Source organism: Clostridium sp. ATCC 25772, assembly GCF_001573875.1.
Classification (GTDB): Bacteria; Bacillota; Clostridia; order Clostridiales; family Clostridiaceae; genus Clostridium_J; species Clostridium_J senegalense.
Map to the genome: position 1 here is coordinate 1 of NZ_LFRG01000010.1, position 57,671 is coordinate 57,671.

The following is a 57,671-nucleotide window of genomic DNA, read 5'->3' on the forward strand; positions in this document are numbered from 1 at the left end:
AAGTTGACTCTTAAAATTATCTATTCCAAAACTTGGATACCTAAAATAGTGAGACATGCTCCGAATCACTTAGAATTTAACACTACCTTTTGCATAAAAATATTTTAAGATTATTGAATAAATTTAAATTGGAGCTTGTTTCCCTATAGGATATATGAATATATCCTAATTACTACACCTCATCCTTTATAAAATTATATTCTTATCAAACACTTATTATGCCCTTCTGTAAAACAAAAAAACTATTTTTCACAACTTTTATTTTTTAACATATAATACATTATAAGCAATAAATAAACTTATATTTAGTATATTTTTTAAAGAGGAGGAGAATGTATGTCCATTAATTTGAGCAAATTTTCACCACGTCCCGGTCTTGTAAATAAACAAGGTTGTTTACCAGACCCTTCTGAATTAGTCTGCATTGAAGTACCTAAAATTTTTGATCAATGCTTAATAAAAAGATGTCTTGTATATTGTTCAGGTTCTGATACAAATACAACAGATTGTGAATTAAGAAGCAATCCATTAATAAATCCAAAGATATATGTTAATAGTAGAGATTTTAATTTAACATTGCTTTCAGTGGAAAAAATCCCACTTATAGGGAAGCCAGGCTTTAAAAAACTAATTATTTCTTACAGAATTTCTTTCTATTCAGATTATATTGATGCAAATGGTATGAATCAAAGTGAATTGTTTGAAATTAATAGAACAGATGTAATTGGGAAATTTTACTGCCCTGATTCTGTAGCTCAAATTTCTGCTAGCTTTATACCTGTTCACAATGCTGAAGATTTAGATTCTAATATAATAAAACTTGAAATGGTTGCTAATGCTCTAGATGGTAGATTACTAAAAGATGAGAACTGTAATGATGTTTTGGATATTACTTTAGGCTACTACATCGTTGTAAAATGTGAGCTTATTGTACAACTTCTAATTCCTACTTATGGCTACTGTCCAGTTCCAAAAGAACCATGTGAAAAAGAGCCTGAAGAAAATCCATGTGAAAGATTTGAAAAAGCTCCAATTCCTAAGTTCTATCCAGATCAAAATTTAGAGCCTTTATTCCCAGATTGCGATTGCGATGACAATGATTGAAAGTATAATTAGTAAAATGATATCAACAGATTATCATCACCATTTTCCTATAATACTCATATATTATAGGAAAAACATCAAAAAATTACTATGCAATTTAATTTGCCATTTAGTAATTTCTAATTAAATTTATCTAAATTAAAGGAGGGTTCATTTATGAATTCAATGTCAAAAAATTGTTGTAATGATAATCATAAACATTGTAATGATAACCATAATTGTTCTAAGAAAGAAAATAAGCTATGTCCAACTATTATAAAATGTGGAACTCCTAGTGCAACTACAATTCCTGCTGCTACAGTAGCTGGCGCAAATTTTACAGTTAGTTCTATTACTTTAAACAATTCTTGTTTTTGTAAACCTATTACAAAACTAGAATTTGCAAGTAATCTTGTTGCTCCAGTTGCTTTCACAGGAATTATAAACTTCCAAGTATTTAAACTTTGTAAATGTCAATTTGCACCTGTTCCTGTTGGACCTGCATGGACATTTGAGTTAGCAAATATAATTTCATCACAAACATTCTCATTCTTCGTTTGTGACTGCGATTCTTGCTTTGATGATTGCTGTACCTATACTGTAGTTGCAACTGTTACTAGTGCAGTTACTGCTGGTACTCTTAACATCAACAACGCAACTCTTGGCGCAATAACAACATGTAATTCAAGTAACTGTTGCTAATAATCAAGTAAGAAGCTAATTAGTTTTTTATATCTAAAGTGGTGTAACACACAATTAGTGTGACTGGCCTCTTCAGATTCTTATGTATAAATTTAATGCAACTAATTTTTCATAGATTTATATATTTAATAATTTATTTAACTGTTTGGTGACTGTATTAAATTAGAGTTCTTAACTCAATTTGATACAGTCTATTTTGATATTTGGATATTTTATTTATTAAGATAAAATTAGAATCTATTGCAGCTTTAATCTTTCTTACTAAATAATTTCTAGGAATTAATTAAGCCATACTATTAGATTCTATTTGTTATCTATTGTATTTATTTTTTACTGTTATCATAATTTATCACCCAAGTTATAGGGTTCCAAGTTGACTTTTAAAATTATCTATTCCAAAACTTGGATACCCCAAATAGTGAGACATGCTCCGAATCACTTAGAATTCAACACTATATTTTATATGAAAATATTTTAAAGTTATTGAATAAATTTAAATTTGAGCTTGTTTCCCTATATTTTTGCCAAAAACAAAAAGTGTCGACTTTTCGACACTCTGAAATCTCTACAACAAAAATTGTAATGATTAAATTTGCTTTATTTTTACATCATTTTAGATAAAGCTATTAATATTCCTGTTTTAGCATGTTCAAAAGTTAATCCACCTTGTAGATATGCAATATATGGCTCTCTTATTGGTGCATCTGCTGAAAGTTCAATAGAAGATCCTTGTATGAAAGCACCAGCTGCCATAATTACTTGATCAGTATATCCAGGCATATCCCATGGTTCACATTCAACATGAGAATCTACTGGAGAACCTTTTTGAATTCCCTTACAGAATTTTATTAACTTTTCTTTGTCATTAAATTTTATTGCCTGTATTATATCGCTTCTTTCATCATTATATTTAGGCAATACTTCAAAACCTGAAAGTTCCATTATTCTTGCACAAAATATAGCTCCTTTAACTGCTTCTATAGCTATATGCGGCGCTAAAAACAATCCTTGGAATAAGCTTCTCATAACACCAAATGTAGAACCACATTCTCCACCAATTCCTGGTATTGTTAATCTATAAGCTGCTTGATTCACGTAGCTTTCTTTACCAGCTATATATCCTCCAGTAGGTGCAATTCCTCCACCTATATTTTTTATAAGAGATCCAGCTACTAAATCTGCCCCAACATCTGTTGGTTCTATAATTTGAATAAATTCTCCATAACAGTTATCAACAAAGCATATAATTTCTGGATTTATTTCTTTTACAGCTTCAATTATAACTTTTATTTCATTTACTAATAATGAATTTCTCCAACCATAACCTGTGGATCTTTGAATATGTACAAGTTTTATACTACTATCTTTCTTAATTGTAGTTTTCATAAGTTCTATGTCAACTTTATTATTTTTTAATTCTATTTGTTTATACTTAACCCCATATTCTCTAAGTGAACCTATATTTTCTTCACCACTAATTCCTATTATGTTATGTAATGTATCATAAGGTGATCCACAAACACTAAGCATAGTATCATTAGGTCTTAAGTTTCCAAATAATGCTGCTCCTATAGCATGAGTTCCATTAACAAAATGTGGTCTTACAAGTGCTGCTTCTGTATTAAATATTTTTGCATAAACACTATCTAATGCATCTCTTCCTATATCTCCATATCCATATCCTGAAGAATTTGTAAAATGCATCTCACTAATTCTTTCTTCTTGTAGCGCACTTAAAACTTTCATCTGATTATATTCTTTTATTTCATCTAATTTTTTAAATTCATCTTTAACATCTTCTAATGCCTTTTGTGATAATTCAATTATTTCCTGATTTACATTGAAATTTTTAATTAAAAAATCTTTAGTTATGTCTAACATTATGTTCTCTCCTTATTACTTAATTAACATCATAATACTACCATAGTGAAAAATAATAATCAAATCATATAACAAAACAAAGAAAATGAGATGTAGCCATTTAAACTCCACCTCCATACAATATTACTATAAAATTAAACATTTATGATGTAATTTTATTTTTTATTTTGATTTTTCAACTATAAAGTTAATTATTTTCTCTTTATTCCTCCATTTATTTGCTATCTTCTTAGGATCTGGTGTGTGTTTTTTCATTATTTCTTTTAATTCCTTTATATCTAATTTCGCTAAGTACTCTCGTACTTTTTCTTCTCCAGCATTTTTAATTTGTTCTATAGGATTATATAGCTCATCAATTTCTGTCTTTATATAATCCTCACACTCATTATTTCCATTTAAAATAATATTTAAATTTATCTCTTTTATTTTATCTGTATTTTGGTTTAAAAACTCCATAACTTCTCTTAAATCCTTTTGAGATGTATTTAAAATCTCACATTGTATTTGCTCTACAGATTCATCAAATTCAAATCCTAAATCTTCTTTTAATTCATCCTTTACATCTTCATGAATTTCTTCTTTCTCTGCTAAATTCGCTTTTGAATCATTTTGTTTTTTATATTGGCTTATAATTTTTTTAACATATTTTCCTTCAAACCCAAGAGATATTATTTCTTCTATACTCTTACCATCCTTAAAAGATTGCAATATCTGAGATTTCTTACTCATTTTAATTCTCTACCTCCATTAATAAGTACTAAATTGTTCTTGTAATAATATATTCATTAGCTTTTCCTATTATTAACACAAATAAAAAAACCCAGCTATTTTGCCGAGTTTTTTTAATAACTTCAATAAAATTATATTTAAATCATCAACTTAAAAATAATTCAATTAATTTTAAAATTCATGTTGAGATTCTTTAACCTCATTATTATTGTTATTATTATTGTTGCTATTATTGAACAGTATTGCCTTTGCAGGAGTTATTGTAGATATTGCATGTTTGTATATTAACATTTGTTTGCCTTCTGAAAATAAAACAACTGTAAAACTATCAAAACCATTTACATTTCCTTTTATTTGAAATCCATTAGTTAAATGAATTGTAACAGGAATTCTGTTCTTCCTTGCACCATTTAAAAATATATCTTGTAAATTATTTGTTGATTTACTCATTTTAAGCACCTCCATAGTTTTTAAATACCCCAATTTTCACTATTTATTATAGATAAATACTAAATGTATCCATTAGACTTTCAGTTAACAATTTACTAACTATTAACTATACATATCTACCATAGTTTTGGTTTTAATCAACAATAATGTATTCTAAAATTTAGAAAGCTTCCCTATATATTATTCTATACTACTCAGGAAAATCCTTCCTATTTTATTCTATTGTTATATTAATTATTACACAATTCTTTTTTTTTAAAATCCTTTTTTATAAATTTTACAATTTCTTCATCATTAGTAAAATTATCTTTATCAATCCACACTACTCTTTTATCTTTTCTAAACCAAGTTAGTTGTCTCTTTGCATAATTTCTACTAAATTGTTTTATCATATCCACTGCACATTCTAGTGAAATCTCTCCATCTAAGTATAAAAGCAATTCTTTATACCCTATACCTTTCATGGATTGCATATCTTTTGTATAGCCTTTGTCTTTTAATTCCTTTACTTCATTTAAAAGTCCTTTTTCCATCATTATATCAACTCTTTTGTTTATTCTTTCATATAAATTTTCTCGGTTCATATTTAAAACATAGTAATGAACATTATAAGGTATATCATATATTTTTTGTTCTGATAAATACTTGCTCATTGTTTTCCCTGTAACTTTATACACCTCTAAAGCTCTTATAACCCTTTTTAAATCATTAGGATAAAGCTTTTTGTAACTTTCAATATCTATGTCTTTTAACATATTATGAACATAATCTTTACCTTTTTCATTAGCAACTTTCTCTAACTCTTTTCTATACTCTTCATCCTTACTTGTGTCTCCAAAACTATAATTAAATATTAATGAATTTATATAAAGCCCCGTTCCCCCTACAACCATAGGAACTTTTTCTCTTTTATAAATATCTTCTATAATATTTTCTGCATTTTCCTTAAATGCAGCAACACTAAATTCTTCATTAGGTTCTATAATATCTATCAGATAATGTCTTACTCCATCCATTTCATCTTTTGAAATTTTAGCTGAACCTATATCCATATCTTTATAAATCTGCATAGAATCACAGGAAATTATCTCCCCATTAATTTCTTTGGCAATCTTTATAGATATCTCTGTCTTTCCGACTGCAGTAGGTCCTGCAATAATTAATAAATTTTTCATATACCTCACCCAAACCTATAATGTATTATTGTATTCTCTTAAATTTCTTTTCAATCTCTGTTAATGTCATTTTTATAGTTGTAGGTCTACCATGGGGACAAGTAAAAGGATCATCCATGTATCTTAAATCTTCTAAAAGTTTTTCCATCTCTTTTATTGTCAACTTATCATTAGCTTTTACAGCAGCCTTACATGCTAATGTTGCAATTTTATTATATTTTATATCTATAGTACTTCCAGTTCCCATGTTTTTAAGATCATCTAAAATATCATAAAATAATGTTTTAAAATCCGGTTTACCTAAAAACATTGGAACTTCTCTAATACTTATTGTATTATTGCCAAACTCTTCAATATTAAATCCAGCTTTTATAAAAACTTCCTTATTTTCTTGATAATATGGATATTCATCAAAGCTTAATTCTAATATTATAGGAGTAATTAATAATTGACTAACTACTGATAAATTTTCTATAGATTTTTTATATTTTTCAAAAAGATATTTTTCATGAGCAGCATGCTGATCTATTAAAATAAGTTCTTTATTACATTCCCCTACTACATAAGTGTTATTAAACTGTCCTATTATTCTTATAGGTGGAAATTTAGAAATTAATTCTTCTTTAATAATAGGAATACTTTTTTTCAATTTCATTTCTTCATTATATTTTACATAATTAGCATTAACAGTTTCTATCTTATCCTCAGTATTAGTTGTATAAGGACTTAAATCAGTTCCTCTTTTAAACTCCTCTTTATCCTCTTTTATCATGTAAGTTGCTATATCACTACTTTTTAAATCTACTGGTAGAGTTTCAAATTTAATTTTATTTAAATCTATATTGTTTTGAAAAAAATCCTTATGTATACTTTCTTGCTTATATTCTGATTTTGGAATTTCTTCTACTTTCTCTAATTCTTTTAAAGCAACCTCTTCATCCACTTCGAAAGATTCTCTTAAATATTCTCTTAAAGCTTCATGAACTGTATTAAATACTAATTTAAATATACTTCTTTCGTCATAGAATTTTATTTCTGCTTTAGATGGATGTACATTCGGATCAATATATTCAGGGAATATATCTAAAAACAGTACAAAAAACGGGAACTTATTCACTGTAAGAAATGATTTAAATGCATTCTCAACAGCTGCTGTTATAGTGCTGCTTTTTATAAGTCTTTTATTTACAAAAATACTTTGTCTATTTCTACTTCCTCTACTTATTTCACTATTTCCTATATATCCATATACCGATGCTATATCATTATGACTTTCAAAAGAAATTATATTTTCACTTACTTGCTTACCATATAAAATCCTTATGGTATCTTCTATATTTTCAGTTCCATAAGTTGTTATTACATTTTTACCGTTATTAATAAGTTTAAATGACACTCCATAATTTGCGAGCGCTAGTCTTAATACTAAATCAGAAATTAAAGATGATTCTCTTTGTGGTGATTTTAAAAATTTTTGTCTCGCTGGAACATTATAAAATAAATCCTTAACCTCTATAAGTGTACCATCATTAGAAGGCGCATCTAAAAGACTCTTTTTCTCTCCACCATTTATTATTATTTCCACCCCAAAATCATCTTCTTTTGTTTTACTCTTCAATTTAACTTTTGAAACAGCAGCTATACTAGCCAATGCTTCTCCTCTAAATCCAAAACTATTTATTTTATATATATCATCAAGTTCTTTTATTTTACTTGTAGCATGTGGCATAAAAGCTTTTTCTATATCCTCTTTATATATTCCATGTCCATCATCGCTTATTCTTATAAGCTTATTACCACTATCTTCAATTTCAATTGTTATATTACCGCTATTTGCATCTATACTATTTTCAATTAATTCTTTAACAACAGAACTTGCTCTTTCTACTACTTCTCCTGCAGCTATTTTGTTAGTTGTAGCTTTATCCAAAACATTTATTCTTTTCATAGATTCACCTCCTATTATCACATATAATAATTGAAGTTTTTATAGTTTTTTTGCTTTTATAATTAATTCATTCAATTTATTTACACATTCAATTATTGTCATATTTAATAAATCAATATTTTTTATTTCTTCTATAAATTCATTGTTTTCCGCTGTTTGTAAAAATCCTAATTGCTGAGCAATGGCATCTTCTTTTTTCCCTATTTTATCTATAGCAACCTCTTTACAAGGTATTTCTTCCACTTTTTCTTCCTTATATCCTTTATCACTTATCTCTAAAATTACATCTTTATCTTTTTCTTTATTATCACATTCTAATTTACATAAAATTTCTCTTGCTCTATCTATAACAATTTCCGGTATACCAGCAAGTTTTGCAACCTCTATACCATAAGATTCATCTGCTCCCCCCTCTATAATTTTTCTTAAAAATATTATAGAGTTATCAACTTTTTTTACTGCTATAGAATAGTTTCTAACACCATCTACAATTCCCTCTAATTTTGTTAATTCATGATAATGTGTAGCAAATAAAGTTTTACATTTTATATTTGAACTTTTACAAATATACTCTATAACAGACCATGCAATACTTAAACCATCATAAGTACTAGTTCCTCTTCCTACTTCATCTAATAATATTAAGCTTTTACTTGTGGCATTTCTAAGAATATTAGAAACCTCCCACATTTCTACCATAAAAGTACTTTTCCCACCAGCTAAATCATCTGATGCTCCTATTCTTGTAAAAATTTTATCACAAATAGATATATCTGCAACCTTGGCTGGAACAAAACTTCCTATTTGAGCCATCAATGTTATTAGTGCAACTTGCCTCATATATGTAGATTTACCTGCCATATTAGGACCTGTTATTAGTAGTAGTTGATTGTCTTTAATATCCAAATTAGTATCATTAGCTACAAACTCATTTACATCTAACATTTTCTCAACTACAGGATGTCTTCCATCCTCAATTTTTAATATTCCTTTAGTATTAATATTAGGTTTTATATATCCATTTTCTCTTGCAACTCTGGCTAAGGAACATAAACAATCTAATTCTGATATAAGTTTAGATGATATTTTCATTCTATCCACATGAGCTTCAACCATATCACGTATATCTACAAAGATTTCATATTCTAATGCCATAAGCTTATCTTCTGCACCTAATATTTTTTCTTCCATTTCCTTTAATTCTGGAGTTATAAAACGTTCTGCGTTAGATAAGGTTTGTTTTCTTATATATCTACCTTCTGGTACCAAACTTAAGTTTGCTTTGGTTATTTCTATATAATAACCAAAAACTTTATTATATCCTACTTTTAGAGACCTTATCCCAGTTTCTTCTTTTTCTGTACTTTCTAAATTAGCAATCCATTGTTTACCACAATGTTTTGAATTTCTAAAGTCATCTATCCTCTCATCAAATCCATCTTTTATTATGTTTCCTTCTTTTACAGATATAGCTGGATTATCACTTATTGACTTGTCTAGTATTTCATAAATATCTTTTAAATCATCTAATTCATTTAATACCTTTAAAAGCAAATTACTTTTAAAATTTGTTAAAACTTGTTTTATTGTAGGTATTTTCTCAATAGAATTTTTTAATGAAATAAGTTCTTTTGCATTTATACTTTTTGAACTAATTTTACCTACAAGTCTTTCTATATCATATACTTCTTTTAATGCATCTTTCAAATCTTCTTCTTTAGATATATGTTTTACAAGTTCTTCAATTGCATCCTGTCTCAAAACTATTTTTTCTTTATCTACAAGAGGTTGATCTACCCAATTTCTTAGTCTACGCCCACCCATTGCGGTGCTCGTTTTATCTAAAACCCATAATAAAGATCCTTTTTTGTTTTTATCTCTTAAACTTTCTGTTATCTCTAAGTTTCTTCTTGAGCTTCCATCTATAACTAAATAATCATTTATATTATAACTTTCAATCATGTCTATATGTGACATTTTTACCTTTTGAGTTTCTATAATATAATTTAAAAGACCATTTATTGCAGTTAACAACACTTTATTTATGTGTATATCATTCAAATTTCTAAACTGCTCTTTTATTCTAATATCTTCTATATTAAAGTACATATCATCTAAATATGATACTGAAACTTCAAACCTATCATTTATATCAAAAACTAAATCTTTAATAACACTTTTAGGTAAAACTATTTCTTTAGGATTAAATTTTGCAATTTCATCTAAAATTACTGTTTTATTATATTTAAAATCACTGCAATAAAATTCTCCTGTTGAAACATCACAAAATGATACAGCGCAATTATCTTGTAAAATAGAGATTCCCATTAAAAAATTATTTTTTCGTTCTTCTAAAAAACCACTTTCAGTGTACGTGCCAGGGGTTAATATTTTCACTACATCTCTCTTTACTATACCTTTTGCAACTGCTGGGTCCTCCACCTGTTCACAAATGGCAACTTTATATCCTTTAGTTACCAATCTACCAATGTATGATTCTGCAGAATGAAATGGTACACCACACATTGGAGCTCTTTCTTCAAGTCCACAGTCTCTTCCAGTAAGAGTTAATTCTAATTCTTTAGACACAAGTTTTGCATCTTCAAAAAACATTTCATAAAAATCTCCTAATCTAAAAAAGACTATAGCATCTTTACATTTATCTTTTACATCAAAATATTGCTTCATCATCGGCGTTAATGCCATAACTTAATCCTCCTTATTAACTTTCATTCAAACTTATAAAGTATAAAAAAAGCGACAATGTCGCTCTTTTTTTATACTTCTTCCCCAACTAATGAGAATGATTGTGCTTTTATTATTTTAACATTAACAAGTTTTCCTATATTTTCTTTATTTCCAGCAAAATTCACAAGTTTACCTGTTCTTGTTCTTCCTGCTAACTTACTGTCATCATTTTTGCTAAGTCCTTCAACTAAAACTTCAACAACCTTTTGATCGTAAGCTTTATTCTTTTTAGCAGATATTTCATTTACAGCCTCTACAAGTCTATTGAACCTTGCTTTTTTAGCTTCTTCTGGTACTTGGTCTAACATTAAATCTGCTGGTGTTCCTTTTCTCTTAGAATATAAGAATGTAAATGCTGAATCATATTCAACTTCCTTAACTAAGCTTAATGTTTCTTCAAAATCTTCCTCTGTTTCACCTGGGAAACCAACTATTATATCAGTAGTTAACGCTACATTTGGTATTCTTTCTTTTATTTTTCTTATAAGCTCCACATATTGCTCTCTATCATAATGTCTATTCATTTTCTTTAAAATTCTAGATGAACCTGATTGAACTGGTAAGTGTATACATTCACATAACTTATCACATTCTGCTATCGCTTCTATAACTTCATCACTTAAATCTTTTGGATGAGATGTCATAAATTTTACTCTTTCTAAACCTTCTATTTTATTAATTCTTCTTAATAATTGAGCAAAGTTTATTTCTGGTTCTAATCCTTTACCATATGAGTTTACATTTTGCCCTAATAAAGTGATTTCTTTATAACCCTCTTTAACCATAGCTCTTATTTCATTCTCTATTTGCTCTGGTTGTCTGCTTCTTTCTCTTCCTCTAACATGAGGTACTATACAATATGTACAGAAATTGTTACAACCATACATTATAGTAACAAAACCTTTTATGCTACTTGCTCTATCTATAGGTTGCCCTTCGATTATATCATCTTCTTTATTCCAAACTTCAACTATTGGTCTCTCTCCACCTAATGCTCTACTTAAATATTCATTAAATTTATAAGCATTATGTGTACCTATTATAATATCAACATATGGAAACTTTTTTATTATGTCTTCTGCCATTCCTTCTTGTTGCATCATACAACCTGTTATAGCTATTACAGTTTCAGGTTTTTCTTTTTTAAGCTTTTTAAGAGCCCCTAAGTTACCTTCTACCTTTTGTTCTGCGTTTTCTCTAACACAACAAGTATTATATACTATAACATCTGCTTCTTCTTTTTTATCAGTTCTTTCATGTCCTAATGGCTTTAATCCACCAGATAATTTTTCAGAGTCCTCTTCATTCATTTGACAACCCCAAGTTTCTATAAAATATTTTAATTTTTTATTCATTCCTTCATTCTCCTTTGTAAAATTATAACCATTTTTATATTATCATAAACTTTTCCTTTTAAAATAAAAATGTGTTAATTTAAGTATCTAATTATTATCTAATTATATATAATTTAGTGACATAATTAAAGTTTTTTATCATCTATTGCCAGTTATTTTTATATGTTTCAAAATTAATTTTTTTTAGAAAATTCAATTTAATTTTTTTATACTTTTTATCATGTTATTTTGTCATGTTTGTTATTTCTTTAACTATGTGAGATTATTCTAATACATCTTTTTTAAGCATTTTTCAAAAATATAAAGCCGTAATTTTTTCACTTTTTTATATTAACTATCTTTTAACTATCTTTATAATTAATAATCAAAAAAATATTTTTTCTAAGTTGTTGTAAATTTTTCTCCTTACATTTTATAATATACTTTCATATCATTTAATATATTTTTAAAAATAATTTTAGTTTTTATAAATTATTTTAAAGAATTTTTCCTTAATTTATAAATTAAGCATAATTATGTTTTATTAATATATACATAATTATAAAAGAATAACCGCTTGAAAAAAATAATATTTGATATATAATTAAATTATAATAGAATATTTAGAATTTTTATAAAGTTTTTTATATTTTTTAAATTCAGGCTTTTTATTTATTGGGGGGTGCATTATGAATTTAAATTTTTCCGACAGAATGTCTAATATTAAGGCTTCTGAAATAAGAGAACTTTTAAAATTAACAGAACAACCTGAAATAATTTCATTTGCAGGTGGACTTCCTGCTCCAGAATTATTTCCAAAAGAAAAAATTGGGGAAGTAGCTAAAGAAGTATTATTTAACGAAGGCGCTTTTGCTCTTCAGTATACTACAACAGAAGGTTTTGCTCCACTTAGAAAAATAATAGTTGAGGAAAGAATGGCTCCATCTGGAGTTAAATGTGACATATCTAATATTATGCTAACAAATGGTTCCCAACAAGGTTTAGAGTTTTCCGCAAAGCTTTTTGTAAATAAAGGCGATGTAATAATTTGTGAAAGCCCTAGCTATCTTGGTGCGATAAATGCTTTTAAAGCCTATGAACCTAAATTCATTGAAATATCAATGGATAAAGATGGTATGATCATAGAAGAACTTGAAAAAGCTATAAAGGAAAATGACAATGTAAAAATGATTTATACTATTCCTGATTTTCAAAATCCAAGTGGTATAACCATGTCTTTAGATCGAAGAAAACGTTTAGCTGCTTTGGCTGCAAAATATGAAATACCTGTTATAGAGGATAGTCCTTATGGTGAATTAAGGTATGATAACGAAAAATTACCTGCGGTAAAAGCATTTGATGAAAGTGGCTTTGTAATTAACCTTGGCACATTCTCAAAAACATTCTGTCCTGGTTTAAGACTTGGATGGGTAGTTGCAGATACTAAAATTCTTCAAAAATATATATTAATTAAGCAAGGTGCAGATTTACAATGTAATACTTTGAGCCAAGTTATAGCTGCAAGGTATATGGAGAAGTATAGTCTTGATGAACATATTGCTTCACTTATAAAAGTTTATAAAAAACGTAGAGACTTAATGATTGACAGTATGAAAACTTATTTTCCAAAAGAAGTTAAGTTTACAATACCTGAAGGTGGCCTATTTACTTGGGTTGAGCTTAGAGAAGATTTAGATGCAAAAGCTATAATGGAAGATGCTTTAAAAGAAAAAGTAGCATACGTTCCTGGTGGATCTTTCTTCCCTAATGGTGGTAAGAAAAACTTTTTCAGACTTAACTACTCTAATATGAATGAAGAAAAAATAGTTGAAGGCATAAAACGTCTTGGAAGTGTTCTAGATAAATATTATTGTAATTGTAACTCATTTGAGGAAACAGCTGCAGTTAAGGAAGACTAATAATAACTCCTCCTTTTGGGAATAATATGAACAAAAGGAGGAATTTTTGTGAAAAATGTAAAAAATTCAAACAACAATAGTTCTACATTAACAAATATGTGCTATAATGGTATCGTTGACAGAAGTTATTTTAGTGGTAAGTTTAGAAACACATCTGTTTTTGATGTAAAAACTTACGCTAACTCTTTTACTGATATTGTTGATAATAATTTAACTGATCAAAATAATCTTTTTTAAAATTGGAGGATTAAATTAATGAGATTTTCAAATCGTATTCAAAAAATGAATTATTCATCAATCCGTAAATTAGTACCTTATGCTACAGAAGCTAAAAAAAGAGGAATTCATGTTTACCACCTTAATATTGGTCAACCTGATATCGAAACTCCTAGTACTTTCATTGAAGCTGTTAAAGAGTTTAATGAACCTGTTTTAAAATATGCACAATCTCAAGGATTGGATAATACAATAAATAGTTTCAGAAAATATTATAAAGAATGGGATATAGACTTTGATTATGATGAACTATTAATAACTGCTGGAGGCTCAGAAGCTATATCTTTAGCTTTCATGGCTATAGCTGATGTTGGTGATGAAATAATAATTCCGGAACCATTTTATGCTAACTACAATGGATTTGCTCAAGTAACAGGGGTTAATGTTGTACCATTCTTAACGACTGCTGAAAATGGATTTCACTTACCTAAAAAAGAGGAAATAGTGAAAAAAATTAATAATAAAACCAAAGCAATTATGATTTCAAACCCAGGAAATCCAACTGGTGTTGTATATACTAAAGAAGAAATCAGAATGCTTGCTGATATAGCGAAAGAAAACGATATCTATCTTATCTCTGATGAAGTGTATAGAGAATTTGTTTATGGTGATGATAAATATACATCTGCACTTTATATGGAAGATGCTTTAGATAGAGTTATATTAATAGATAGTATTTCTAAGCGTTATAGTGCTTGTGGTGCTAGAATTGGTTTAGTTGCTTCTAAAAATAAAGATCTTATAAAACAAATCTTAAAGATTTGCCAAGCAAGACTTTGTGTTCCAACTATAGAACAACTAGCTGCTGCTAATCTAATTAATACTCCTAAAGAGTATTTTGATAAGGTTAAAAAGGAATATGAAAAAAGAAGAAATGTAATGTATGAAAAGCTTTGTAAGATTCCTAATATAGTATGTGAAAAACCAAATGGAGCTTTTTATATTATGGCTAAATTACCAATAGATGATGGTGAAAAATTCACAAAATTCATGCTTTGCGACTTTAATCATAATGGTAAAACAGTTATGGTTGCTCCAGCTGAAGGTTTTTACTCAACTGCTGGACTAGGTAAAAATGAAGTAAGACTTTCTTATTGTTTAAACTGTGATGATATTTCAAATGCAATGGACATCCTTGCACTAGGTATCGAAGAATATAATAAGCTTAATAAATAATTATATGAAAAGAGATAATTTGTCTTTAATCAAATTATCTCTTTTTCTTTATTAGTCTTTGTAAAACCTAACATCTTATATTTTGATATAATTTCAAATTCATGTTTTTTATATATCGTTAAAGCTGCAATATTCTTCTCATTACATTTCAAAAAAATATCTTTATATCCCATACTTATAGCTATATTTATAAGCTTTCTTAATATAAAACTACTGTATGCTTTTCCCCGAAATTCTGGAATTACTCCTAAATTAACAATATATAAATTTTCATATTCTTTTATCAGTTGCCCATATCCAATAGCTTCATCTTCATGCATTAAAAAATAAGAGGCATTTTCTATATAATATTCTTGATTTTCTTCAAAAACTATATCACAAATTTCAATATCAGCTCTGCCTTTTGCTTTAAAAATTTTATTTTGTATATCTTTTCTTAACTCTTCATCTTTTCCCTTTTCAAATAATTTTAATTGAAGATTATCTTCTAAAGAAATATTATATTCTTGTAAAATTTCCTTTTTCATTTCATATAATAATTCAAATTTTTTAAAACCCAGTCTTTCTAACATAATCAATTCCTCTTGTTCAAAGGTTCCTTCTATTTCAAAATAAGCACCTACTGGAAACTTATTAAAAAAACCAGTATATAATTTAATATCATAATTATTTTCAAGAATTATTCTATTTATCTTATAACTTTTAAACTCATATCTGGTAACCCACATATATCCTATATATTTTTCATTTTCTTTTAAAAGCAAAATATTTTTATAACGAAAAAGCTTCATTATAAAGGGAAGATTTTCATATTCATCTAAAAATTTATGCTGTAATTTAGTAAATTCATAATCTTTATTTACTAATCGTCTAAAATTTTTTAAATTTATTAAATTTAAGAATTCGTACCTATACATAATTATTTATGATGCCTCTTTCAAAAATTAATAATACTCTATAAAACTATATTATTAATTAAACTATAATTATATGCAAATAAAATACATGGCAAAAGCCATGCATCTTATACTACATTTCATCTACTGCTTTAATACTTAAAGAAATTCTTTTCTTTTCCTCATCTGCTTCTAAAATTACAGCTTTGACTTCTTCACCAATTTCTAAAACTGAACTTGGTCTGTCTACTTTAGCTTGACTTATTTGTGAAATGTGAACTAAACCATCTACACCTGGCTCTAATTCAACAAAGGCACCAAAATCTGCAAATCTAACAACTTTTCCAAGCACAACATTTCCTGTTGGATATTTTTCATTTACTCTTGACCAAGGATTTTCTTGTAATTTTTTTAAGCTTAATGCAAGTTTCTTATTTTCTTTATCTACATCTAAAACATATACTTTTATAGTTTCTCCAATTTTAACAACATCTTTAGGACTTGAAACTTTATTCCAAGACATCTCTGATATATGAAGTAATCCATCTACTCCACCAACTTCTACAAATGCACCAAATGTTGATAGTCTTCTTACTGTTCCTTCTATTACTGTATCTTTTTCTAAATTGTTCCAAGTTTCTACTTCTTGCATATCTTTTTCTTGTTGAAGTAACGCTCTTCTTGATGCTACCATTTTCTTGATAACTCTTCCACGCTTTTCAAATTCTATTAATTTAACTGTAACTTCATTACCTTTAAACGATGCTAAATCATTAACTCTTGAAAGTGAAAGATGTGATGCTGGTATAAATACTTTTATTCCTTTATATGTAGCTATAACTCCACCTTTTACAACTTCTACAATTTTAACGTTTATTTGCTCGTTATTATTGTATATTTCTTCTAATTCTTTTTGAACGCCTTCTCTTTCGATTTCAGTTTTTGAAACAACTATATATCCATCATTGTTCTTAACTCTTATTATTTTAGCTTCTATTTCATCGCCTACATTTAATATTTCATCTAATTTAGCGTCTTCATCTCTAGTAACTTCATTTTTTGGAAGATAGCCTTCATTTTTAGCTCCACGTATTGTTAAGTAAGCTTCATTTTCATTAACTTTAAAGATTTCTCCTTTAACTATTCCACCTACTCTTATTTCCATATCTGTATTCATATACTCTTCATACTCTAACATTTCGTTTTCATTAACTTCATTTTTCATTTTTAACATAGCCTCCTTGATTATCCAGTCTGGTGTTGACGCCCCAGCTGTGATGCCAATCCTATTTATATTGTTATAAAAATCCTGTGGTATTTCACTGGCATTTTCTACATGTATTGTGTTTTCACAATTTTTCTTACATATCTCATAAAGTTTAGTTGTATTAGAGCTATTATATCCACCAATTACAACCATAGCTTCTACTTTTTTAGATATATCTTCTGCTGATTTTTGTCTTACTTCTGTAGCATTACAAATAGTATTTAATGCTATTATTTCTTTACAATTTGATACGACTTTTTCTAAAACTTTTTTCCAATTAGACTGCTTCTCTGTGGTTTGTGATACTACACATATTTTTCTTGGAAGATTTTCTAGTAAATCCTCACCTTTAGATATTATTGCAGTATTATCACACCATCCATTAATACCTATAACCTCTGGATGATTTTTATCCCCCACAATTAGTATTCCATATCCTAGTTCAAAATATTTTCTTACTTCCATCTGTATTTTAGTAACATATGGACAAGTAGCGTCTACTACAGTTAATTTTTTTGATTTTAAATTTTCCAACACATCTTTTGACACTCCATGTGATCTTATTATTATTATGTCTTCTTCATTTAAAGTGTCTACTTGATCAATATCTATATGATATATATTGTTTTCTTTCAATAAATTTACTACATCATTATTATGTATTAATGGTCCAAGCGTATATATGTTTTTTGCGTATTCTTTTTTTTTATTTAGCGCTGTATCAACAGCTCTTTTCACACCAAAACAAAACCCCGCTTTATCCGCTAAAAATATCTCTTTCATAGCCCACCACCTTAATGTAGGTTTCCTACTTATACTAATTTATTCCTTTGTAATTTCAATACTTTCATTAATTTGATATATTAATATCATACTACTATTTTAACACATTGTATATAAATACACTAATACTATTTACTTTTTTTTATTTTTTACATGATTACAAATTAACTCCACAACTTCGTCTATTCCTAAATATGAAGAATCTATTTCTATTGCATCATCTGCTTTAGTTAAGGGATTAAGTTCTCTTGTAGAATCTATAAAATCTCTTTTTTTAATATCTTCTAAAACATCTTCAAAATTCACATCTATTTTCTTTTCTGTTAATTCTTTACATCTTCTCATTGCTCTAGTTTCTGCACTAGCTGTTAAATAAAACTTATGTTGTGAATCTTTTAGTACTACTGTACCTATATCTCTGCCATCCATTATAACATCATAATTTTTAGCTATATCCTGTTGCATCTTAACAAGTTTCTCTCTAACCATAGGAATAGCCGCATAATTAGATACATTTTTGCTTATAATTGGCATAGTCAATTGATTGGTTATATCTTTTTTATTTAAAATAAGATTATCTCCATCAAAATACATTTCTGCATTGTTTAACAATTTCATAAGTCTATCTGTATCTTTATATGAAATGTTATTCTCTAATGCAATATATGTTACTGCTCTATACATAGAACCAGTATTTATATACATAAGCCCTAAATTTTTTCCTACTATTTTAGCAATTGTACTCTTACCTGCTCCTGCTGGACCGTCTATAGCAATAGCCATATTCATATTCCATTCTTCCCTTCTAACTATCCTTAATATCTAATCTTAATATTTCAGCATTTTTTAAATAAACAAAATGTACATCTCTTTCCTCTTCATCACTAATAACAGTAACTCTTATGCACATATTCAAGCTACTTTCAACTTCCATCTCATTAAAATGCATAATACTAACTTTATTTAATTGAAATTTTTTTCTAATGAATGCTCCTGGGTAAGCTTTTGTTATATCTTTAGTACATGAAAATATTAATGCTTTTATTTTGCATAACTCTAAATTATTTTTCTCTATTATCCTTTTCATTAGTTCTATAGAATTTTTCTCTATGTCTTCTCTTGTATTCTCTTCTATTGTTATAGCCCCTCTAATTGATAACATACTTTATTCGCTCACTTTCATTCCTGCAAGGTATCCTGTAGAAAAAGCTATTTGTACATTATAGCCACCAGTATAAGCATCTACATCTATTATTTCACCAGCAAAGCTTAAATTTTCTACTATCTTTGATTTCATCGTAGATGGATCTATTTCCTTGGTATCAATTCCTCCAGCAGTTACTATAGCTTCCGATACAGGTCTTAAGCCTTTATAAGTTAAATTGAAATCATGTATTAAATCTACAAATTTTTTTCTTTCCTCTTTTGTTATAGCATTTACCTTTTTATTTTCATCAATTCCGCTTAATTGAACCATAATTGGTATAAGTTTTTTAGGAAATAAACCATCTAAGGAATTTTTAAAGTCTCTATTTAAATTTTCCTTAAAATCCTTCTGAACTCTCTTATCTAATTCTTCTAATGTTAATGCTGGCTTAAAATTTATAGATATTTTATACTTTTCATTCTCTTTTATATTACTACTAGCACTTAATACTAGTGGTCCTGAAATACCAAAATGAGTAAATAGCATTTCTCCTAATTCTTTAAATGCTACTTTGTTTTTATTATTTTTAATACTTAATTCTACATTTTTAAGTGATAACCCTTGAAGATCTTTTATAAAATCATCACTTAATTCAATAGGCACTAAAGAAGGTTTTAATGATATAATGCTATGACCTGTTTTTTTTATTTCTTCTAATATAACCCCATCTGAACCTGTATGAGGGTAAGAAGCTCCTCCACCACAAATTATGAAATGATCTCCATATATTTTTTTGCCATTAGCTAATATTATTTCCGTTATTCTATTATTATCTAAAACAAGCTTTTCTACATTAGAATTAAGCATAATTTCAACATTAGAATTTTTTAATTCATTTTCTAGTGTTTTTATTATATCTGAAGATTTATCTGAAACTGGAAATACTCTGTCTCCTCTTTCCACTTTAAGTTTTGTTCCTTTGCTTTCAAAAAAATTCATAGTATCTTCATTAGTAAAAGAATATAACGAACTATATAAAAAGTAAGGGTTAGTTGGTATATGATTTATAAATTCACCAATATCTTTCGCATTAGTAACATTACAACGACCCTTTCCTGTTATAAAAAGCTTTTTGCCAATCTTTTCATTTTTTTCAATTAGTAAGACTTTATTGTATTTTGCTGCAGAAATAGCAGCCATCATACCTGCTGGGCCTCCTCCAACAACAACGACTTTTGACATTGCGCCACCACCTATTAATTTGATGTTATTTAAAATTTTCTATTTCAATAGTTAAATAAGTTTCAATACATTATTTTATCATATTAAATTTAAGAATGTATTTAGAATAAAACTTTTTATAATCCAGATATATATTAAACTTCAAGCCTGATTCACTTTTAAACTTTATGTTTAATATACTCATTTAATTATAATTTAAAACCTATAACTTTTAAATTATACTCTAAATAAATAGTATGTATCAATAGAAACTACTAATTTTTTAATCTTCAATAAAGAAATTTTAAATAAAAATTTAAAAAACAAAAAAGGGTGTCTAACCCTTTTAATACAAATTTATTATAAGACACCCTTTAAATATATTCTATATTAGTATATTCCTTGTGCATACATAGCTTCTGCAACTTTTAAGAAACCAGCTATATTAGCTCCTGCAACTAGGTTATAACCAAATCCATATTCTTTAGCAGCGTTTTCTGCATTCTTATGAATATTTTTCATTATTTGATGAAGTTTAGCATCAACTTCTTCAGCTGTCCAAGAGTATCTCATGCTGTTTTGAGCCATTTCTAAAGCAGAAACTGAAACTCCACCAGCATTAGCTGCTTTTGCTGGTCCAACAGTTAAACCTTGATCTAAGAAATATTGTAATGCATCATTAGTACATGGCATGTTAGCTGCTTCACAAACAAATTTAGTTCCATTTTCAACTATTTGTTTTGCATGTTCTATTCGAATATCATTTTGAGTTGCACATGGTATTATTATATCAGCTTTAACTCCCCATGGTTTTTCTCCTGCATGGAATTCACATCCAAATTTATCAGCATAATCTTGAGCTTTATCTCTTCCTGAAGCTCTCATTTCTAATAAATAATTAACTTTTTCATCAGTTATAACTCCTTCTGAATCATAAACATATCCATCTGGTCCAGATATTGTTACAACTTTACCACCAAGTTCTGCAACTTTTTTACAAACACCCCAAGCAACTTGTCCGAATCCAGATATAGCAACTGTTTTTCCTTTTATATCTGTACCTTGATGATGTAACATTTCTTGACAGAAATAAGTTACTCCAAATCCTGTTGCTTCTGGTCTTACTAAACTACCACCAAATGATAATCCTTTACCTGTGAAAACACCGTTTTCAAAGGCGCCTCTTAGCCTTCTATAATGTCCGTATAAATAACCAATTTCTCTTGCACCTACACCCATATCTCCTGCTGGAACGTCTATATCAGGTCCTATATGTCTATATAACTCAGACATAAAGCTTTCACAGAACCTTCTTATTTCAGCATTTGACTTGCCTCTTGGGTCAAAATCAGAACCACCTTTACCTCCACCTATTGGAAGTCCTGTTAGGGAATTTTTTAATATTTGTTCAAAACCTAAGAATTTTATTATTCCTAAGTAAACTGATGGATGAAATCTTAATCCACCTTTATAAGGTCCTATAACTCCGTTGAATTGCACTCTAAATCCTCTGTTCACATGAACATTACCATTGTCATCTGTCCAAGGCACTTTAAACATTATTTGTCTTTCTGGTTCGCAGAATCTTTCTAGTAAGTTTGATTCAACATATTCTGGATGTTTGTCTATAACTGGTGCTAATGTGTGAAAAACTTCTTCAACTGCTTGTATAAATTCTGGCTCCCCATTATTTCTCTTTCTAACATTTTCTAATACTTGATCAATGTAAGCTTTAGTATTCACGGCTATTCCCCCCAATAAATTTGTTGTAATTTTAATTAATTTTTTAAATATTTAAAAAATTTTAAATATTTTATTTCTTTCATTCATTGTATACCTTTCCATGTAGTAATTGCAAGGTATATTTTTATATTTTTAAGTAAATGATTTTTTGCACGTCAATAATTTGAAAATTTTATATTTATAAAAAATTTTATTTTTTCTAATTATTATAATAATTCATGTTTTATAGTAAATCAATATAATTTATAACTATTTTTTATATTGTCTATGTATTTTTTATAACATTATTCAAAAATTTTGTAAAGCTTAATCTTCGTCAAAATTTTACCATAGTTTTTTGTTAAAACACTAATACTTCCTCTTATAAACTTATTTTTCAAAATTACTAGTAATTTCATTTTTTCAACATTTTTATAAATATTATAATTTTATTATATATTTTTAAAAATCAATATTTTTATGAAATTATACTTTTAAAAGATTTATTTATTGCAATTTTAATACAATTATACTTTATTTTAAAAAATATTTTTATTTGAAAACAATAAGTAATTTGTTAATAATAATTAACAAATTTATAAAAAGATTTAATATTGTTTTATAATAAAACAATATTAAATCTTTTCACAAACCAATTGTATACGTTTTTATAAAAAATATATTTTTATGAAACTTATTATTTAATAAAGAGTTTCTTTTATTTTTGTAAATTCAAACTAGTCAGATAATACTTTTGAAACAAACTTTGTTAAATTTATATTTATTTTATGTAATTTTATGTAATTTTATGGTTTTAAATTGAATTTTGTATATTTTTATTTTATAATAAAAAAGATTATAAGCTCCCACAAGTTGAGCTTATAATCTTTTTTATCTGTCTTCTTTTTTATAAGAATAAACCTGATAGTTTTGCCACATATTTTCCAAATCAGCAAATGTTTGAGAAATTTTATCCTTTTCTCTTAATCCTACTGCAATTATTAATGCATTTATTACACTTAACGGTGCAACTAATGAATCAACAAAAGATGCCATATTACTTTCTGCAACAAGAGTATAATCTGCTTTTGTTGCTAATGGAGATAATAAACTATCTGTAATAGCTATAACCTTAGCATTTCTTGATTTTGCAAAATTTAATGCTTCAATAGTTCTCATAGCGTATCTTGGAAATCCAATTCCTATAATGCAATCATCCTCAGATAAATTTAGCATTTGTTCAAATATATCGCTCATACCATAAGATACTATTTTTACATTATCTAATATCAAATTTAAATAAAAACCTAAAAAATCAGCTAAAGCTGTAGAACTTCTTAATCCTATTATGTAAATATTCTTCGCTTCAAATATAGTATTTACTGCTTCATCAAAAGCGGAGTGGTTTATTTTTTCTAAAGTAACTCTTATGTTTTCAATATCTGATTTCAAAACACCTTTTAGTGCATTATTGTGGCTTATAAAGTCATTTGAAAGTTCTATCCTTTGAACTGTTGTAAGTTTATTTTTTATAAGCTCTTGAAGAGCCTTTTGAAGTTCTGGATAACCTTCATATCCTAATTGATTTGCGAATCTAACAACTGTTGACTCACTTACGCCTACACTATTTCCAAGTTTAGCAGCCGTCATAAATGCTGCTTTATCATAATGCTTTAATATATATTCTGCAATTAATTTTTGTCCTTTGCTAAGTCTTGGAAACTTAATTTGTATTAATCTCATAAGATCTTGATTGTTATTTTCCAAGTTACAACCCCCGTTCGTTCGCTAACGCTTTTTATTTTAATACTTGAGAAGTACTACATTTTTAGCCAAATATTTTCTCCAAATCAAATTTTAACACTTTATGAACCATATATCAATCAAATATTTCATTTTTTAGTATTTTGAATTTTTAAATTCATATACATTATATACCAATGCTTTTATTCATAAATTTTTATATTTTTAAAGCAATTCTTTCATTTTTAAAAACATTCTTTATAGTTTTTATAATTATATATATGCTTTTAAACTTTGATAACTGAAAGAATTATATATATTCAATAACTGTTATACTTCTTTTAATTAGAACTTTTTTTAATTTGCATATAAGTTAATTTTCCACTTATTCATTTATAGTATCTACCAACATTACTTATTTTATTTCCAAATTTATATTTTTTAAAAAAGATATGCTAATAAAAAGTGAATTTAGCATATCCTTCTTTTGCATTCCAAATATTTTATATTATATGGGGTTTCAAGTTGACTTTTAAAATTATCCATTCCAAAACTTGCATAATAAAAATACAACTATTTTTTTTCTATAATTAAAAGTTTAGGAGCTGATTCACTTCTATTTAAAACCTCATGTAGCATAACGCCATATAATTTTTTATCAAGATTTTTAACATATTTCATAATTGCCATCTCTTCCTTTTTTCCCTCATCATGTCCTACATAAATAGCTATTGAAACTATCCCACCTGAATTTAGCAATTCTAATCCACTCTCTATACTTTTTATAGTACTCTCTACCATAGTAGTTATAGACTTATCACCACCAGGTAAAAAACCCAAATTATACATAATTGCATCTACATTCTCTTTTATATATTTTTCTAATTTACTATGACTATCATTTATTAATTCAACTTTATTGTTATTTCTTTTTTTATAATTATCTACTGCTATTTTTTGTATATCAAAACTATAGACTTTATTAAAATTTTCACTTAAAAAATCTGTGTCATATCCATTACCTAATGTACCATCAATTGCAACATTTTTATTTTTAGTAAAGTTCTTTATTATATGCTGTGAAAGCATACTTACATCACTTACATACTCAAACATAAAACTACTCCCCTTTTAGATGTATAATTTCATCATCTGTTAAAAATCTATATTTACCTTCTTTAAGATTACCTAATTTAATGTTTCCAACAGACAATCTTTTAAGTCTTACAACCTTATGATTTATCGCATCACACATTTTTCTTACTTGTCTGTTTTTTCCTTCATGAATTACTATTTCTAAATCACATAATAAATTTTTCTTATCTTTATCATTTATTTTTAACAATTTACACTGAGCTGGAGCTGTTATATATCCACCTATATCTACGCCTCTACAAAATCTTTCTATTTCTGATTTTGTAGGTATCCCCTTAACTGTGGCTATATAAACTTTGTTTTTTTCCACCCTAGGATGTATTACTCTGTTATATACATCTCCATCATTTGTAAGTAATATAAGTCCTGAAGTATCATAATCTAACCTTCCTATAGGATATATTCTTTCATTTACATCTATCAAATCTATTATAGTTTTTCTTCCTTTTTCATCTTTAACTGTAGATACATATCCAACTGGCTTATTCAGTGCTATATATACCTTTCTTTTTTCTGGTTTTATTTTTTTATCGTCTACTTCTATAACATCCTTGTCTTTATCTACCTTTATTCCAAGTTCTTTTATAAAGACACCATTAACTTTAACTCTTCCAGATTGTATTATTTCTTCACATTTTCTTCTTGAGGCAACACCGCAACTTGCCATATACTTTTGTAATCTTTCTTCCAAATTCTCACATCCTAAATAATTTCAAATATAAGTTATTATAATATCTTAAATTTTAAAATGCAAATCACACTTGAAATCATATACCATTTGTTTAATAATTAAATTATATTATTATTCCGAATCTTTATTCTTTAAGTTATATAATTTAGGAGGAAAATTTATGAACAATACATTTTATATGCCTACAAAAATAATTTTAGGTGAAAATTGCTTAAATGATAATAAAAACTTATTAGAACCACTTGGAAATAAAGCTCTTTTAGTAACAGGAAAACATTCTTCTAGGCTTAATGGTTCTTTAAATGATGTTGAAAAAACTTTAAAAGATTTAAATATTGAATATTACTTATATAATGAAGTTGAAGAAAACCCTTCTCTAGACACTATTAACAAAATATCTACTTTAGGAAAACTTAAAAATGTTGATTTTGTAATTGGAATTGGTGGTGGTTCACCTTTAGATGCTTCAAAGGCTGCTGCTATACTTATTAATAATGTAGATGCCACAATAACTGATTTAGCAAATACCCCTTCTTTATCAGCCATTCCAGTAATAGCCATACCTACTACTGCTGGTACTGGTAGTGAGACTACACCATACTCAATAGTAACCGATCATAACTTAAGAACCAAAAGAGGAATATGTCAAAAAGTTTTTCCTATAATATCTTTTTTAGACCCATCTTATCTTATTAATATACCAATATCAATAAGAGTAAATACAGGAATAGATGCACTTTCTCATCTAATAGAAGGTTATTTATCTTCTAATGCTAATATATTAAGTGATAGTTTAGCAGAAAAGGGGCTAGAATATTTTGGAGATTGTATTTATTATCTTCAAACTGAAAAGTTAAGTTTAAATCAATGTGAAAAATTACTTGTAGCTTCTACAATTGCTGGAATGGTAATTTCTCAAGCTGAAACATCATTACCACATGGAATGGGTTATGCTTTAACATATTATAAAAATATTCCTCATGGTAAAGCTAATGGGTTATTATTAAAGGAATATCTTAACTTTTGTAATGATAAAATAAAAGTTAACAAAATACTTTCACTTCTTAAGTTTAATAATCTAGATGATTTTGGAACATTTTTAGAAGGATTGTTTGGCGAAAAAATCTCTTTATCAGAAAAAGAAATTATAGAATACTCAGATTTTATGGCAAATAATACTTCAAAACTTAAAAACCATCCTACAAAAGTTACTATTGAAGATATAGCGACCATTTATAAATCTGCATTGTAAATTTATGTTTAAAGAAGAAATTATTTTAATTGCTATATAATAATCTCTTCTTTAATTTAAATATATTCACTTTATTTATTTTTCTTTTTTCCCTCATATTTTTTTAACTCATCCATAAATTTATATTCTTTTGTATTTTTATTCTTCTTTTTTCTTTTATCAATCCGTTTATAATCTACATAATTACTACTTTTAAACACCTCACTAACTCTTAACATTACAAATCCCCCCAACCTCTAATTTATATATATTCTCGTACTTATATATATTTCTCCTTCCATTCTTTCCTTAAGATGTCCATATATAAAACATCTTGAAACATTTCATTTCTGCTATCAAAAAAAGCCTCTCTAATTATGCCTATAGGTTTAAATCCTAATTTTCTATATAAACCTTGAGCTTTTCTGTTATCAATCAGAGTAGTTAATTCAATTTTATTTATATTAAAGCTTTTAAAAATAAAATTTATAAAATGATACAATGCATCTTTTCCATACCCTTTTCCCTGTTCATTTATCTCACAAATTTTTATTCCAAATTCACATTTTTCATTTTTTAAATCTAACCCACAATAATTAATCTCACCTATAGGTGCTAAATTATCTTTTTTACATATTATAAATCTCTTATCTTTTGGGAAGAGTTCTTCTTTTACTATTTCTCTGTTCACTATATTTTTAATTGCTTCTTTACTTTGAAGTGTTCCAAAAGCTAAACCCGCATGCTCCATTAATCCTCCATCATTCCACCATCTATATAAAAGCTCTTCATCTCCACACTCTAATGGCCTTATAATTGTCAAATTTCCTATTATCATAAAAAATCTCCAATCTTTAACTATATTTTTTATAGGGCTCCAAGTTGACTCTTAAAGTTATCCATTCCAAAACTTGGATACCTAAAATAGTGAGACATGCTCCGAATTACTTAGAATTCAACACTGCATCTTGTATAAAAATATTTTAAGGTTATTGAATAAATTTAAATTGGAGCTTGTTTCCCTATATACTTTATAATTTTTTTATTAGTTCTTCTACAACTTTAGTTGCTTTTTCAAGTCCACCTAGCACAATTTCTCCCCCAAAGCCTGGATTCCATTTATGCCATAACTCATCGCTTATAGCTAAAATATTGCACACTTTTGTATTTGTAGCTTGTCCAAAAGCATACATAGCTGATGTCTCCATATCAACACCATACACCCCCAATTTAGAATATTTCTCTATTTGGTCTAAAGTTTCCTTATATATAGCATCAGTCGTCCATTGTGATCCTACAATATATTTATATCCTATAATTTTTAAAGAATTTTCCATTTTACATTTTAATTCTTCACAAGGATATACATTATCTTTATGATCTAGATAATGGTATGAAGTACCTTCTTCTCTTATGCTTTGATAAGGTATTAATAAATCACCAAGTTTTAAATTTTCATTTAAACTACCTGCAAGACCTATACCTATAAATACTTTTCCTCCAAGTTCCCTAAGTTCTTCCATTGCTGCTATAGTTGCTGGTGCACCTATACTGCTATAAAATAGAGTTACTAACTTCCCATTAACATTTATATTATATATTTCATGTCTTTTACCAAAAGTATTATATGATGGATTAACCCCATTATACTTATCCTTTAAATAGTCTATAACATTATTAAACCAAGATAATATAACAACTTATCCAACCTTAATATCTTCTAATTTTACATTTTTACTTTCCAGCACATAGTTAATATAATCTTTAGATGTAAATCTTTCCATTTAATTCACCACTTTCTACAAATCATCTCCACCATAGGATTTTCGTTAATAATACCATTACTTTTAAGTTTTTTCAAAATAATAAGAATATTTCACATGTTGTCTTTTTTACTATATATCGGTTTTAAATTTTCTTAAATTAGTCTATGATAATAATAAGAGATTAATGCTATAAGGTTCCAAGTTTTAGAACTATTCATTTCAAAACTTGGATTCCCAAAAGATTAATGTAATCTCGTAAGTATTTAATTTCGGACTTATATAAATATATACTTTATATACTTTTATTATTATCAATTTTATGAGGTGAATTTATTAATGATTAATAAGGCTTTAGACGTTTTAAATAAATACTTTGGTTATAATAGTTTTAGAAAAGGGCAAGAAAATGTAATTGATTCTATTTTAAATCAAAATGATACTGTAGCTATAATGCCTACTGGTGGTGGTAAATCCATATGTTATCAACTTCCAGCAATTTTATTTGATGGTATAACAATTGTAGTATCGCCGTTAATTTCTCTTATGAAAGATCAAGTAGACAATTTAAAAGCTACTGGAATAAGCGCTGGATACATAAATAGTTCTCTTTCATCACTAGAATATAAAACCGTAAAAGAAAAAATATTAAACAATGATTTTAAAATACTTTATGTAGCACCAGAACGATTGCTATCTCAAGATTTTATAACATTAATATCTAATGTCAATGTATCCTTTATGGCTATAGATGAGGCCCATTGCGTTTCTCAGTGGGGACATGATTTTAGATCTAGTTATACAAAAATAAATGAATTTATTAATCTTTTAAAAACCCGTCCAACTGTTGCTGCTTTTACCGCTACTGCTACAGAAGAAGTTAAAAATGATATGGTTAAACTTCTTCAATTAAATAAGCCTTCCATATTTATAACAGGCTTTGATAGGGAAAATTTAATACTAAAGGTTGTTCAAGGTGGAAATAAAGAAGCTTTTATTTTAAACTACTTAAAAACTCACAAAGAAGATTCCGGTATAATTTATTGTGCTACACGAAAGGAAGTAGAATCCCTTTTCAAACTTTTAAATAATAAAGATATTAAGGCTTTAAAATATCATGCTGGTCTTTCTGATAATGAACGTTTAGAAAATCAAGAATCCTTTATTTATGATAACTGTAATATAATAATTGCTACTAATGCTTTTGGTATGGGCATAGATAAATCTAATGTAAGATTTGTAATACACCATAATATGCCTAAAAATATTGAAAGCTATTATCAAGAAATAGGTAGAGCAGGAAGAGATGGTGAAGAAAGTGAATGTATTCTTCTTTTTTCTCAATCAGATATACATCTTCAAAAATATTTAATTGATGTAAGCACTTATAATGAAACAAGAAAACTAAATGAGTACAACAAGTTGCAACTAATGGCAGATTTTTCATATTCTAATGATTGTCTTAAAAAATTCATTTTAAACTACTTTGGTGAAAACTATAACCAAGATTGTGGGAAATGTAGCAACTGCCATTTCGAAGGAGAGTTTGTTGACAAAACAGAAGAAGCTAGAAATGTACTATATTGTGTTTATGAAATGAAACGTCCCTTAGGGGTAACGTCTATTATAGATATACTTAAAGGCTCTAAAAATAAAAAAGTCTTAAGACTTGGCCTAGATAAACTTAATACTTACGGAATAATGAGTAATATCTCAAAAGATTATTTAAAAACTTTTATTCATACTCTTATATCTCATAGATATTTAGAAAGCCTACAAGGAACTTTTCCTACAGTAGGACTTACCGAAAAATCTATTCCTATCCTTAAAAGAGAAGACAGTGTTATATTCAAGGAATTTGTAAATAAAGAATACTCCGATGCAAACAATGAACTACTAACAATTTTAAAATCTTTAAGAAGAGATATTGCCACTGATGAAAACATACCACCGTATGTTGTTTTTTCTGACAGCACCTTAAAAGAACTTAGCATAAGGCTTCCTATTAATAAAGAAGAATTACTTGATATAAGTGGGGTTGGAGAACACAAATGTGAAAAGTATGGAACTCTATTTTTAAATGTAATAAGTTCATATGTAAATGAAAATAATATAACCTTAGATTTTGTCTTCACTAAAACAAAAAATGAATCTCAAGCTAGAGGTTCCTCTCATAAAAGCAAAACTATAGAAGTTACAATGGACTTACTAAGTAATAACCCATCTATTGAAAATGCTTGTAAGCAACGTAATCTTCAAATAGGCACTATACTTGAGCATATAAAAAAATATTTAGAAGAACATAAAAATACTAATTTGCCTCTAGATTTTTCTAACTTGTATGATGAAGATAATGAAAAAGAAATTTTAGATGCAATAAACCAAGTAGGAAGAAACAGATTAAAACCTATCAAAGAAATAGTAAATCCTAATATAACTTACGACGAGATAAAAGTAGTTATATTTAAGAATTATTTTGTTTCATAAATAGAATTTAATCATCTTTATTAACAAATAAATTTTATTATTAATACAAAATTCAAAAGTGTACACTTTTTATAACTACAACATACTATATAGTATTATATTTAATATATAGTATGTTGTTTTAAAGTATTCAAGAGCATTTAAGAGCTATTGTTATCTTTTTCAACGGTATTCAACTTATTTTTATTTTTATTATGCTATACTTTATTTGATTTTTTTCCATTTATGTTGTACTATATTCTTGTAAAGAAAATACGTAATTAATTGATTTAATAATAAATTTTAAAAAGTTTTTAATGAATACTCAGGGGGTAGTTTTATGATAAATGTAGGTATAAACGGATTTGGAAGAATAGGAAGAACATTTTTAAGAATAGCTTCTGAAAATCCTGATAATAATTTTAATATAGTATCAATAAATGCTAGAGCTGATGTTGAAACATTAGCACATCTATTTGTTTACGATTCATGTTTCGGAACTTTCAAAGGTGATGTAAAAACAACTGAAGACTCGCTAATAATAAATGGAAAAGAAATCAAAATAACAAGATGTGCAGAACCAAAGGATATTCCTTGGGAAGCTCTTAATGTTAATTTAGTTATAGAATCTACTGGAAAATTCAAAACTAGAGAAGAACTTATGGGCCACGTAGACGCTGGTGCAAAAAAAGTTATATTAACAGCTCCAGGAAAAGATGAAGATATAACTGTTGTTATGGGAGTAAATGATGATAAGCTAGATGTATCTAAACATACTTTAATTTCTAATGCATCTTGCACAACAAATTGTTTAGCTCCAGTAGTTAAAGTGTTAAATGAAAAATTTGGTATAGTGAACGGATTTATGACTACTATCCACTCATATACAAACGACCAACAAATACTAGATAAGAGCCATAAAGATTTAAGAAGAGCTAGAGCTGCTGGCCAATCAATAGTTCCAACTTCAACTGGCGCTGCAAAAGCTGTTGCAAAAGTTCTACCAGAACTTAGCGGAAAACTTAATGGATTTGCTTTAAGAGTACCAACAGCAGCAGTATCAATAACTGATTTAGTTTGCGAACTTGAAAAAGAAGTTACTATTGAAGAATTAAATAACGCATTTAAAGATGCATCTGAAAATGAATTAAAAGGAATCTTAGGATATTGTGATTTACCTTTAGTTTCTGTTGATTTTAAAGGAGATGATAGATCTTCAATACTTGATGCACTTTCAACTATGGTAAACGGCAAAATGGTTAAAGTTGCTGCATGGTATGACAATGAATGGGGATATTCTGCAAGAGTTGTAGATTTAGCTAATGTGGTAGCAGAAGCCTTAAATTCTGAAGTAGTTTGTAAAACTGCTTAAAACTTAAAACAACCTCTAAAATAACTACTTATACGAGAGTATAGTAGTTATTTTTTTATTTTAAATTTTAATTCACTTTACCTATACAAATTAGTTTCATATTACTTTCTAAAGGAATATTTATACTTATCTTTACCAATACTAGATTTGATTACTAAACTAATATAGGAGGTTTTTTTATGGAGAATGATATGTTTTGCTATCAATGTGAGCAAACTGTTGGAGGAAAAGGTTGCACTAGAGTAGGTGTTTGTGGTAAAACACCGGATATTGCAAACCTTCAAGATTTACTTATATATCAATTGAAGGGTATGAGTTTTTACGGACTTGAACTTATTAAAAAAGGTGAAAAAATTGATAAAAAGTATATATCTTTTATAGAAGATAGTTTATTTTCAACTCTTACAAATGTTAACTTTGATTTAGACTTTTTTGTTAATCAATTAAAAACATCTAAAAAATATAAAAATGAATTAAAATCTAAGATAGCTAATACTATTGATGAATCTGATATAGCAAGATATCAATTACCTGACAATAAAGAAGAAATGTTAAAGGACTCTAAAATAGCAGGCATTATGTACAATGAAAATTTGGATGCTGATATTCGTTCAGTAAGACAAACCATAATTTACTGTCTAAAAGGAATTAGCGCATATTCTCATCAAGCAAGATTTATAAATTATCATGACGATGATGTTGACAATTTTTATTTTGAAGCATTATCAGCAGTTATAGATGATTCATTATCACTAGAAAACCTAATTGATGTAATGATAAAAGCTGGTAAAATGTCTGTTAAATGTATGGAGGTACTGGATAAAGCTAATAACGAATTATTCCAATCTCCATCTCCTCAAAAAGTGAATGTAAAAACTAAAAAAGGACCTTTCATAATAGTTTCTGGTCATGATTTAAAAGATTTAGAAATGCTTCTTGAGCAAACCAAAGATAAGGGAATAAATGTTTATACCCATGGCGAAATGTTACCTGCTCATGGTTATCCTAGCCTTAATAGATATGCTCACCTTGTAGGTAACTTTGGAGGAGCTTGGCAAGATCAACAAAAAGACTTTGACAATATTCCTGGATGCATTTTAATGACAACTAATTGTCTTATGAAACCTCGTGATTCTTACAGCGACAGAATTTTTACAACTAGTGTTGTTGGTTGGAAGAATATAAAGCATATTCCTAAGGAAAATGATGGAACTAAAGACTTTTCAGAAATAATAAATAAAGCCTTAGAACTTGGTGGCTTTAAGGAAGATGAAGTTCCACAGGAAATTTTAGTAGGATTTGGGCATAAAGCAACATTAAGCCATGCAGAAAAAATAATAGAACTTGTTAAAGATGGAAAAATTAAACGTTTCTTTGTAATAGGTGGTTGTGATGGTGCTAGGCCCGGTAGAAATTATTACACAGAATTTGCTAAACAACTTCCTGATGATTGTATAATTCTCACTTTAGCTTGTGGAAAATACAGGTTTAACAAGTTAGATTTTGGTGATATAGATGGAATACCTAGACTTTTAGACATAGGACAATGTAATGACGCTTATTCAGCAGTAAGAATAGCATTAGCTCTTGCAGATGCTTTTAATTGTACTGTTAATGACCTTCCTCTATCTATTATACTTTCATGGTATGAACAAAAAGCTGTTGCTGATTTGTTAGCATTACTTTCACTAGATATAAAAGGAATTTACCTTGGTCCATCACTTCCAGCATTTCTATCACCTAACGTACTTCAATATCTTATAGATAATTTTGATATAAAACCTATAAGCACACCAGAAGATGATTTAAAATCAATCTTTAGAAATTCATAATATAAAAAAGACTGCTTTGGCAGTCCTTTTTATATTATGAAATTATATTTATATTGTAAATTAATAAGTGATAAATTTACTTTAACATAAAATTTTATTTAAAACATATATCTCATTATTTGTTTTATTAAGACATGAACATGTTTATATCATCATCAACATTTGTTATTCCACCAATTCCAAAGTTATCAACTAATACTTTTGTTACATTTGGTGATAAGAACGCTGGTAATGTTGGTCCCAAATGTATATTTTTGACTCCTAAATGCAATAATGATAATAATACTATAACTGCCTTTTGCTCATACCATGCTATATTATAGCTTATTGGCAAATCATTTACACTTTCAACACCAAATACTTCTGCAAGTTTTAAAGCTATTACAACTAATGAATATGAATCATTACATTGCCCTGCATCTAACACTCTAGGAATTCCGTTAATATCTCCTAAATTTAATTTATTATACTTATATTTTGCACAGCCTGCTGTTAAAATTATTGTATCTTTGGGTAACTTTTCTGCAAATTCCGTATAGTAATTTCTTGATTTAGCTCTTCCATCACATCCAGCCATAACAAAGAATCTCTTTATAGCTCCCTCTTGTATAGCTTCAACAACTTTATCTGCTAATGCAATAACTTGATTATGAGCAAAACCTCCAACAATCTGTCCCTTTTCTATTTCTGTAGGTGCTTTGCATTTTTTAGCCATCTGTATTAATTGAGAAAAATCTTTTTTACCAAACTTATCAGTTTCTATATGCTTACATCCTGGAACACCTGTTGATCCTGTTGTAAATAATCTATTTTTATAAGAATTAGATGGAATTACAACACAATTCGTTGTCATAAGTATTACTCCATTAAACTTTTCAAATTCTTCTTTTTGCTTCCACCAAGCATTTCCATAGTTACCTGCAAAATGTTTATACTTTTTGAACTTAGGATAGTATTGTCCTGCTAACATTTCACCATGTGTATAAACATCTACTCCTGTTCCTTCTGTTTGCTGAAGTAACATCTCTAAATCTTTCAAATCATGTCCTGATATTAATATTCCCGGATTATTTCTTACCCCTATATCTACTGTTGTAATCTCTGGATGACCATAAGTTTTAGTATTAGCATCATCAAGTAATGCCATTCCATCCACGCCATATTTTCCTGCTTCAAGGGCTAACCCTACTAAATCATCTACCGTTAAAGTATCATCTAAAGTTGCGGCTAATGCTTTTGCCATAAATCCATGAATTTCATCACTATTGTATTCTAAATTCATAGCGTGTTTCATATATGCTGATAATCCCTTTAATCCATAAATTATAAGTTCTCTCAAACTTCTTATATCCTCATTTTCAGTTGCTAATACTCCAACTGTTTCCGATTTTTGCACAAAAGCTAATTCATTATTACCCTTCCATTGGGCAGCATCTGGAATAATTATTTCTTCAGTATTCATACCTAATATTTTTTTTAGAAAACCACCAGTTGCCTTTGTCTCTCCTATAACGCCACCAGCTTTTAAAACTTTAACTTTTAAGCTTTCTCTTAATTTTAAAGTCTCTTTAATTCTTCCTAAAAGATCTTCTCTATCAAAATTTGCATTTGTAATTGTTGAAAATAAGTTTTCTGTTATACATTTATCTACTTCTTTATCTATCACACCAACTTTTCTACCTTCATTACTTATAATTGCAAGACCTTTAGTAACATATACCAATAAGTCCTGAGTTTTTGCTACATCTTCAGTTTTTCCACAAACACCTTTTACTGTACATCCCTTACATCCTGCTGCTTCTTGGCATTGATAACAAAACATTCCCATTATAAATTCCTCCTTAATTTTTTCGTACTATTTCTATGTATCATAAGGTTTTAAATTTTAATTTTAACTTATACCTTTATAAAATAATAATTTTCCAATTTAAATAAAATGTATATTAGTAGTATTTATGTTAATTATTATTCCCTTTTCTCTATTTCCAACAAAACCTTCATGCATAAATTAAACTTTCAACTTGCATCCCTATATATCATTCTTTTGATACCTGTTTTCTACAATTGAAAGTATACTATTTTTTCAAATGTATTTCGGTAACTTTTGTTACACATTTTATTAATATATAAAATTGTTATTTTTAATTTTTATATTTTTAAGCATCAAAGTTTAGTTCTAAAAATAAAAATAAGAACCTAGTTAAACTAAGTTCTTATTTTTATTATAGTACTTTTATTAAAATGATTTTTATTAAAGTGATTTTAACTTAATTATAAGTTGACCACTTTCAACTTGGCTACCTTCACTAACCAATACTTCCTCTATTTCCCCAGATATTTTAGATACTATATTAGTTTCCATTTTCATAGCCTCTAAAATCATAAGCTTTTGATTTTTTTCTATTTTGTCCCCTTTTTTAATTAATACCTTAACAACTTTTCCCGGTATGCTAGCACCTATCTCTGTATGATCGTCTTTACTAGCAAATATAATTGATTTTTCATTTTTATTTTCTTCAATAGCCCTATCTTTTACATCTATTTCTCTTCTAAATCCATTTACTTCAAATATTACTTTTCTCATACCTTTTGAATCTGGATTTAGAACTTTTATTAATTTTACTAAAAACACCTTACCTTCTTCAACTTCAATCTCTAAAGTTTCACCTTCCACTATTCCATGGAAAAATGGTACACTTTGCATGTTGGAAAAATCACCTTTTGTCTTCTTATACTCTACATATTCTTTGAATACCTTTGGATATAAAGCATAAGCTATAATGTCTTTTTTTTCTGGAATTATTTCTAATTCTTCTGTTAATATTTTTTCTATTTTTTCAAAGTCTTCATCCTTTAAGAGTTCTCCAGGTCTACACTCTATAGAATCTTCGTCTTTTAAAACAATCTTCTGTAAACCTTTTGGGAATCCCCCATTAGGTTGGCCCATCATACCTTTAAAATAATCTACAGCTGAGTCTGGGAATGATAATATTTCACCTTTTTCTAATATGTTATTAGAGTCAATATTATTTTTCACCATAAATATAGCCATATCACCTATCATTTTAGATGATGGAGTAACTTTAACAATGTCTCCAACCATACCGTTCACTTCTTTATACATATCTTTTATCTCTTGGAACTTATGACCAAGACCAAAACTCTTAACTTGTTGTTTTAAATTAGAATATTGTCCACCTGGAATTTCATATTTATATATTTCAGCACTTGTAGCCTTTAACTCAGACTCAAAATCTTCATAAATAGGTCTTACACTTTCCCAATAATCAGATATTTGCTGTAAACTGTCACAGTCTAACTTAGTATCACGTTTTGTATTTTCAAGAGCTGCTACAACAGAATTTAAAGCAGGTTGACTTGTAAGTCCTGACATACTATTAAAGGCAGTATCAACAATATCTACTCCAGCTTGTGCCGCCATAAGTACAGTGGCAACTCCATTTCCACTGGTATCATGAGTATGTAAATGTATTGGTATGCTTATTTCTTCTTTTAATGCAGATATAAGTTCATATGCAGCATATGGTTTTAAAAGTGCAGACATGTCCTTTATACCTAATATATGAGCTCCCATAGATTCTATTTCTTTAGCCATTTTAATATAATAATTTAAATCATATTTTTTTCTACTACCATCTAAAATATCTCCTGTATAGCACATACATACTTCAGCAACTTTTCCTGTTTTTAAAACTTCATCTGTTGCTATCTCCATACCTTTTAACCAGTTCAGTGAGTCAAATATTCTAAATACATCAATACCTTTATCTGCAGATTCCTTTATAAATTCTCTTATAACATTATCTGGATAATTTTTATATCCAACTCCATTAGCACCTCTAATTAGCATTTGAAATAATACGTTTGGAATTTTTTTTCTTAATATTTCTAATCTTTCCCATGGATCTTCTTTTAAGAATCTATATGCAACATCAAAAGTTGCTCCACCCCACATTTCAATGGAAAATAAATCTTTTGCAAGATGAGCCATAGGTTCTGCTATCATAGCCATATCTTTTGTTCTAAGTCTTGTTGCCATAAGTGATTGATGAGCATCCCTCATTGTTGTATCAGTTAAAAGCAATTTCTTTTCATTTTTAATCCACTGAGTAAGGCCTAACGGTCCTTTTCTATCTAAAATTTGTTTAGTTCCATTTAAAGACTGAACTTTAGAAAATTTAGGTATTTGAGGTATATCAAAATCTTTATGACTATGCTTACCCTCATTAACTACTTTTTCTCCTAAAAAATTAAGTAATTTAAGTTCTTTATCTTCTTTAGGTATTACATTTAATAATTCTGGATGGTTTTCAATAAAGTTTGTTGTGCAAATACCCTTTTCAAATTCTTCACAACTCAAAACATTTATTAGAAAATCTGAATTAGTTTTAACTCCATCTATTTTAGTCTCTCTAACTGAACGTTTTGCTTTATTTATTGTTTCTTTAAAAGTTCTTCCATGGGTTATTACTTTCACTAATAAGCTATCGTAATATGGACTTATAATTGCACCAGTAAATCCATTTCCACCATCAAGTCTTACGCCAAACCCTGAACTAGTTCTATACATATCTATCTTTCCTGTATCTGGGAAGAAATTATTCATAGGATCTTCAGTAGTTATCCTACATTGTATAGAGTATCCCATGCAATGTACGTCCTTTTGGCTTCCTATTCCAATTTCTTTAGAACCTAAACTAAATCCTTGTGCTATTAAAATTTGACATTGCACTATATCTATAGATGTAAGCATTTCTGTAACTGTATGCTCTACTTGTATTCTTGGATTCATTTCAATAAAATAATAGTTTCCGTGACTATCTACTAAAAACTCTGCTGTTCCTGCACTTCTATAGTTAACAGCTTTAGCTATTTTTATTGCATCATTACATATACTCTCTCTTAAACTTTCAGGTAATGAAAAAGCAGGTGTATATTCTACAAGCTTTTGATGTCTTCTTTGTATAGAGCAATCTCTTTCATAAAGATGAACTATATTACCATATTTATCTCCAAGCAATTGAACTTCTATATGTTTAGGGTTTTCTATATATTTTTCTATAAAAATATCATCTATTCCAAAAGCTTTTTTTGCTTCGTTTCTAGCACTTATATACGAATCTACAAGTTCTTCCTCGCTACGAACAATCCTCATACCTCTTCCGCCACCACCAGCAGCAGCCTTTAACATTATAGGATAACCACATAAACTAGCAAGTTCTTTTGCTTTTTCTGCTGATTTTATTGGCTCATTTGTTCCAGGTATAATAGGAACCCCAACAGATTCTGCAACTATTTTACACTTTATTTTTTCTCCTAATTTGTCCATCATTTCAGATGTTGGCCCTATAAATTCTATATCATTTTCTTCACATTTTTTAGCAAATTCCATGTTTTCAGATAAAAAACCATAACCTGGATGAATTGCATCAACTTGCTTTTTCTTTGCTAATTCTATTATTTCATCAATAGAAAGATATGCTTCTACCGGTCCTTTTCCACGTCCTATTTGATAAGCTTCATCTGCTTTTGTTCTAAATAAAGCACCTTTATCTTCTTCTGAGTATATAGCTACTGTTCTTATTCCAAGTTCATGACAAGCCCTAAACACTCTTATAGCTATTTCCCCTCTATTTGCAACAAGAATTTTTTTAAAACTCATTTAAATCCACCCTTTCACTAGTTCTAACATAATATGTATATCGTTTTATCTATATAATATAATTATACGATTTTAATTATCCAAATATTTTTAAAATTTAAACTATATAATAGTTATCTTTGTAATTTTCAAATTATAATCATAAATAATTTAACATTCAATCTATTTTTTGTTAATATAGAGTCCAACGGTAAATTATTTAATATGAATTTGAATAATTTACTATTAGACCCTATATAATTTTCTTATAACAATTCTATATTGTTTTCTTTACATTTCTTTATCATTTCTTTATTCCATATACTAGCTTGAACTTCTCCTATATGTGCTTTTCTTAAAAAATACATACAGATCCTAGATTGTCCTATTCCACCACCAATAGTATATGGAAGCTTTTTATTTAATAGCATCTTATGATATTCTAATTCTTTTCTATCTTCACAGCCATTTATTTTTAATTGTTTTAAAAGAGAATTTTCATCTACTCTTATTCCCATAGATGAAAGTTCTAATGGCTTATCTAGAATAGGGTACCAAAATATTATATCTCCATTTAGTTCCCAATCATCATAATCAGGAGATCTTGTTCCATGCCTTTCTCCAGAGTTTAAAACTTTTCCTATTTTACTTATAAAAACTGCGCCTTTTTCTTTTGTTATCAGTTTTTCTCTTGTATCCGAATCAACATCTGGATACATATCCTCTAACTGCTGAGATGTGATAAAATATATGTTTTCCGGCAACATAGGCTTTATATGTGAGTATCTTTCACATACAATTCGTTCAGTTTCTTTAAAAGTTGTATATATTTTATTTACTACATTTTTTAAATAAACTTCACTACGTTGCTCTTTACTTACTATTTTTTCCCAATCCCATTGATCTACATATATGGAGTGAGTATTATCTAAAATCTCATCTCTTCTAATAGCATTCATGTCTGTATAAATACCTTCATCAACCTCAAATCCATAATTACTTAAGGCTATTCTCTTCCATTTAGCAAGAGATTGCACAATTTCCAAATTATCTTCTTTTATGTCTAAAGCATCAAAGGAAACTGGTCTTTCCACTCCATTTAAACTGTCATTCACTCCAGTATTTTCCATAACAAATAACGGAGCTGATATTCTTGTAAGATTTAAATTTTCTGCTAAACTTTTCTCAAAATAATCTTTAATAAATTTTATAGCTCTTTCAGTTTCTATAATACTTATTTCTGAATTATAATTTTTTGGAATTATTAAGTTTTTATCCTCTTTCACAAATTCATGTTTATCTTTTTTTACTAAAGTATATTCCCCACCTGAACCATCTCCTAACAATTTTTGATTTATTTTTTCATTTCTAAATTATATATTATATTTTAGCGTAAAAATCAATCTCATAATTAATTGTATTTTAACGCCAAATTTAAAAAGAAAACTTATTTTGTATCAGCTTTTGTATCAGCTATTAACATAGTACATCTTTTTTATCAAAATTGCAATATATTTTTAAATTAATTTCAATATTTTTTATTGATTAGTTAATTTAAAGTATTTTTTCTTTATTTTCATCATTTAAATTTGCTATTTAACATACTTTATAGTGTTTTTTAGTGTTTTTATTCCTTTTATAACTTAATTGTTTTTTTTACATGAAACATAGCCATCATAAAAATTTCATTATTGTAGCATTTTATTCATTTGTGATACACTTTTATTGGTTTTTTTTATATTTTTAGATTTTTTTTATATTTAAACTCCTCATAACCTTGTATTTATAATAGTTTAAATAGTGCTCACATAAAACAAATAATATTAAAAATAAAAAAAGGTATTTAAAAATAAATTTAAAATTTATTTTTAAATACCTTTTACTATTCATCTATCTTTTTCTACCTAATAATCTTAATAAATATATAAATATATTTATTAAGTCTAAATAAAGATTTAATGCTGCTAATATAGCAAATTTATTAACCTCAACTGGTGAAAGTTCATATGAATACTTATGTATAATCTTTATTTTTTGCATATCATAAGCTGTTAAAGCACAGAATATAATCATTCCTACATAATTTATAAAATTAAAAAGTCCATCATTAGATCCTAAAAGCATATTTATTATACTTACAATAATTATTCCTACAAGAGACATAATAGCAAATCTTCCTAAAGTTGATAAATCTCTTTTAGTTGTCATCCCTATCATTCCTGAGCAAAGGAACATTAAAGCTGCTATAAAAAATATAAAAATAATTGATTCTAAAGAATATGCTAATAATATGGCTGAGAAAGTTACCCCACTAATTACTGAGTACAACAAAAATAATATAAACCCAGTTTTAACAGACATGCTTTCCATTTTTCTAGTTATTAAACTGACTAACCCTATTTCTACAATAATAGCTACAAAGAACGAATACTGATTATAATATAAAAATATTATAAAATCTTCATTAATACATAATGCATATGAAACTATAAAAGTTAATATTAATCCCATAGTCATGTAAAGTAATGTTTTTCCTATAAACTTATTTTGACTAACTTGAAAAGAATTTCCTTCCATTTTTTTAATTCCTCCTTCAATTAAAATTAAATTTTTTTATTTAATTCTACCATTTTAGTTATTTTTTTTCAATATATTACTTGTAATTTATGTTATTTTTTTAAAAAAATTTGAATTTTTTTAAAAAATATGCTAGTATATCTATGGATTTATTTATTTTTTTGAAAAAAATGTATAATTTTGTTTTAGGAGGACTTATTATGGAAAATGATAAAAACTTTGTCCCTAGTGAAGTTAAAAAATGGAATTGGGGAGCTTTCATGTATAATATTTTATGGGGAATAGGAAATCGTTCCTATCTGCCACTTTTATGTCTAATTCCCCTTTTTAATATAATATGGATTTTCGTATGTGGGGCAAAAGGTAATTCTTGGGCATGGAAAAAAGGTAATTTTGAAAGTGTTGATGAATTTATGAAAATTCAAAATACATGGTCTAGAGCTGGATTATTTTCATTTATATTAACTATGATTGTTATAGTTTTATATCTATTAATAGTAATTTTTGCATTTATGCCTTTATTGAGTAATTATGGAGAATACTATAATTATTAAACTATATATTATATAATGAAAGAAAAAACTATGTGTAGCTAAAACTCATAGTTTTTTCTTTTATATTTTATAAGAATATACTTTCTAGAGTGAACTTAAAACTTTTTATTAAGTTAGACATTTTACGTATTATTATGTTATAATGAATTGCATATAAAATATATGTTAATTTTCTTTAAACAATTTTTATTATTTCTATAATAGAAATTTATTTTTTTGCAAAGTTTTTGTAAAGGTTTTACTAGTGATTTTTACTAAGTTAGTGTTTTCATATTTTTCGTACACTAATTTAATAAAAATCCATTAGCTTTTATATAATTAAAATATTTTGAATAAAATTAATAATCAATATAAATAATTTTTATAATAAAACATTAAATTTTAAAAGTTAACTTGTAACCCTACAATTAATTTTCTTTAAAATAAAGTAAAAGTAAATTGGATTTAATTTTAAGTTAAGAATATTAGAGGGGATGAAAGAATGAAATATTGGAAAAAGTACACTGAGGAAGAATTAAACCAAAAAGTTTCAGAAGCATTAAGTAGAACTTTAAACTATGACAATACTAACACTATAGGTATTCCTGGAACAAAATTAGATAATGCAATGTTTTATGATGGATTTGATTTTGTTAAAAAATCACCATATCTTAGAACTTTTATACAAAATCCTAATCATATAGGCTGCCATACATACGACAAAGCAGATATATTATTTGGAGGTACTTTTGATATTGAAAGAGAACTCATTCAACTTCTATCAAAAGACATACTTAATGGAGAAGATGAAGAATTTGACGGTTATATTGCTCAAGGCGGAACAGAAGCAAATATTCAAGCTATGTGGGTTTATAGAAACTATTTTAAAAATGAGAAAAATGCTAAGCATGAGGAAATGGCTATAATAACATCTGCAGATACACATTATTCTGCATACAAAGGTTCTGATTTATTAAATATAGATATTATAAAAGTTCCTGTTGAATTTTACACTCGTAAAATCCAAGAAGAAGTTTTAGATAGTATAGTAAAAGAGGCAAAAGAAAACGGTAAAAAATATTTTATAGTAATCTCTAACATGGGTACTACTATGTTTGGTTCCGTAGATGATCCTGATTTATATGCAAATACTTTTGATAAATATGAACTAGATTACAAAATCCATGTAGATGGCGCCTTTGGAGGATTTATATATCCTATCGGAAATAAAAATTGTACTACAGATTTTTCTAACAAAAATGTAGATTCTATTACACTAGACGCTCATAAAATGCTTCAAGCACCTTATGGTACTGGTATTTTCTTATGTAGAAAGAATTTAATACATAATACACTTACAAAAGAAGCTACCTATATAGAAAACTTAGATGTAACAATAAGTGGAAGTCGTTCTGGTGCTAATGCCGTTGCTGTATGGATGATTCTTGCCACTTATGGTCCATTTGGATGGCTTGAAAAAATAGATAAATTAAGAAATAGAACAAACTGGTTCTGTAATGAATTAGAAAACTTAAATATTACTTATTATAAAGAAGAAATGATGAATCTTATCACTATAGAATCTAAATATGTGAATGATGAAATTGTAGAGAAGTATTTCTTAACTCCAGAAGTTCATAACGACACCAATAAATGGTACAAGATAAATGTTATGGAACATGTTCATTTAGAAATATTAAACTCTTTAATAAATGATTTAAAAAATCATTTAAATTCTTCTACAAAAACAGCATAAAAAAAGCGTGCAATTGCACGCTTTTTATTGTATATTAACATTTCAATTCCAAATTACACTTTTCATCATTAATTATATATGGTTCCAAGTTGACTTTTAAAATTATTCATTCCAAAACTTGGATACCCAAAATAGTGAGACATGCTCCGAATCACTTAGAATTCAACACTACATCTTGTGTAAAAATATTTTAAGGTTGTTGAATAAATTTAAATTGGAGCTTGTTTCCCTATATTAAACGGCAATACATAATTGTTAATTACTTTTGATATAATAGTGCCTATTATTATAAATAGAATTCTTTCTAAAGTTATTAAAAAAAGTTCTTGCCCTATAGCAACTGTTCCTAATGCTGATATGGTAACACAAATTATCATTTTTCTATACTCAGTTATATAAGTGTTGGTATATCCTACAACCATTAATAATACAGTTCTTAATACTGACGATTCTATAATTGTAAATAAAACCATAAATATTATGCTGCCAATTAATGTTCCTTCTACTCTTTTAGGTATTCTTTCATTACAATTATCTTTATAAGGCTTTGTAAGAGAAAATACAGTATACATTATCCATCTTACTTCTGGTAAATCAATTTTCTCCATAATAAATGTAGAAATTCCCATAACTAATGCCATTCTAACCCCATATGAAAACATTAAACTTTTCTTTGTGAAATTTTTATTATATTTAAAAATTTCATCCTTTAATTTAAATTTATTTACACTTCCATTTTTATTTCTATTCATTGTATATTGTAATGTTACTGAAAATAAAGCACCAAAAACTAATGCAACTAACCTTATAACAAACTTTTTATCATCAACAGGAGTATTTAACATAAACATATATTGAAGTCCAAAAGGTATATATAATCCCTCATTTAAATTATATGAGCAAACATATGCAACAATAAACATAACTGTAGTATTTAAAATCAAACCTAATATTAATGACTTATATGCTAAAAATGAACATAATCCTAAAAATACATTCATAAATAATATTTTTAAAAAACTTACAATAAATTTTTCACTAGGCTTCTTTTTTATTATCATTAACGCTAAAGTTATTACTGTAACACCTACAAGAGTATTTTCTTGTCCAAATATACTTTTAAATAAACCTATAAATGCCACTATTATAATAAATAAAATACTTTTTGATAAAATCAATTTTTTATTCATATTCAACCTCTTTTCTTTTCATGCTATTGAGGATTTTATCATAGTTTAAATTTTTTTTAAAATTTATTAACTTTCGTTATATGCTGAACTATTTTTATGTTAATATATATAATGCTGCAATTGCTAGCATACTTTTAATATATTAATTTCAATATTTTTCTATACGATACATATATTCTAAATATTTTCATCAAATTTTTATAAACTTATAAATGAATTTAAAAAGGTTATTGCCATTTGGCAATAACCTCTTAACTATAAAGATTTTTTTATTTCAGATATCATTATCTCTGTAGAGCTAATTCCACTTCCACCTAAATACCATGCTTTAGGATCAAGATATATTATCTTTCCATTTTTATATGCATCTGTATTTTTAACTATATCTGTTTCTATTATTTCTTTAGCTGATTTTTGTTCTCCTCCAACAATTACACTTTTATCTATTACAAATATATATCCTGGATTTTTAGATAATATATATTCATAAGAAACATTTTCACCATGATTATTTTCACCACTTAAGTTTTCATCTGCACACTTAAATCCGAATTTATCATATATCATACCAAATCTAGAACCTTCTCCAAATACACTGATAGAGCCTTTATTTACCATAAATATTAAAGCATTATTTTCTGAAGCTGTAGTCTTATTATTTATTTCATCTAACTCTTTATTAATCTTTTCAATTTCTTTTTTTCCAAACTCATCTTTTCCAAATATTTTTGACAATATAGATATATTATCTTCTAAAGATTTAAAATGATCATTATTAACTGTTCCAAGACCAATAGTTGGTGCAATCTTAGAAAGCTCTTCATAATATTTGCCTTGTCTTCCTTCTATTATTATTAAATCTGGTTTTAGTTCGTTTATCTTTTCCATATCAAACTCTAATAAAGCTCCTAAATCAGAATATTTTTCATCATTATACTTTGATAGATATTCTGGTAAATTAGATTTAGGTAATGCAATTGGTTCTATTTTCATTTTATCTAATATATCTAAAGAACCATAGTCTAAAACTACAATTTTTTCTGGATTACTTTTAACCTGCGTTTGCCCATATCTATGCTCTATTAGCATATCTCCAGCTAAATTTTCACCTTTATCTTTAGTGGAAAATTTCAAAAAACTGTATCCCCCTATTAAAAATAAAATTATTATCAAAATACTTATTAAAACCTTTTTATTCATCTTTTCCTCCTTGATTTTGAATTTCATTATCAATCTTTTTTTAAAAATAAACGCATATTTTATTTCCATCTATATCTTTTATATTGAAATCTATTTTATAAATATCTTCTAATAACTGCTTATTTATAATCTCCTCCTTCAAACCGTCTTTTACTAATTTTCCATTATTTAACACTATTATATTATCTGAATAGCAAGAAGCAAAATTAATATCATGTATAACTATAACCACTGTTTTTTTTAAATCTTCTGTCAATCCTTTTAAAACTTTCATCATTTGAACTGAATGTTTCATATCTAGATTATTTAATGGTTCATCCAAAAGTATATAGTCTGTATTTTGAGCTATAATCATAGCTATATATGCCCTTTGTCTCTGACCTCCACTTAATTCATCTAAATACTTATTTTCTATATCCGAAAGTTCCATATATTTTATGGCTTCATTTATAAATTTTTTATCTTCATTTGTAAGTTTTCCTTTTGAATATGGAAATCTTCCAAATGATACTAATTCTTTTATTGTAAGCCTCACATTAATATTGTTACTTTGTTTTAATATTGATATTTTTTTAGATAATTCAACAGTATCCCACTTAGAGATTTCTTTACCATCAATATAAACTTCTCCTGAATCTATACTAGTTATTCTACTTAACATGGATAAAACAGTACTTTTTCCTGCTCCATTAGGACCAATAAAAGATGTTATTTTTCCTTTTTCTATATTAAAAGATACATCGTCCACAATTTTTTTATTACCATAACTTTTACATATGCCTTTTACCTCTATCATATATTGCTCTCCTTTAATAATAAATATATAAAATACACTCCTCCTATAAAATTTATTATTATGCTAACTGTACTACTATAATTTAAAATTCTTTCAACAATAAATTGTCCACCTACTAATGCTAAGATACTTATTAAAATTGATCCCATTATAAGTAAATTGTGTTTATATGTTTTAAGCCATTGATATGACAAGTTTATAATCAATATACCTAAAAACGTTAGCGGTCCTACTAAAGCCGTTGATATAGATATTAATATTGAAACTATAATAATTATTTTATAAGATAATTTATCATAATTAACACCTAAATTTATTGCATTCTCTCTTCCTAGCAACATCACATCATATTTTTTAATATCATCATACACAACTCCAGCAATAACTACCGTAATTATCAGACTAAAAAATAATATATTAATATTTACATTGTTAAAGCTCGCATATAATACTGTCTGTAAAGCCTCAAATTCATTGGGATCTATTATAACTTGCATAAAAGTTGCTGATGTTTTTAATAACGTGCCCATAACCGTTCCTACTAATAATAAAAAGAATATATTTCTTTTTCTAAGTACTACTAATTTGTATAAAGTTAATGTTCCAATTATCATAAGCATAGTAGAAAATATAAAATTTATATTTTTATTCAACATAAATATGGAAGAAGACCCAAACATAAGTACAATAACTGTCTGAAAAAATATGTATAATGAATCAAGTCCTAAAATACTAGGAGTTAGAATCCTATTATTAGTCATTGTTTGAAATACTAATGATGAAAAAGCTATAGAAGAACCGGAAATTATTATCGCTATAATTTTAGGTATTCTCTTTGAAATATTGTAATTGAAATTATTTTCATTTAATCCTAAAAATATAAATAACATAATTAATATTAAATTTATAATAGCTAGTAAATAAATTTTACTTTTTACACTTATATTTCTACTTTTCATTATTATTTCTCCTAAAAATCAACCAAAGAAATATTATAGATCCTACTGACCCTACAGTAACACTTATCGGTATTTCATATGGAAATATTATTAATCTTCCAACTACATCACAACATAATACAAAAATAGCTCCAACCAATGCTGTAGTACTAATATTTTCAGATAGGTTGTCCCCTTTATATATAGAAACTATATTAGGAACTACTAAACCTAAAAAGGGTATATTCCCAATGGTTATCACAACTAATGATGATATTAATGCAACTATAACCATACCTATAGTAACTACTTTATTAAAATTTAATCCTAAATTTTTAGATATATCTTCACCCATTCCTATAACTGTAAATTTATATGCATATATATATGCTACAGTTAATAAAGGAATAGTTAAAAATAATAGCTCATAATTTCCTTTAATAATCATAGAAAAATTTCCCTGCATAAAAGAATTTACATTTTGAACCAAATTATATTTATAAGCTATAAAATCAGTAATTGAACTAATTACATTTCCTATCATTATTCCTACCAATGGTATAAATACTGCATTTTTATATTTTATTTTTCTTAAAACTTTCATAAATATAAAAGTTCCAATTATAGAAAATATAAATGCCATAATCATTTTCTCTGTCAGTGTAGTAGTCGAGAAAAACATAACTGATATTAAAACTCCTAACTTTGCAGAATCTACTGTTGCTGCTGTAGTAGGTGATACAAACTTATTATTACTTATTTGTTGCATAATAACTCCACTTATACTCATACCTACTGCTGAAAGTATGATACTTATTAACCTTGGTATCCTTGATAAGTATATTATTTCTAATTGCATAGTATCTCCATTTAGCAAGTTTGAAATATTTAATTCATGAACTCCAACGAATAAAGATACCATTGACAATAGTACTAATATAACTACTAAATATTTATCTTTCATACTTTGAATTTAATAAAGCTTAAAATATTGCTTTAATTTGTGTTACAAAAATCTATTAATGATTTATTGTAACTTCTCCTTTCTATAATTTTCAATTTATAACTATTAATAATTATTATCAATAAATATATGATAATGAAATTCATTATCATTGTCAACTTGTTTTTGAAAGTTTTTTAATAAAATTTAACATTTATTATCTAAAATCTGTTTTTTTCTCTTAAATACGTGAAAACTCTATTGATAACAAGATAAGTTTCAGCAATTTCTATAAATAAAAAGTAAAAAAATAAGAGAGCTTATTTTTTCTAAGCTCCCTTAACTTTTAATTTTAAGTTCTAAAAATTACATTTTCCTTATTAAACATATATCTAGCTATAGCTACTGATATTACTATATACGCAATCATCCACCCTAAAACAACAAGAATATGTTGAATATTTATAACTCCTAATGTTACCTCTTTTAATATAGACATAACATTTGCTATTGGTATGTGAAAGTATATATTATCTATATTTTTCCCATCAACTGTATACATTAAAAAAGTTGGTACAAAAGCTAAAATAGTTAATGGTGTAGTATAAGTTTGAGCCTCTTTAAAAGACCTAGCATATATACTTATAGCTAACTCTAATGCTCCAAAGGCCATAGATGTTAGTACTGTAAATATGAATATTATAAGTATTGCTAACGGAGATATTCCTATATCAAAATTTTCTACTCCTCCACCAAAAACGCCAGGGCTTATTTTAAACGAAATTACAAGTCCAGCAATTGCTGCAATAGCAGTAATAATTCCAAGTATAGTTATAGCAAAAACTTTTCCATAAAGTATAGATAATCTGCTTGCTTTTGTTGTCAAAAGTGGTTCTAAAGTGCCTCTTTCCTTTTCTCCAGCACCTAAATCTGTAGCAGCTGGCAGTGGTCCTGTAACACAATATAAAACTATAAATAAAGGTATAATCATAGACATAATCATCTTGCTTACCCCATCATCTTCTTCAACTATAGTTTTTTTATTTATATTTACAGGAAGTAATACACTAGGATCAATACCTCTATTGGTAAGTGTTGTTTTAACCACGTTTTGTGAAAACTCACCTATATATTGATTAACCTTAGAAAATACCATACTAGAAGTTTGACTGGAATCATCATATATAACATCAATATTTGTTTGAACTCCATTTTTTATATTTTCTTCAAAATTATCTGGTATTGTTATAACTACTGCAATCTCCCCATTCTTAACCTTATCTTCTGCTTCATCAAATTCTATAGTTTTTATATTAAGATCATCTTTTTCTTTCAAAAATTTATCTAAAGAGCTTTTACCTTTGTCTTCTATGGCTATATTAAAATTTTCCTTTTTTGCAGTTTTTTCTATACCTGCACTCATAAAGTAAAACATTATAGGCAATAGCAATAGTGGAATTAAAATTCCTACTAATACTGTTTTTTTATCTCTAAATAAATCTGATAATTCCTTTTTAAATATTAGTCCAACTGTTTTAAAACTCAATACCATCACCTCCAATTAGACTTACAAACACTTCTTCTAAATCTTCATTGTTATATTTTTCTTTAAGTCCTTTTATTGTACCACTCTCAACAACTTCCCCCTTGTTTATGATAACTATTCTATCACATAACTTTTCAACTTCATTCATACTATGGCTTGAAAATATTATAGCTTTATTTTCTTTTTTGCATTTTAATATAAACTTTTGAATTATTCGTGTTGAAATTACATCTAGGCCAATAGTAGGCTCATCAAATAGCATAACTGAAGGATTATGTACAATAGACCTTGCAATAGCAACCTTTTGTTTCATACCTCTGGAAAATTTTCCTACTTTCCTATCTATATATTCTTCCATATCAAGAATTCTTACAAGTTCCTCTATATTTTTATCCGCTTCTAGTTTGTTCATACCATTAAGTAGTGCAAAATATCTTATATTTTCTCTAGCAGTAAGTCTATCATAAAGTCCTACCTCTCCGCCAAATAAAATTCCAATTTCACCTCTTACTTTGTCAGCATCTTTAAATATATCATGACCATTTACAAGACAAGTTCCTTCTGTAGGTTTTAACATTGTAGCTATCATCCTTAAAGTCGTAGTTTTTCCTGCTCCATTTTCACCTAACAAACCTACAATCTCACCCTTTTGAACATTAAAGCTTATCCCCTTTAATGCTTCAACTCTGCCAAAGTTTTTTTTAATCCCCTTAACATCTATCATTTTTTCACCTCTTTAATAATAAAATTTATATATTATTTATAATAACTTATATTTTAAACATATTATACCATATTGATATGTTTTCAATAAATTCCTATACAAAAGCTCTTTACATGGTTTTTATATACATCCTTTACAATACCAAATCTTTCATTTAATATATAATACTATTTAATTTAAATCTAATTCTCATAAAAATTTAGCTAAAAGCAATGTATCTTCATAATTTCCATTAATTTTTATATTTTTATTACGAACACCTTCAACTATAAAACCAAACTTTTTATAAAGCCCAATTGCAACAACATTTTTACTGAAAACTTCTAATTCAATTTTTTCTATTTCATTTACTTTTGCCCATTCTATTACACGCTTAATTAAAGCACTTCCTATTTTTAACCCACTATATTCTTTTAAAATTGTTATTCCAAATGTTGAAACATGTCTTGTCCTAATTGAATTCCCTTTTTGTAATGTAGTACATCCAACTATTTTTCCTTCCATTTCCGCAATTAAAAATAATGATGTTTTTTTAATATATTCTATTTCCTGTTCAATTGTTAAATTAAATTCTTCTGACTCTTTAGTAAAAAACTGTACTTCTCTCATTACTCTTTTTACTAATTTTATAATTTCATTAGCATCCTCTATTTTTGCTTCTCTAATTATTAATTTTTTAATGCTTTGTACCATTATTATAACCACCCCAATTTTTTCATATAAAAACTCAAATTTAATTGCTATGAAATGTATAATAAGAACTTTCAATACGGTTCTTATTAAAATTTCATCACATATTGATATTAATTCTTCTTGATTTATAATTATCCTTTTAAAAATATATTTCTATTCTCCATTTCATTTTGTAATGTTTTCGTAGAAAATAAAAGTAATATTAACTAAATAATGTATTTTAATATTCATAAGAATTAATCTTACAATTAATTAATAATAATTTCAAATTCAGTTCTCTATATTGAATTTTTTACAATAAAAAAAAGGCCCCTTAATGGGCGCTTCAAAAACTAAGGCAATTAACTTAATCCTAATTGCTTATTAACTTGTTTATTAGATCTGGTAGAAGCATCTATTATTTTTTGATAAAGTGTATCACCATCATATCCTTTTTTCATATATTTGCTTTCATAATATTCAAATGGCTTGTTAGTGTTATTATAATTTAAATGGTTTGCTAGTTCTTTATCTTTCATTAACTTTCTAGCTTGCATTCTATATTTATTCCTTAAAAAATGAGCTTGTTGAGCTTGTTTCTTTATTGATAGTGACTTATCTATCTTATTAATTATATTTCTATCTTTGCTATTGTACCATATTCGCACTTCTACATTACTTAGTTTTCCTATTAATTTTATATACTTTTTAAAATCATTAGCTGTTATAACCTCTTTAACCTTTCTTTATTATTTTAAAATCACTATATTATTATACACTATATATTACATTTTGTAAAAGTTAATACTATATATGCTAAAAATACAGCAATTCATTTTTGAATAATTTCATAATAAATTCATTTGATTACATTTTTAGTTTTTAAAATAACTTACTTATTCATTATTCTCCACTTACTTTTTAAAATGGTCATTTCATATAAATTCCAATATCCACCTTTTGCTTTTCTTGCATTTTTTATAAATTTTTCTTTTAAAAACCCAGACTTCTCATAGCATTTAATTGCACTCTCATTAAAATCAAACACTCCAAGAGTTATTTTTTCAAAATTGAAATTTTCAAATCCAATCCTTAATAATTCTTTTAATGCCTGTGTTCCAATCCCTTTATACCTAATATTTTCTTCTCCAATTAAAAATCTACATACTCTACCTATTTTATTAGTTTTATCCACTTCACGAAGTTCAATGGTTCCTATAATTTCATTTGTAGAAACTATAATTATTTTATAAAGAAATATATTAGAATTATGCTTTTTAACATCGTTAAAATAGTAATCTTTAACTTGATTAATAGTTAAAGGATACGTATAACTAGGTCCAGCCCATTGCAATAAATAATCTGATGACTTATTCTTATTCCACTCTACAATTTTTTCTAAATCTTCTTCTTTTAAATATTCAAGTTTAATCATTTTTACATACCTCCCAATAAATTATACTTTAATTATAAGTTATTACGTGGCGTAAAGGTCAATCTTAATAATTTAAAATTAATTAAAATGTATTTTAAGTTAGAATAAGTAACTCCACTTACTCTATAGAAATAAAATGTACTTCTTAGAATAGAATTTTTAACTTCTATCCTAAGAAGTACATTTTTTATGCTATATTTCATTAAATTTATTTTTCCATTTCATCAAAAAACTGTTTTGGTTTTTCAATTCCTAATTCAGCTTTAAAGGTGTCTTCTAAATATTCAACACAATTATTTTCCTTTAGAAATTTTAATACACTTTCTTTATCTTTTTTTACAAATACAATTGAATGTAACTCTCTTTCTAAATTATTTTTCTTTAAATACTCATCATATTCTTTAAATAATAATAATAATTCATTTGATGACATATTTAAGTAAACTTTAAAGAAAGTATTTATAAAAGATAAATTTTTTCTTGTAATAAAGTATACATGTTCTGTTTTATTTACTTTTTCTTTGTCATTTAAATCTAAACCAATCTCTTCTAATACTTCTCTTTCAACACACTTTTTAGGTATAATTTCATCTTTATAAACATCATTTTCACTTATTGCTCCACCTATAAATTTAACTTTACCACCTAAACTAGTGTAATTAGCCATTTTACATAAAACATAAAAGTCATCACTAGTAACCATAAGTGCACTAGCAGCAACAGATCTACATATATATTCCCCTTCCCAATTATTCTTTAAGGTGTACATATAATGAGCAAAATTAGTTTTCTTCATTATAAATTCTAAAGTATCATCATTAAACATAATATCACTTACAGTAAAAATCTCATCATTAGTATATTCTTTACCACTTTCCATTAAATTGTTCCAATTTTCTTCAATACTTTTTCTTATATCTTCAGGCAAAACTACCTTTGAATTACTGTATAAAAATTTAAACTTATCAACTTTATCATATACTAATTTACTATTCATTATCTTATCCTCACCATTCATAAATGTATAATTTAAAATATTATTTTGCCTCTACAATATAGCTTATAACTTTTAGTAATATTGTAAACTTACTAAAGTTATATTCCATAAAATTTTATATATTCCTCTTTTTTCATCATTATTATAAAAAATAAACACAACTTCTACACTATTTTTATTATTTTAATTTAAAGTCTTCCATGCTTAGTATAGTTTTTTTATTAAAAACAATTTTAAATTCTGTTCCTTTTTTAATTTCACTATTAACTGATAGTTTACCATCATGTTTATCAATAATAGTTTTTACAATTGATAGCCCTAATCCTGAACCTTTAATTTGCTGTGAATGTGACTTATCAGAGCGAAAAAATGGTTCAAAAATATGTTCCCTGTCATCTTGTGAAATTCCAATACCGTTATCTTTTACATTTATAATAATTTTATCTTTATCTAGCATTGATGATATATTAATATATCCATTGCTTTTTCCATATTTTATAGAATTTTCTATTATATTAAAAAAAGCTCTATATAATAAAGTTTTATTTCCATGTATATTATTCTCTTGTATATCTAAATTTATTTTTATTCCTTTACTCTCTATTCTAAATGATAATTCACTTAAAATTTCTTTGAATAAGTTTTTTAAATGTATTTCATCATTAAAATCTACTAATTCAGAAGATGTAAGCTTTAATAAACCATCTACTATTTTAATAAGTCTATTAGTGCTTTCTTCAACAATATCCGCATTTTCTTTATAATCTTCTACACTTGGCATATCATCAATTTTTAAAACTTCTAGTGATGCTTTAATTGTAGTAAGAGGTGTTTTTAATTCATGAGCAGCATTTGCTGAAAATCTTTTTTGATTTGCAAATGATTTTTCTAATCTTTCTAGCATTGAGTTAAAAGATTTAGCAAGACTACTTATTTCATCCTTACTATCTTTTACATCAATCCTTTTATTTAAATTTTGATCATTAATATTATGAACTGTATCACTAAGCTGTGAAAGTGGTTTTAATGCTTTACCAACCATAATATATGTACCAGAAATACCAGCAATTATAATTCCTATCATTACAATTATACTTTGAATTGAAAAATTTTTTTGAGCCTCTACAGCCTTAATTCTTACATCTAGATTTTTAACATTATTTTCCTTATTAATTGATTCAATAATTTTTTCCCTATTTATATAATCGCTGTTTTCATTTTCAATAATTTCCCTATCCATATTATTTTTCAAAAAATAATAATTTGCACTACTAATAGATATACCAGTTAGAGATATGGCAATCAGTATTATAATAATACCTACCAAAAGAGTAATTCTAGTTTTTAAAGTAATTATTCTTTTCATATAATCACACCTTCTTATCTGTAAGAATATATCCCTGACCTCTAATATTTCTAATCACATCACTTTCAGATAGTGATAGTTTTTTCTTTAAAGAATGAATGTGAAACTTAAATGAGTTTGAAAACAAATCTACGTCACTATCCCAAACATGTTCAATGACCTTTTCTGCGCTTATAACTTTATTTTTATTGTACATTAAATACTCTAAAATGGAATATTCTTTTTTAGTAAGTTCTACTATTATATCTTTAACTTTTACTATTTTGCTAGCAGTATCAATTGTTATTTCTCCACAATAAAGTTTTACATTTTGTTGCACAAAAGCACGTCTTAATAAATTTCTTATTCTCGCTTCTAATTCTGCAAACTCAAAGGGCTTAGCAAGATAATCATTAGCCCCACTATCTAAACCTATAATTTTATCCTCAACATCGCTCCTTGCAGACAAGATAATTACTTTTAATTCATTATCAGTTTTCCTTATGTCTTTTAATACATCAATGCCTTCTATTTTAGGTAAATTTAAATCTAATATAACCAAATCATAATCATTTATTTCTAAAAACTGTAGTGCCTCTTCACCATCATATGCATTATCAACTGCATATCCATGTTTTTTTAGCCCC

Annotated in this window: 47 protein-coding genes (1 of these 47 running past the window's edge); 11 read left to right on the forward strand and 36 right to left on the reverse strand. The window is 26.8% G+C overall.

Annotation, left to right across the window (positions count from 1 at the left end):
- Positions 1-336: 336 nt before the first annotated feature.
- Together AZI32_RS04665 and AZI32_RS04670 are read left to right on the forward strand one after the other, a co-directional pair.
- Complete coding sequence (locus AZI32_RS04665; protein WP_061994740.1) at positions 337-1,104, forward strand: hypothetical protein; 768 nt, start codon at positions 337-339, stop codon at positions 1,102-1,104.
- 156 nt (positions 1,105-1,260) lie between these two features.
- Positions 1,261-1,785, forward strand: coding sequence for a DUF4489 domain-containing protein (locus tag AZI32_RS04670; protein WP_061994741.1), 525 nt, complete (start codon positions 1,261-1,263; stop codon positions 1,783-1,785).
- Positions 1,786-2,388: 603 nt separating this feature from the next.
- Here the strand turns inward: AZI32_RS04670 and AZI32_RS04675 are convergent.
- The 7 genes from AZI32_RS04675 to miaB form a co-directional block, all read right to left on the reverse strand.
- A complete protein-coding gene (locus tag AZI32_RS04675) occupies positions 2,389-3,666 on the reverse strand; it encodes a methionine gamma-lyase family protein (RefSeq protein WP_061994742.1) in 1,278 nt (425 codons plus the stop codon).
- 162 nt (positions 3,667-3,828) lie between these two features.
- Entirely contained in the window at positions 3,829-4,395 is a 567-nt protein-coding gene (locus AZI32_RS04680) for a hypothetical protein (RefSeq protein ID WP_061994743.1), read from the reverse strand.
- Between the two features lie 171 nt (positions 4,396-4,566).
- Complete coding sequence (gene hfq, locus AZI32_RS04685) at positions 4,567-4,845, reverse strand: RNA chaperone Hfq (RefSeq protein ID WP_061994744.1); 279 nt, start codon at positions 4,843-4,845, stop codon at positions 4,567-4,569.
- 230 nt (positions 4,846-5,075) lie between these two features.
- Positions 5,076-6,020, reverse strand: coding sequence for a tRNA (adenosine(37)-N6)-dimethylallyltransferase MiaA (gene miaA, locus AZI32_RS04690; RefSeq protein ID WP_061994745.1), 945 nt, complete (start codon positions 6,018-6,020; stop codon positions 5,076-5,078).
- 25 nt (positions 6,021-6,045) lie between these two features.
- Positions 6,046-7,968 carry a DNA mismatch repair endonuclease MutL gene (gene mutL / locus AZI32_RS04695; protein ID WP_061994746.1) on the reverse strand — a complete coding sequence of 641 codons (1,923 nt, stop codon included), beginning with the start codon at positions 7,966-7,968 and terminating at the stop codon, positions 6,046-6,048.
- A 39-nt stretch (positions 7,969-8,007) separates the two neighbouring features.
- Positions 8,008-10,674, reverse strand: a complete 2,667-nt coding sequence (mutS, locus tag AZI32_RS04700) for a DNA mismatch repair protein MutS (RefSeq protein ID WP_061994747.1) — start codon at positions 10,672-10,674, stop codon at positions 8,008-8,010.
- 71 nt (positions 10,675-10,745) lie between these two features.
- Entirely contained in the window at positions 10,746-12,071 is a 1,326-nt protein-coding gene (gene miaB, locus AZI32_RS04705) for a tRNA (N6-isopentenyl adenosine(37)-C2)-methylthiotransferase MiaB (protein WP_061994748.1), read from the reverse strand.
- A 668-nt stretch (positions 12,072-12,739) separates the two neighbouring features.
- Between miaB and AZI32_RS04710 the strand changes: the two genes are divergently transcribed.
- The 3 genes from AZI32_RS04710 to AZI32_RS04720 are packed head-to-tail and all read left to right on the forward strand — an operon-like array spanning position 12,740 to position 15,421.
- Entirely contained in the window at positions 12,740-13,969 is a 1,230-nt protein-coding gene (locus AZI32_RS04710; RefSeq protein WP_061994749.1) for a PLP-dependent aminotransferase family protein, read from the forward strand.
- A gap of 48 nt (positions 13,970-14,017) precedes the next feature.
- A complete protein-coding gene (locus AZI32_RS04715; protein WP_010292063.1) occupies positions 14,018-14,206 on the forward strand; it encodes a hypothetical protein in 189 nt (62 codons plus the stop codon).
- 18 nt (positions 14,207-14,224) lie between these two features.
- Positions 14,225-15,421 (forward strand): pyridoxal phosphate-dependent aminotransferase, encoded by a 1,197-nt coding sequence (locus AZI32_RS04720; RefSeq protein ID WP_061994750.1) that lies wholly within the window; start codon positions 14,225-14,227, stop codon positions 15,419-15,421.
- Positions 15,422-15,450: 29 nt separating this feature from the next.
- Here AZI32_RS04720 and AZI32_RS04725 read toward each other — a convergent pair whose 3' ends face one another.
- From AZI32_RS04725 to AZI32_RS04765, 9 genes are all read right to left on the reverse strand, one after another.
- Complete coding sequence (locus AZI32_RS04725) at positions 15,451-16,338, reverse strand: GNAT family N-acetyltransferase (RefSeq protein WP_061994751.1); 888 nt, start codon at positions 16,336-16,338, stop codon at positions 15,451-15,453.
- A gap of 112 nt (positions 16,339-16,450) precedes the next feature.
- Positions 16,451-18,367 carry a bifunctional 4-hydroxy-3-methylbut-2-enyl diphosphate reductase/30S ribosomal protein S1 gene (locus tag AZI32_RS04730; RefSeq protein ID WP_061994752.1) on the reverse strand — a complete coding sequence of 639 codons (1,917 nt, stop codon included), beginning with the start codon at positions 18,365-18,367 and terminating at the stop codon, positions 16,451-16,453.
- Positions 18,368-18,499: 132 nt separating this feature from the next.
- Complete coding sequence (gene cmk, locus AZI32_RS04735; RefSeq protein ID WP_061994753.1) at positions 18,500-19,156, reverse strand: (d)CMP kinase; 657 nt, start codon at positions 19,154-19,156, stop codon at positions 18,500-18,502.
- A 16-nt stretch (positions 19,157-19,172) separates the two neighbouring features.
- Positions 19,173-19,529 carry a chorismate mutase gene (aroH, locus tag AZI32_RS04740; RefSeq protein ID WP_061994754.1) on the reverse strand — a complete coding sequence of 119 codons (357 nt, stop codon included), beginning with the start codon at positions 19,527-19,529 and terminating at the stop codon, positions 19,173-19,175.
- A 3-nt stretch (positions 19,530-19,532) separates the two neighbouring features.
- Positions 19,533-20,756, reverse strand: a complete 1,224-nt coding sequence (locus AZI32_RS04745) for an NAD(P)/FAD-dependent oxidoreductase (protein ID WP_061994755.1) — start codon at positions 20,754-20,756, stop codon at positions 19,533-19,535.
- Positions 20,757-21,125: 369 nt separating this feature from the next.
- Positions 21,126-22,478 carry an NADP-specific glutamate dehydrogenase gene (gdhA, locus tag AZI32_RS04750; protein WP_061994756.1) on the reverse strand — a complete coding sequence of 451 codons (1,353 nt, stop codon included), beginning with the start codon at positions 22,476-22,478 and terminating at the stop codon, positions 21,126-21,128.
- A gap of 870 nt (positions 22,479-23,348) precedes the next feature.
- Positions 23,349-24,224, reverse strand: coding sequence for a MurR/RpiR family transcriptional regulator (locus AZI32_RS04755; protein WP_010292085.1), 876 nt, complete (start codon positions 24,222-24,224; stop codon positions 23,349-23,351).
- Between the two features lie 549 nt (positions 24,225-24,773).
- Positions 24,774-25,316 (reverse strand): class I SAM-dependent methyltransferase, encoded by a 543-nt coding sequence (locus AZI32_RS04760; RefSeq protein ID WP_061994757.1) that lies wholly within the window; start codon positions 25,314-25,316, stop codon positions 24,774-24,776.
- 4 nt (positions 25,317-25,320) lie between these two features.
- Positions 25,321-26,046, reverse strand: a complete 726-nt coding sequence (locus AZI32_RS04765; protein ID WP_061994758.1) for a pseudouridine synthase — start codon at positions 26,044-26,046, stop codon at positions 25,321-25,323.
- 160 nt (positions 26,047-26,206) lie between these two features.
- Between AZI32_RS04765 and AZI32_RS04770 the strand changes: the two genes are divergently transcribed.
- Positions 26,207-27,298: an iron-containing alcohol dehydrogenase family protein gene (locus tag AZI32_RS04770; protein WP_061994759.1), complete on the forward strand. Its 1,092-nt coding sequence runs from the start codon at positions 26,207-26,209 to the stop codon at positions 27,296-27,298.
- 71 nt (positions 27,299-27,369) lie between these two features.
- Here AZI32_RS04770 and AZI32_RS18295 read toward each other — a convergent pair whose 3' ends face one another.
- The 3 genes from AZI32_RS18295 to AZI32_RS04780 form a co-directional block, all read right to left on the reverse strand.
- Positions 27,370-27,516, reverse strand: coding sequence for a hypothetical protein (locus AZI32_RS18295; protein WP_157450840.1), 147 nt, complete (start codon positions 27,514-27,516; stop codon positions 27,370-27,372).
- Between the two features lie 41 nt (positions 27,517-27,557).
- On the reverse strand, positions 27,558-28,115 hold the full coding sequence (locus AZI32_RS04775) for a GNAT family protein (RefSeq protein WP_061994760.1): 558 nt from the start codon (positions 28,113-28,115) through the stop codon (positions 27,558-27,560).
- Between the two features lie 193 nt (positions 28,116-28,308).
- The gene (locus AZI32_RS04780) at positions 28,309-28,971 is read right to left on the reverse strand and encodes a nucleoside phosphorylase (RefSeq protein ID WP_082761139.1); all 663 of its coding nucleotides are present in this window, start codon (positions 28,969-28,971) and stop codon (positions 28,309-28,311) included.
- A gap of 408 nt (positions 28,972-29,379) precedes the next feature.
- Between AZI32_RS04780 and recQ the strand changes: the two genes are divergently transcribed.
- The 3 genes from recQ to hcp (AZI32_RS04795) all read left to right on the forward strand — a co-directional run bounded on the left by recQ (position 29,380) and on the right by hcp (AZI32_RS04795) (position 34,710).
- A complete protein-coding gene (gene recQ / locus AZI32_RS04785) occupies positions 29,380-31,527 on the forward strand; it encodes a DNA helicase RecQ (protein ID WP_082761140.1) in 2,148 nt (715 codons plus the stop codon).
- Between the two features lie 319 nt (positions 31,528-31,846).
- The gene (gene gap / locus AZI32_RS04790) at positions 31,847-32,878 is read left to right on the forward strand and encodes a type I glyceraldehyde-3-phosphate dehydrogenase (protein ID WP_061994762.1); all 1,032 of its coding nucleotides are present in this window, start codon (positions 31,847-31,849) and stop codon (positions 32,876-32,878) included.
- A gap of 179 nt (positions 32,879-33,057) precedes the next feature.
- On the forward strand, positions 33,058-34,710 hold the full coding sequence (gene hcp, locus AZI32_RS04795) for a hydroxylamine reductase (protein ID WP_061994763.1): 1,653 nt from the start codon (positions 33,058-33,060) through the stop codon (positions 34,708-34,710).
- 127 nt (positions 34,711-34,837) lie between these two features.
- Here hcp (AZI32_RS04795) and hcp (AZI32_RS04800) read toward each other — a convergent pair whose 3' ends face one another.
- The 4 genes from hcp (AZI32_RS04800) to AZI32_RS04815 form a co-directional block, all read right to left on the reverse strand.
- Positions 34,838-36,538: a hydroxylamine reductase gene (hcp, locus tag AZI32_RS04800; RefSeq protein ID WP_061994764.1), complete on the reverse strand. Its 1,701-nt coding sequence runs from the start codon at positions 36,536-36,538 to the stop codon at positions 34,838-34,840.
- Between the two features lie 423 nt (positions 36,539-36,961).
- Positions 36,962-40,393, reverse strand: a complete 3,432-nt coding sequence (locus AZI32_RS04805) for a pyruvate carboxylase (protein WP_061994765.1) — start codon at positions 40,391-40,393, stop codon at positions 36,962-36,964.
- Positions 40,394-40,638: 245 nt separating this feature from the next.
- The gene (gene asnA, locus AZI32_RS04810) at positions 40,639-41,658 is read right to left on the reverse strand and encodes an aspartate--ammonia ligase (protein WP_061995076.1); all 1,020 of its coding nucleotides are present in this window, start codon (positions 41,656-41,658) and stop codon (positions 40,639-40,641) included.
- Between the two features lie 604 nt (positions 41,659-42,262).
- Complete coding sequence (locus tag AZI32_RS04815) at positions 42,263-42,949, reverse strand: Bax inhibitor-1/YccA family protein (protein ID WP_061994766.1); 687 nt, start codon at positions 42,947-42,949, stop codon at positions 42,263-42,265.
- A gap of 200 nt (positions 42,950-43,149) precedes the next feature.
- Here AZI32_RS04815 and AZI32_RS04820 point away from each other — a divergent pair, with 200 nt between their 5' ends.
- On the forward strand, positions 43,150-43,503 hold the full coding sequence (locus AZI32_RS04820) for a hypothetical protein (RefSeq protein ID WP_061994767.1): 354 nt from the start codon (positions 43,150-43,152) through the stop codon (positions 43,501-43,503).
- Between the two features lie 481 nt (positions 43,504-43,984).
- Positions 43,985-45,238, forward strand: coding sequence for a pyridoxal-dependent decarboxylase (locus AZI32_RS04825; RefSeq protein WP_061994768.1), 1,254 nt, complete (start codon positions 43,985-43,987; stop codon positions 45,236-45,238).
- A 209-nt stretch (positions 45,239-45,447) separates the two neighbouring features.
- Here the strand turns inward: AZI32_RS04825 and AZI32_RS04830 are convergent, their stop codons facing one another.
- The 13 genes from AZI32_RS04830 to AZI32_RS04890 all read right to left on the reverse strand — a co-directional run.
- A complete protein-coding gene (locus AZI32_RS04830) occupies positions 45,448-46,428 on the reverse strand; it encodes an FUSC family protein (RefSeq protein ID WP_061994769.1) in 981 nt (326 codons plus the stop codon).
- 255 nt (positions 46,429-46,683) lie between these two features.
- On the reverse strand, positions 46,684-47,628 hold the full coding sequence (locus AZI32_RS04835) for a siderophore ABC transporter substrate-binding protein (protein WP_061994770.1): 945 nt from the start codon (positions 47,626-47,628) through the stop codon (positions 46,684-46,686).
- Between the two features lie 40 nt (positions 47,629-47,668).
- On the reverse strand, positions 47,669-48,424 hold the full coding sequence (locus AZI32_RS04840; protein WP_061994771.1) for an ATP-binding cassette domain-containing protein: 756 nt from the start codon (positions 48,422-48,424) through the stop codon (positions 47,669-47,671).
- Entirely contained in the window at positions 48,421-49,383 is a 963-nt protein-coding gene (locus AZI32_RS04845) for an iron chelate uptake ABC transporter family permease subunit (protein WP_061994772.1), read from the reverse strand. The genes AZI32_RS04840 and AZI32_RS04845 overlap by 4 nt, the downstream gene beginning before the upstream one ends.
- A complete protein-coding gene (locus AZI32_RS04850; RefSeq protein WP_061994773.1) occupies positions 49,373-50,326 on the reverse strand; it encodes an ABC transporter permease in 954 nt (317 codons plus the stop codon). The genes AZI32_RS04845 and AZI32_RS04850 overlap by 11 nt, the downstream gene beginning before the upstream one ends.
- Positions 50,327-50,657: 331 nt before the next feature.
- Positions 50,658-51,851: an ABC transporter permease gene (locus AZI32_RS04855; RefSeq protein ID WP_061994774.1), complete on the reverse strand. Its 1,194-nt coding sequence runs from the start codon at positions 51,849-51,851 to the stop codon at positions 50,658-50,660.
- Positions 51,841-52,575 (reverse strand): ATP-binding cassette domain-containing protein, encoded by a 735-nt coding sequence (locus AZI32_RS04860; RefSeq protein ID WP_061994775.1) that lies wholly within the window; start codon positions 52,573-52,575, stop codon positions 51,841-51,843. Before AZI32_RS04860 ends, AZI32_RS04855 begins: the two co-directional genes overlap by 11 nt.
- A gap of 189 nt (positions 52,576-52,764) precedes the next feature.
- On the reverse strand, positions 52,765-53,268 hold the full coding sequence (locus AZI32_RS04865) for a GNAT family N-acetyltransferase (RefSeq protein WP_061994776.1): 504 nt from the start codon (positions 53,266-53,268) through the stop codon (positions 52,765-52,767).
- A gap of 341 nt (positions 53,269-53,609) precedes the next feature.
- Entirely contained in the window at positions 53,610-53,804 is a 195-nt protein-coding gene (locus AZI32_RS04870; RefSeq protein ID WP_061994777.1) for a hypothetical protein, read from the reverse strand.
- A 335-nt stretch (positions 53,805-54,139) separates the two neighbouring features.
- Positions 54,140-54,682, reverse strand: a complete 543-nt coding sequence (locus AZI32_RS04875; protein ID WP_061994778.1) for a GNAT family protein — start codon at positions 54,680-54,682, stop codon at positions 54,140-54,142.
- Between the two features lie 208 nt (positions 54,683-54,890).
- Complete coding sequence (locus AZI32_RS04880; protein WP_061994779.1) at positions 54,891-55,679, reverse strand: NUDIX hydrolase; 789 nt, start codon at positions 55,677-55,679, stop codon at positions 54,891-54,893.
- Positions 55,680-55,857: 178 nt separating this feature from the next.
- Complete coding sequence (locus tag AZI32_RS04885; RefSeq protein WP_061994780.1) at positions 55,858-57,045, reverse strand: HAMP domain-containing sensor histidine kinase; 1,188 nt, start codon at positions 57,043-57,045, stop codon at positions 55,858-55,860.
- 4 nt (positions 57,046-57,049) lie between these two features.
- On the reverse strand, positions 57,050-57,671 hold the 3' portion of the coding sequence (locus AZI32_RS04890; RefSeq protein ID WP_061994781.1) for a response regulator transcription factor. It continues 53 nt past the right edge of the window; the window shows 622 of its 675 coding nt (coding positions 54-675); its start codon lies beyond the right edge, outside the window; its stop codon occupies positions 57,050-57,052.

Bases quoted from the DNA above. Each gene is read 5' to 3' on its own strand.
- AZI32_RS04665 (WP_061994740.1), top strand. From the start codon at position 337: ATGTCCATTAATTTGAGCAAATTTTCACCACGTCCCGGTCTTGTAAAT.
- AZI32_RS04670 (WP_061994741.1), top strand. From the start codon at position 1,261: ATGAATTCAATGTCAAAAAATTGTTGTAATGATAATCATAAACATTGT.
- AZI32_RS04675 (WP_061994742.1), bottom strand. From the start codon at position 3,666: ATGTTAGACATAACTAAAGATTTTTTAATTAAAAATTTCAATGTAAAT.
- AZI32_RS04680 (WP_061994743.1), bottom strand. From the start codon at position 4,395: ATGAGTAAGAAATCTCAGATATTGCAATCTTTTAAGGATGGTAAGAGT.
- hfq (WP_061994744.1), bottom strand. From the start codon at position 4,845: ATGAGTAAATCAACAAATAATTTACAAGATATATTTTTAAATGGTGCA.
- miaA (WP_061994745.1), bottom strand. From the start codon at position 6,020: ATGAAAAATTTATTAATTATTGCAGGACCTACTGCAGTCGGAAAGACA.
- mutL (WP_061994746.1), bottom strand. From the start codon at position 7,968: ATGAAAAGAATAAATGTTTTGGATAAAGCTACAACTAACAAAATAGCT.
- mutS (WP_061994747.1), bottom strand. From the start codon at position 10,674: ATGGCATTAACGCCGATGATGAAGCAATATTTTGATGTAAAAGATAAA.
- miaB (WP_061994748.1), bottom strand. From the start codon at position 12,071: ATGAATAAAAAATTAAAATATTTTATAGAAACTTGGGGTTGTCAAATG.
- AZI32_RS04710 (WP_061994749.1), top strand. From the start codon at position 12,740: ATGAATTTAAATTTTTCCGACAGAATGTCTAATATTAAGGCTTCTGAA.
- AZI32_RS04720 (WP_061994750.1), top strand. From the start codon at position 14,225: ATGAGATTTTCAAATCGTATTCAAAAAATGAATTATTCATCAATCCGT.
- AZI32_RS04725 (WP_061994751.1), bottom strand. From the start codon at position 16,338: ATGTATAGGTACGAATTCTTAAATTTAATAAATTTAAAAAATTTTAGA.
- AZI32_RS04730 (WP_061994752.1), bottom strand. From the start codon at position 18,367: ATGAAAGAGATATTTTTAGCGGATAAAGCGGGGTTTTGTTTTGGTGTG.
- cmk (WP_061994753.1), bottom strand. From the start codon at position 19,156: ATGAATATGGCTATTGCTATAGACGGTCCAGCAGGAGCAGGTAAGAGT.
- aroH (WP_061994754.1), bottom strand. From the start codon at position 19,529: ATGTTATCAATTAGAGGGGCTATAACAATAGAAGAGAATACAAGAGAA.
- AZI32_RS04745 (WP_061994755.1), bottom strand. From the start codon at position 20,756: ATGTCAAAAGTCGTTGTTGTTGGAGGAGGCCCAGCAGGTATGATGGCT.
- AZI32_RS04760 (WP_061994757.1), bottom strand. From the start codon at position 25,316: ATGTTTGAGTATGTAAGTGATGTAAGTATGCTTTCACAGCATATAATA.
- AZI32_RS04770 (WP_061994759.1), top strand. From the start codon at position 26,207: ATGAACAATACATTTTATATGCCTACAAAAATAATTTTAGGTGAAAAT.
- AZI32_RS18295 (WP_157450840.1), bottom strand. From the start codon at position 27,516: ATGTTAAGAGTTAGTGAGGTGTTTAAAAGTAGTAATTATGTAGATTAT.
- AZI32_RS04775 (WP_061994760.1), bottom strand. From the start codon at position 28,115: ATGATAATAGGAAATTTGACAATTATAAGGCCATTAGAGTGTGGAGAT.
- recQ (WP_082761140.1), top strand. From the start codon at position 29,380: ATGATTAATAAGGCTTTAGACGTTTTAAATAAATACTTTGGTTATAAT.
- gap (WP_061994762.1), top strand. From the start codon at position 31,847: ATGATAAATGTAGGTATAAACGGATTTGGAAGAATAGGAAGAACATTT.
- hcp (WP_061994763.1), top strand. From the start codon at position 33,058: ATGGAGAATGATATGTTTTGCTATCAATGTGAGCAAACTGTTGGAGGA.
- hcp (WP_061994764.1), bottom strand. From the start codon at position 36,538: ATGGGAATGTTTTGTTATCAATGCCAAGAAGCAGCAGGATGTAAGGGA.
- AZI32_RS04805 (WP_061994765.1), bottom strand. From the start codon at position 40,393: ATGAGTTTTAAAAAAATTCTTGTTGCAAATAGAGGGGAAATAGCTATA.
- AZI32_RS04815 (WP_061994766.1), bottom strand. From the start codon at position 42,949: ATGGAAGGAAATTCTTTTCAAGTTAGTCAAAATAAGTTTATAGGAAAA.
- AZI32_RS04820 (WP_061994767.1), top strand. From the start codon at position 43,150: ATGGAAAATGATAAAAACTTTGTCCCTAGTGAAGTTAAAAAATGGAAT.
- AZI32_RS04825 (WP_061994768.1), top strand. From the start codon at position 43,985: ATGAAATATTGGAAAAAGTACACTGAGGAAGAATTAAACCAAAAAGTT.
- AZI32_RS04830 (WP_061994769.1), bottom strand. From the start codon at position 46,428: ATGAATAAAAAATTGATTTTATCAAAAAGTATTTTATTTATTATAATA.
- AZI32_RS04835 (WP_061994770.1), bottom strand. From the start codon at position 47,628: ATGAATAAAAAGGTTTTAATAAGTATTTTGATAATAATTTTATTTTTA.
- AZI32_RS04840 (WP_061994771.1), bottom strand. From the start codon at position 48,424: ATGATAGAGGTAAAAGGCATATGTAAAAGTTATGGTAATAAAAAAATT.
- AZI32_RS04845 (WP_061994772.1), bottom strand. From the start codon at position 49,383: ATGAAAAGTAGAAATATAAGTGTAAAAAGTAAAATTTATTTACTAGCT.
- AZI32_RS04850 (WP_061994773.1), bottom strand. From the start codon at position 50,326: ATGAAAGATAAATATTTAGTAGTTATATTAGTACTATTGTCAATGGTA.
- AZI32_RS04860 (WP_061994775.1), bottom strand. From the start codon at position 52,575: ATGATAGATGTTAAGGGGATTAAAAAAAACTTTGGCAGAGTTGAAGCA.
- AZI32_RS04865 (WP_061994776.1), bottom strand. From the start codon at position 53,268: ATGGTACAAAGCATTAAAAAATTAATAATTAGAGAAGCAAAAATAGAG.
- AZI32_RS04870 (WP_061994777.1), bottom strand. From the start codon at position 53,804: ATGCAAGCTAGAAAGTTAATGAAAGATAAAGAACTAGCAAACCATTTA.
- AZI32_RS04875 (WP_061994778.1), bottom strand. From the start codon at position 54,682: ATGATTAAACTTGAATATTTAAAAGAAGAAGATTTAGAAAAAATTGTA.
- AZI32_RS04880 (WP_061994779.1), bottom strand. From the start codon at position 55,679: ATGAATAGTAAATTAGTATATGATAAAGTTGATAAGTTTAAATTTTTA.
- AZI32_RS04885 (WP_061994780.1), bottom strand. From the start codon at position 57,045: ATGAAAAGAATAATTACTTTAAAAACTAGAATTACTCTTTTGGTAGGT.